Origin of the sequence: Pseudomonas sp. Irchel 3F3, assembly GCF_900187545.1 — a bacterium.
GTDB lineage: Bacteria > Pseudomonadota > Gammaproteobacteria > Pseudomonadales > Pseudomonadaceae > Aquipseudomonas > Aquipseudomonas fortuita.
This window is the reverse complement of record NZ_FYDS01000016.1, coordinates 1-53,052: the sequence shown is the minus strand read 5'-3', so window position 1 is coordinate 53,052 and position 53,052 is coordinate 1. Positions and strand designations below refer to the sequence as shown.

The following is a 53,052-nucleotide window of genomic DNA, read 5'->3' as shown; positions in this document are numbered from 1 at the left end:
GGTCAGTCGCGCGGGCGCAAGTCGATGCACACCGAGTTGATACAGTAGCGCAGGCCAGTCGGTGGCGGGCCATCGGGGAACACGTGGCCCAGGTGCGCGTCGCAGCGGGCACAGGTGACTTCGGTACGGATCATGCCGTGGGAGGTGTCACGGATCTCGATCATCGCACTGTCTTCGATCGGCGCGTAGAAGCTGGGCCAGCCGCAGCCGGAATCGAACTTGGTCTGCGCATCGAACAGTTTCGCGTTGCAGCAGATGCAATGGTAAATGCCGTCTCGGCGCTCGCTGTTGTACTTGCCGCTGAACGGCCGCTCAGTACCTTTTAGGCGGCATACCTGGTACTGCTCGGGGTCGAGCATCGACCGCCATTGCTCCAGGGTTTTTTCGATCTTTTGCATATGGAAACCTCGGCAGGCTGAATTTCACCTCGCACCGTCTTTTCCGGGGCGCGGGTGGCACGTATATTAGTTGGCTTCGTGTGCCAGGCGTTCAGTCTGGCACCCGCTTCCTGCCGTTACAAACCTTTCGGCGGGGCGTAGCGCGTTTTCTCATATCGGGATCCCATCATGCAGTTCAGCAAATCGAACAAGCTCGCCAATGTCTGCTATGACATTCGCGGCCCAGTGCTCAAGCACGCCAAGCGCCTGGAAGAGGAAGGCCACCGCATCCTCAAGCTGAACATCGGCAACCCAGCGCCGTTTGGCTTCGAGGCGCCCGATGAAATCCTCCAGGATGTGATCCGCAACCTGCCCACCGCGCAGGGCTACAGCGACTCCAAAGGCCTGTTCAGCGCACGCAAGGCCGTGATGCAGTACTGCCAGCAGAAGGAAATCGAAGGCGTCACCATTGAGGACATCTACCTCGGTAACGGCGTTTCCGAGCTGATTGTCATGTCGATGCAGGCGCTGCTGAACAACGGCGACGAAGTGCTGATCCCGGCCCCCGACTACCCGCTGTGGACGGCCGCCGTAAGCCTGGCCGGGGGCAAGCCGGTGCACTACCTGTGCGACGAGCAGGCCGACTGGTTCCCCGACCTTGAAGACATCAAGGCCAAGATCACCCCGAACACCAAGGCCCTGGTGATCATCAACCCGAACAACCCGACCGGCGCGGTGTACTCCAGGGAGCTGCTGCTGGGTATGCTGGAGCTGGCCCGCCAGCACAACCTGGTGGTGTTCTCCGACGAAATCTACGACAAGATTTTGTACGATGAAGCGGTACACATCAGCACCGCCTCGCTGGCACCAGACCTGCTGTGCCTGACTTTCAACGGCCTGTCCAAGTCTTACCGGGTGGCGGGCTTCCGTTCCGGCTGGCTGATCATCTCCGGGCCCAAGCACCACGCGCTCAGCTACATCGAAGGCATCGACATGCTGGCGAACATGCGCCTGTGCGCCAACGTGCCGGCCCAGCATGCCATCCAGACCGCACTGGGCGGCTACCAGAGCATCAACGACCTGGTGCTGCCGCCAGGCCGCCTGCTGGAGCAGCGCAACCGTACCTACGAGCTGCTAAACGATATCCCGGGTGTAAGCTGCGTGAAGCCGATGGGTGCGCTGTATGCCTTCCCGCGGATCGACCCGAAGGTGTGCCCGATCCTCAACGACGAGAAGTTCGCCCTGGACCTGCTGCTGTCGGAAAAGCTGCTGATCGTACAAGGTACGGCGTTCAACTGGCCGTGGCCGGACCACTTCCGCGTGGTGACCTTGCCGCGGGTGGATGACCTGGAAGCGGCGATTGGCCGGATCGGCAATTTCCTGCGGACGTATTCGCAGTAAATGATGGCCTCTTCGCAGCACCAGGCTGCGCCTACAGGTGTACGCGTTCTCCTGTAGGCGCAGCCTGGTGCTGCGAATGGGCTGCAAAGCAGCCCCTCGCACTCTCACAGGGTGTTTCTTACATCCTGCAACGCTCTATCCCACAGCTCCCGCGTCATCCTCTGCCATACTCCGCCGTACACAGTTTGAAATAGTCGGCCGATTGAATCGGCGCGACAGGCCCCTTATATACCCCGCAGTAAGCGACAATTCATCCGTCAGGAGAACGTAACAACCATGATGCGCATTCTGTTGTTTGTGGCCACCAACCTTGCGGTGGTGCTGGTTGCAAGCATTACCCTGAGCCTGTTCGGTTTCAACGGGTTCATGGCCGCCAACGGGGTCGACCTGAACCTCAGCAGCCTGCTGGTGTTCTGCGCCGTGTTCGGCTTTGCCGGCTCCCTCGTCTCGCTGTTCATCTCCAAGTGGATGGCAAAGATGAGCACCGGCACCCAGATCATCAGCCAGCCGCGCACCCGCCACGAGCAGTGGCTGTTGCAAACGGTCGAAGAGCTCTCCCGTGAAGCGGGTATCAAAATGCCCGAGGTGGGTATCTTCCCGGCGTACGAGGCCAACGCCTTCGCCACCGGCTGGAACCGCAACGACGCATTGGTAGCCGTGTCCCAGGGCCTGCTGGAGCGTTTCTCGCCCGATGAAGTGCGGGCGGTGCTGGCCCACGAAATCGGCCACGTGGCCAATGGCGACATGGTCACCCTGGCGCTGGTACAGGGCGTGGTGAACACCTTCGTGATGTTCTTCGCACGCATCATCGGCAACTTCGTCGACAAGGTCATCTTCAAGAACGAAGAAGGCCAAGGCATTGCCTACTACGTGGCGACCATCGTTGCCGAGCTGATCCTGGGCATCCTGGCCAGCATGATCGTGATGTGGTTCTCGCGCCGCCGCGAGTACCGCGCCGACGAAGCCGGTGCGCAACTGGCTGGCACCTCGGCCATGATCGGCGCCCTGCAGCGCCTGCGCGTGGAACAAGGCCTGCCAGTGCACATGCCAGACACCATGAAGGCCTTTGGCATCAACGGTGGCCTCAAGCACGGCCTGGCCGGGCTGCTGATGAGCCACCCGCCCCTGGAAGACCGTATCGAGGCCCTGCGCCGTCGCGGTTGATCCATCGGGTAATACAGAAAGGGCGACTTTGGTCGCCCTTTTTCGTATTACCGGCCAAGCCGGTAAACCCGCTCCAACAGACTGGAAACCCCGGCCTGCACAAACTTGGGGCTCTCCTGAATCACCTCTACCGCCTCCAGCTCATGCAGCTGCCACCCTGCAAACCCCTGCCGCACCTCTGCGTCCCCGACTGAAAACGGCGGCCCGGGCAGCAGTGACTGATCATAATCCAAGGTCACCACCAAACCCCGGCAATTGGCCGGCAGCAAAGCCGTCAGCGCCTGCATGTACATCGCGCGCATTTGCGCCGGCAGCGCAATCAGCGCCGCCCGGTCATACAGCCCCACGCAGTCGCCTATATCCTGCGCACGCAACGCAAAGAAATCACCACACCACAGCTCCACGTCACCACTGCGCCAAACTTCGAAGTCCCCGCGCTGCTGCACCTCGGCTTCAAGCCCGTGCTCGCCGAAGAAATCCTCTACCGCGCGCCGCGACAGCTCCACACCCAACACTCGGTACCCCTGCCCGGCCAGCCAGATCAAATCCAGGCTTTTGCCGCACAGCGGCACCAGCACTCGGCTACCAGACTCAAGGCCGAGTGACGGCCAGTGCGCCTGCAGGTACGAATTGACCTGCCCCTGATGAAAGCCGATCTGGTTATCGACCCACCGCTTGTGCCAGAAAGCTGGCTCCATGGTTGCTCCTTGTTTATCGAGTAAACCGATAGAAAACGCGTAAAACTTGCGATGGATATCGATCAGTTTCTGACCGAAGATGAGTGCATCTTAACCTTCAGGACCTTGCCATGCTGCCCAGCCTGTTCATTTCCCATGGTTCGCCCATGCTCGCCCTGCACCCGGGTGCCAGCGGGCCGGCCTTGGCCGGGCTGGCCAACAGCCTGCCACGCCCCAAGGCAATCGTGGTGGTGTCAGCGCACTGGGAAAGCCGTGAACTGCTGGTAACCAGCAGTGCACAGCCAGAAACCTGGCACGACTTCTACGGCTTTCCACCGGCATTGTATGCGGTGCAATACCCGGCGCCGGGCGAGCCTTCCCTGGCAGGCCAGGTCAGCGAGTTGCTGAAGGCTGCCGGGCTGCCAGCCCGGCTGGACGCCCAGCGGCCGTTCGACCACGGCGCCTGGGTACCGCTGTCGCTGATGTACCCGGACGCAAGCATTCCGGTGGTGCAGGTTTCCCTGCCCAGCCACATGGGGCCTGCGCTGCAGGTGAAGGTGGGCCAGGCGCTGGCGAACTTGCGTGCCGAGGGCATCTTGCTGGTGGGTTCGGGCAGCATCACCCATAACCTGGGGGAACTGGACTGGCATGCAGGGCCGGATGTGATCGAGCCATGGGCGCTGGCGTTCAGGGATTGGGTGGTGGAGCGGCTGCAGGAAGATGACCAAGCGGCATTGCTGGATTACCGGAAGCAGGCGCCACATGCTGTGCGTAACCATCCCAGTGATGAGCATTTGCTGCCGCTGTTCTTTGCCCTGGGGGCTGGGAGCAGGTTTGGCGTGGTGCATCAGGGGTTTACCCTAGGGGCGCTGGGGATGGATATATATCGGTTCGACTGAAGGGCCTCTTCGCGGGCTTGCTCGCGAAAGGGCCGGTACAGGCAAAAAAAATCCCCGACCTGGGCCGGGGATTTTTTTATAGCGCCAGGATCAATCCTCGCGGTAGCGACGCAGCTTCAGCTGCTTGCCAGCTACGCGGGTGTCCTTGAGCTTGGACAGCAGCTTCTCGAGGCCGTCTTCCGGCAGCTCGACCAGGCTGAAGCTGTCGCGAACCTGGATGCGACCGATGGCATCACGCGCCAGGCCACCCTCGTTGAGGATCGCGCCCAGCAGGTTCTTGGCAGCGATACCGTCGCGGGCACCCAGGGCGGTACGGCAACGTACACGGCCTTCGGCCAGCGGCAGCGGCGCACGGCGCTCGCGGTCACCGCGGTCAGGGCGCTCGCCACGCTCAGGACGCTCACCACGCTCACCACGCGGGGCACCAACGCCCGGCACCAGCGGCTGCTCACGCTCTACCGCAGCCAGGTCCAGCGCCTGGCCATTGGTGGCTTTGCGCAGCAAGGCCGAAGCCAGCGCACGTGCGCTGCAACCCAGGTCGGTGGTCAGGCGGTCGAACAGTTCACCGTGGGTGGCTTCTGCTTCGGCTACCAGCGGCGCCAGGCTCGAGGTCAGCTTCTTGATGCGGGCATCCAGCACGGCCTGGGCATTCGGCAGGCGGGCTTCGGCAACTTTCTGTCCGGTTACACGCTCGATCACCTGCAGCATGCGGCGCTCACGCGGGGTGACCAGCAGCAGCGCACGGCCTTCGCGACCGGCACGGCCAGTACGGCCGATACGGTGCACGTAGGACTCTGGGTCGTACGGCATGTCAACGTTGAACACGTGGGTGATGCGCGGTACGTCCAGACCACGGGCAGCGACGTCGGTGGCGACGACGATGTCCAGGCGGCCATCCTTGAGCGAGTCGATCACGCGCTCACGCTGGTTCTGGGCGATGTCGCCGTTCAGCGCGGCAGCCTTGTAGCCTTTGGCTTCCAGGGCGGCGGCCAGGTCCAGGGTGGCTTGCTTGGTACGCACGAAGGCGATCAGTGCGTCGAACTCTTCCACTTCCAGCAGACGCAGCACAGCCGGGATCTTCTGGTCGGCATGGACCATCAGGTGGGCTTGCTCGATCGCGGTTACGGTCTGGGTCTTGGTCTGGATCTTGACGTGCTTGGGCTCGCGCAGGTGGCGCTCGGCGATCGAACGGATCGACGACGGCAGGGTTGCGGAGAACAGTACGGTCTGACGGGTAGCCGGGATTGCGTCGAAGATCACTTCGAGGTCATCCATGAAGCCCAGCTTCAGCATCTCGTCGGCTTCGTCCAGTACCAGGTACTGCACGGTGGACAAGACTTTTTCGTCACGACGCAGGTGGTCGCACAGGCGGCCCGGGGTGGCGACGACGATTTGCGCGCCGTTGCGGATTGCACGCAGCTGTGGGCCCATCGGGGCACCACCGTATACGGCAACCACGTTCACGCCCGGCATCTGCTTGGCGTAGGTTTCGAAAGCGGTAGCTACTTGCAGCGCCAACTCACGGGTTGGCGCCAGGATCAGGGCTTGCGGTTCGCGCTTGCTCACATCGATCTTGTTGAGGATCGGCAGGGCGAAGGCAGCGGTCTTGCCGGTGCCCGTCTGCGCCTGGCCGATCATGTCGTGACCGGCGAGGATGATCGGGATCGATTGTTGCTGAATGGCGGACGGCTCTTCGTAGCCGGTAGCCACAACAGCAGCAACAATGTTCGGATTAAGATCGAGAGCGGCGAAGCCGCCGGTTTCCTGGGTCATGGGTCTGCCTCTAGGTGCATCCGCAAAGACCCATGCTCCAAAGCTGCACATGCCTTGAAAGACCGTCAGGTCACCCAGGCAGCTTTGGCGGCGGGGATTTGCGAAAACGATTGAAAAAGAAAACTTGGGAAGGTCCGCCTAGCGGACGCGCAGCCGAAGCTGGACTCGGAGGATTTGCACCACCTGATTTTGAGGTCCGCTAAAAGACCGGCGCGTACTATACCTGAAATAGCGGCAACCGTGAGGAATATTTTCAGGGGGCAAGGCCATTATCGGGCCATCAACCAATCCGAGCTGAATCGATAATTCCCTGAAGCCTCACCCGATCTGTGTGGGAGCGGCCTTGCGTCGCGAAAGGGGTGCGAAGCGCCCCCAGGATTTAAGCCACGCCGCATAGATTGCCGGGGCCGCTCTGCGGCCCTATCGCGACACAAGGCCGCTCCCACAAATGGCCGCGTCAGGCGTTCAAGTTGCTGGCCGAATCTCTTTGATCAACCCATCCAGGCTATAACCCAGCTGCGGCGCCAGCGCCTCGGCCCGGGCACGCAACCCCTCCAGATCCAGCACCTGCTCAAGATCAGCCGGCACCAGCAAGATCACATTACCCTCCTTCACCGGCAGCTCCCAGTAATGCCGATGGTACAGCCCGCGCAGCAATGCCGCGCCCAGCGGCTTGCCGTCGTCGGTAGCCCACTGGTTGATTACCAGCCAGCCGCCCGGGTTCAGTTGCTGCTGGCAGTTTTCCAGGAATTTCCATGCCAGGTGCCCCACGCCCGGCCCATGGTCGGTGTACAGGTCGACAAACAACAGGTCGGCCTTCTCCGCCGTGGGCAGCAACTCGATGGCATCACCGATGCGCACGTACAACCGAGGGTCATCATCCAGGCCCAGGTGCTCCATGGCCAGGCGCGGTACGTCCGGGCGCAGCTCGATGGCCTCGATGTCTTCAAGTGGCAGGAACTTCATGCAGGCCTGGGTCAGCGTGCCGGCACCCAGGCCAAGAAACAGCGCGCTCTCCGGCTGTTCATGGCACAACGCCCCCACCAGCATGGCGCGGGTGTAGTCGTACTCCAGCCAGCTGGGGTCGGCCGTGAACACACAGCTCTGCTCGATGGCATCGCCGAATTCCAGAAAGCGGTAGTCGTCGACTTCATACACGCTGATGACGCCAAAAGCGTCCTCTACCCGTGCCAGTAGCCGCTCTTCCCGTTCCGCCGTCATGCTTACCACCCACCCGCGCAAAACGCGCATTGTCCGTCAACACCCTTGATGCAACAAGCGCAGCGCCAACTGTTACCATGGCCTATAGCCTACAACCTACAAGACCGAGCCCGAGATGAACCGACCGTGGAGCCCTGACAGCTGGCGCGCCCTGCCGATCCAGCAGCAACCGACCTACCCCGATGCTGCGCACCTGCTGAAGGTTGAACAGACCCTCGCCAGCTACCCGCCGCTGGTGTTCGCGGGCGAGGCACGCGAGCTGCGCAGGCAGTTTGCCGAGGTTACCGAAGGCCGCGCCTTCCTGCTGCAAGGTGGCGACTGCGCCGAGAGCTTCGCCGAGTTCTCGGCGGCAAAAATCCGCGACACCTTCAAGGTGCTGCTGCAGATGGCCATTGTGATGACCTTTGCTGCCGGCTGCCCGGTGGTGAAGGTGGGGCGCATGGCCGGGCAGTTTGCCAAGCCGCGCTCCTCGGGCGATGAAACCATTGGCGACATCACCCTGCCCGCCTACCGCGGCGACATCGTCAACGGCATCGGTTTCGACGCCAAAAGCCGCATCCCCGACCCGGAGCGCCTGCTGCAGGCCTATCACCAGGCCACCGCCAGCCTCAACCTGCTGCGCGCCTTCGCCCAGGGCGGGTTTGCCGACCTGCACCAGGTGCACAAGTGGAACCTGGATTTCATCGCCAACTCGGCACTGGCCGACAAGTACCACCAACTGGCCAACCGCATCGACGAAACACTGGCATTCATGCGTGCCTGCGGCCTGGACAGCGCGCCGCAACTGCGCGAAACCAGCTTCTTCACTGCCCACGAAGCGCTGCTGTTGAATTATGAAGAAGCCTTCGTGCGCCAGGACAGCCTGACCGGCGACTACTACGACTGCTCGGCGCACATGCTGTGGATAGGCGACCGCACCCGCCAGCTCGACGGCGCCCACGTGGAGTTTTTGCGCGGCGTGCACAACCCGATCGGGGTCAAGGTCGGCCCGAGCATGAACCCCGAAGAGCTGATCCGCCTGATCGACACGCTGAACCCGGCCAACGACCCCGGGCGCCTGAACCTGATAGTGCGCATGGGCGCGAGCAAGGTTGGCGACCACCTGCCGGGGCTGATCCGCACCGTCGAGCGCGAGGGGCGCAAGGTGCTGTGGAGCTCCGACCCGATGCACGGCAATACCATCAAGGCCAGCAGCGGCTACAAGACGCGCGACTTTGCGCAGATCCTGGATGAGGTGAAGCAGTTCTTCCAGGTGCACCAGGCCGAGGGCAGCCATGCTGGCGGCATTCATATCGAGATGACCGGGCAGAATGTCACCGAATGCATCGGTGGCGCCCGGCCGATTACCGAGGATGCGTTGTCTGACCGGTATCACACCCATTGTGATCCGCGGATGAATGCCGATCAGTCGCTGGAGTTGGCGTTTTTGATTGCCGAGACGTTGAAGCAAGTCCGGCGGTGAGGCTGGGGCGCATGCCTTGAGAAGCCAGGCGCCCGGCCCACACTCACTTCCTCAGCGGATCATCCCAGAAATGCCGCTCGGCCTCTTGCTGGATATCCGCCCGGCTCAACCCCAAGTCGTGCAAGGTTGCGTCACTGAGGCTGGCCAGCTCCTGGCGCTGGCGGTACAGCTGCAGCCAGCGCGCCGGACGCTGCAGGGCCGCATGCCACAGGTGGTTCAGGGAAAAGGCAGGTTGCTGGATGCTGCTGACATGACCTTTCATCGTGAAGCCCTCCGTGTTGGATGGCCTCAGTCTCGCGCCGGGCTTAAGATCAATCCAACGAATGTTTCTGATGCCATGCATCTCGGAGATTGATGCAATGTCCCAGTACCAGAGCCTCGATGCGGACGTATTGCGCACCTTCGTCGCCATCGCCGAGCAAGGCGGCTTTACGCGCGCCGGCGAAGTGGTCAACCGCACCCAATCGGCGGTGAGCATGCAGATGAAACGCCTGGAAGAAGACATCCTGCAGCGCCAGCTGTTCGAGCGCGACGGCCGCCAGGTTCGCCTCACCGCCGAGGGCCAGGTGCTGCTGGGCTATGCCCGGCGCATCCTCAAGCTGCATGGCGAGGTGTTCAATACCCTGCGCATGCCGCACATGGTCGGGCTGGTGCGGATTGGCACGCCTGACGACTACGCCATGCGCTTTCTGCCGACCATCTTGTCGAGCTTTGCCCAGGCCTACCCGCTGGTGCAGGTGGAAGTGCATTGCGACTCTTCCAAGCAATTGATGCTGCGCCAGGACCTGGACCTGACCATTGTCACCCGCGAACCAGGTAACGAGGTGGGCCAATTGCTGCGCCAGGAACGCTTGGTGTGGGCCGCCGCCGAAGGCTTTTGCCCACAGGAACAGCGGCCGATGCCCGTGGCACTGTTCAATACCGACTGCTTCTGCCGGGCCTGGACCTGCAATGCACTGCAAGCACAAGGTATCGACTACCGCATTGCCTATACCAGCCCCAGCCTGGCGGCGATCTTTGCCATCGTCACGGCAGGGTTGGCGGTGACGGCGCAACTGCAAAGCCTGATTGGTGGCAATATCCGCATACTGGGTGAACAGGACGGGCTGCCGCAGTTGCCCTTAGCCAATGTGATGCTGGTGCGCAGTGCGCAGAACCCCTCGCCGATTACCGACTGTATGGCCGACTACATCGTTGAGGGTTTCAAATAATTGGGGCTTGTGGGAGCGGGCTTGTCCCGCGAATGGGCCGCAACGCGGCCCCACAATCTCACAGTTCAAACCCCAGCATCACCGCACACACCACCAAAAACACACAGAACATCGCCCGCAGTACCTTCTCCGGCAACGCATGAGCCAGCTTCACCCCCCAGCTGATGCTGAGCAAACCACCCACCGCCAACGGAATCCCCACCGCCCAGTCGACACTGTGGTGCACCCCATAGGTCACCAACGTCACCAAAGTACTCGGCGCGGCCAGCGCCAGCGACAGCCCCTGCGCCACCACCTGGGTGGTGCCGAACACACTGGTCAGGATCGGCGTGGCCACCACCGCCCCGCCCACGCCGAACAAGCCGCCCATGGTGCCGGCAAAACTGCCCAGCACGCCCAGCCAGGGCCAGGCATAACGCAGTTCGGCACTGGGCGGCGATGCCTTCATGAACATGCGCGCCACGTTCCACACCGCCAGGGCGACCAGAAAGCCGACAAAGCCCAGGCGCATGGATTGCGCATCCAGCCCCACTGCCCAGATCGACCCCAGCCAGGCAAACAAAAAGCTGCACGCCGACAGCGGCAAGGCATGGCGCAGCTCGATGCGGTTGCGCTGGTGATAGCGCCATAACGCCAGCAGCACGTTCGGCACCACCATCACCAGCGCCGTACCCTGCGCCAACTGCTGGTCCAGACCAAACAGCACGCCCAGCGCGGGGATTGCGATCAGCCCCCCACCAATACCGAACAAGCCCCCCATGGTGCCCAAGGCAGCGCCCAGCACGATATACAACAACCACTCGATCATCAGGGCCTCGTTTGCCTGTACAGATAATGCGAGCATGCTAACGACTGTGTGCTGGCGGGGAAACGCACAGCAGCGCACAATGGCTATGCGTTTTTCGCAAAAGCAAGGCAGCCATGAGCCCCGATACCCTGACCGACCAATTGAGCCTGTTCCTCGATGTGTTGGAGGCTGGCAGTTTTTCCGCCGCCGCCCGCCGTCACCCGCTGACCCCGTCCGCTGTGGCCCGGCGCATCGACAACCTGGAAAGCGCCGTCGGCAGCCGCCTGTTCACCCGCAGCACCCATGCCGTGCGCGCCACACCCGCAGGCAATGCCTTTGCCGAACGGGCCAGGCGCATCATCGAGGAGCTGCGCCTGGCCCGGGCTGAAGCGGTATCGCTGAGCAACGCCCCCGAAGGCCTGATCCGCATCGACGCCCCCGCCGCGTTCGGCCGCCGCCATCTGGCCCCCGCCATCGCCGACTTCCTGGTGGCCTACCCCGGCCTGGATGTGCAACTGCGGTTGATCGACAGCTTCGTCGACCTGCAGGGCAGCCACCTGGGCGAGGTCGACCTGGTACTGCGTGCCGGCCCCTTGGCCGACACCCGGTTGGTCGCCACGCCGCTGGCTTACATGGTGCGCGTCGCCTGCGCCAGCCCCGCCTACCTGGCCAGCCGCGGCATGCCCACCTGCCCCAGCGAACTGCCTGGGCATGACGGCCTGGACTGGGACGGCCTGGCCCCGCCGTTCGCCTGGCGCTTCAACGTGGCCGGGCAAACGCGCCTGTACCGTCCTGCGCGCATGCGCATGGCCGCCAACAATGCCGAAACCTTGCTGTTCGGTGCCCTCGCCGGCTTAGGTGTTGCCCACCTGCCTACCTGGCTGATCAGCGAATACCTGCTGCGTGGCGAACTGGTTCCGCTGTTTTGCGACGGCGGCCTGCCAGCAGCCGAGACCAGCGGCATTTACGCACTACGGCTGGAACATGAAACGAACTCTCGCAGCCGTTTGCTGCTCGAATTCCTCAAGAGCCGCTTCAGCCCGATTCCACCCTGGGACCTGGCCTTGCGCAGTGAACTGCGTGAGTAATGCGCGCACTAAAAATAAGCGTGCCAGAATTCCCCATTGATCAATTTCAAGGACCTGCATGAACGCCGACACCCAAGCCTCTTGCGACGAGCTGCTGCTGGACAACCAGGTCTGCTTCGCCCTGCACTCCACCTCGTTGCTGATGACCAAGGTCTACAAACCGCTGCTGCAAGCCTTGGGCCTGACCTACCCACAGTACCTGGCCATGCTGGTGCTGTGGGAGCGCGACGACCTGACAGTGGGCGAAATCAGCCAGCACCTGCTGACCGACCCGGGCTCCCTGACGCCACTGCTCAAGCGCCTGGAAAGTGAAGGCCTGCTGCAGCGTAACCGCAGCAGGGAGGACGAACGGGTAGTAATGGTGCAGCTGACTGAAAAGGGCCGCGCCCTGCAACAGCAGGCCAAAGAAGTGCCGCAGTGCATCCTCAAAGCCAGCGGGCGCAGCCTGGAGCAGTTGCAGCAACTGCAGGCCGACCTGCTGAACCTGCGCGAGAACCTGCAGAAAAACCTCTGACAGCTATGCTGTGCACTGGCCGTTCGGATGGACGGCAATGATTTATCTTGCGCGCAAACTAATTGCGCGCTAATTTAAATCCCACACCAATCCGCGCCCTCCTTGACCGGGAGCGCACAGCACATTAGCGAGGCTCAAGATGCAAAAGGTCACTCCGCTGTACATCGCAGAAGCTACCTCCACCGGTGGGCGCGACGGAAAATCGAAATCCAGCGACGGCAAGCTGGCAGTCAGCCTGAGCACGCCCAAAGAACTGGGCGGCGCAGGCGGTGACGGCACCAACCCCGAGCAGCTTTTCGCTGCCGGATACTCAGCCTGCTTCATCGGCGCCCTGAAGTTCGTGGCCGGGCAAGAGAAGAAGGCCCTGCCGGCAGATGCCTCTATCACCGCCAAGGTGGGCATTGGCCAGATCCCAGGCGGTTTCGGCCTGGACATCGACCTGCACATCAACCTGCCAGGCCTGCCCCAGGCCGATGCCGAAGGCTTGGTGGAAAAGGCTCACAAAGTTTGTCCGTATTCCAACGCTACCCGCGGGAACGTGGATGTGCGCCTGCATGTGACGGTTTAAGTCGCAGGCACAAAAAACCCGGCCGAGGCCGGGTTTTTTGTGCACATTGCAAGAAGAATTACTTCTTGGCACGGCCTTTGTACGAACCGCCTTCGCGGGTATCGATTTCGATCAGGTCGTCGATTTCGATGAAGTCAGCAACGCTGAGTTCAGTACCGTTTGCCAGCTTGGCAGGCTTCATGACTTTGCCCGAAGTGTCGCCACGAGCCGAACCTTCGGTGTAGGCAACCTTACGCACGATGGTGGTCGGCAGCTCTACCGATACCAGACGGTCTTCGAAGAACACAGCTTCGCAGATGTCTTCCATGCCTTCTTCGATGAACGGCAGAACGGCCTCGATGTCTTCGGCGTTCAGCTCGTACATGGTGTAGTCGGTGGTGTCCATGAAGGTGTATGTGTCACCGCTGATGAACGACAGGGTCGCTTCTTTGCGATCCAGGATCACGTCGTCCAGCTTGTCGTCCGCACCGTATACGGTTTCGGTCTTGTAGCCGGTCAGCAGGTTCTTCAGCTTGGTCTTCATGATCGCGCTGTTACGGCCCGACTTGGTGAACTCAGCTTTTTGAACCAGCCACGGGTCGTTGTCGATCCGCAGGACGGTACCGGGTTTCAGTTCTTTACCAGTTTTCATTACGAAGTATCCGAATCTGGATGGATTTATAAAAATCGAGGCCGCGTATCATAGCGAATTTCGGTAAAAGTGTACTAGCGCTGTGGCAAGGTCCGGCTGAGCGGCCTGTCGCACCGCCCAAAGCCGGGCATGCCGTTGCAGTTCCGGCCAGTGCTGGCGGGCTGCCTGCCACGCCTGGCCCATGTCGCAGTCCATGTTCCAGGCACGCCACAGGCCCAGCAGGGCGGCATCGGCTTCATCTGACAGGCCGCGTCGATAATGCGCCAGAAACGCTTCGAGCTTTTCCCAGTGGGCGTTCTCGTCCTGCACATAGATGTGCCACAGCATCGGCTGCCCGGCCCACTGCGCCCGCACGAACGAGTCTTCACCACGCACCGCGTTGAAATCGCAACTCCACAGCAGCCGGTCGAAGTCGTCCTGGCTGACGAACGGCAGCACCTGCACGGTCAGCGCGCCCCGCTTGCGCACGCTGCCCACCTGCAGCGGCACCTCGCCAAGCCACTGGCTCAGCCCCGCCACGATACGCCCTTGCGGTACCAGCAGGTGGCACGGTTGCGCGCCTGTGGCCAAGGCATTCAGCCAGCTGGCCAACTGCGGGTTTTCGTAGGCAAACAGCGATATCAGCAATGCCCCCTGCTCGGGCGCTACCCCAAGCTCCTGCAGAAACGCCTGGCGTGCCCCGGCCGACTGCTGGAAGGCATCACGCCGCGCCAGCAGCGAGCCCTCGCGTAGCAGGCCGCCGGTTTTTTCGGTAAAGCCGGGGAAGAAAAACACCTTGCGCAGGCCGTTGGGCTGCGGCGAAGGCAAGCCATGGCAGCCCTCCACCCAGTCCTCGGCACTGAGGTATTCAAGGTTCAGCCACAGCGGCGGCGTGGCGCAGGCACGCATTGCCTCTACATAGGCCGCCGGCAACTGGCACGCGAAGGCGCCGATCACCCCATCGGCCGGTGCCACCGGCAGCCAGGCCGCAGGCCACTGACGCACATCCACACCGTGCTGCCACTGCTGTGCTGCGCTGGCATCAGCCCCTGGGCACATGGGCGTGAACGCGTTCAGGTCATCTACCCACAGGCGCACCGCCAGGCCATGCTCAGCCACCAGTTGCCGGGCCAGGCGCCAGGTCACGCCTATGTCGCCGTAGTTGTCGACGACGCTGCAGAAAATGTCCCAGGTGGCTTTCACCCGCCCCTCCCGTTCTGGTGCAAAAAACGCGAATTCTGCGGATAAATTGTCGCCGACAAAAGCACCCGCACGGAAAAATGCTCAAGTGCATGCGACAATGTACCCCGACCTACCCTGCCAGGAGGCTGCCATGGCCCGCCACCGTGAACTCAAGATCACCCTCAAGCCGCTGCCGTTGATTGTGTGCGTTGCCTTTGGCCTGTGGCTGGGCGCCGTGGCCATTGCCGCGAGCCTGTGGCTGGCGCTGCAACTGTGGCCACAGCAGGTGCAGCCGCTGGCCCAGGCCGTGGCCCCCGGTGTGTACCGGCCTGCCGCCCCCCCGGCGCCAGCCCCGGCACAAGACGCCCAGGCCGAGATGTTCGAGCACTACAAGGGCATTCTGCGCAAACAGGAACTGCAACAGGCCGCCGAGGCCGCGCAGGGCAACCCGCGCAACCTCAACAGCCCCAAATGCCAGTTCTGGATGCAGCAGAACCGCACCGCCCCCACCGACAAAAGCCAGGCCAACGTGCTGGAGTTCTGTTACTGACCATGGACAAGACCCGCCTGCTGGCGCAGATCGTCGCCACCCTCGAGCATGACCTTGACGTGCTGACCCGCGCGGCGCAAAGCGCCTACGAAACTGCCACCGCCGAAGAGAACATTGCCGAGAACAAGTACGACACCCTGGGCCTGGAAGCTTCGTACCTGGCCACCGGCCAGGCCCGCCGCAGCGCCGAGATCCGCCAGGCGCTGCTGACGTACCAGCAATTGCTGCTGCGCGACCATGACCCGGCGCGCGGGGTGCAGATCAGCAACCTGGTGACCCTGGAAGATGACGCTGGCGGACAGCGCCGGTTGTTCCTCGGGCCTGAGGCGGCGGGGTTGAAGATTGGTGAGGGGGATGAGCGGGTGACCGTGATCACCCCGCGCTCACCGCTGGGGCAGCAATTGATGGGCAAGCGGGTGGATGATGAGGTGAGCCTGGGAGCGCAGGCATTGTTCATTACGGGTATTGCCTGATCGGGCCCTATCGCCGGCAAGCCAGCTCCCACAGGATTACCACAGGCCTGAATACTGCAGGCTCCCTGTGGGAGCTGGCTTGCCGGCGATAAGTTTCGGTCAGGCAAAACACACCTAAAGGGTTTGCAAGGCATCGAACCGCCCCGCCAACCCCTGTTCGGCAAACTGCTCCACCACAAAATCGATGAACGCCCGGGTCTTGCCCGGCATCAGCTTGTGCTCGGCGAAATACAGGCTGATATGCCCGTCATCCACGTACCAGTCAGGCAACACCCGCCGCAGCCGCCCTGCCTGCAGGTATGGCACGGCAAATGGCAGGCTCACCAGGGCAATCCCCAGCCCCTGCTCGGCCACCGCGCACGCCGCGTCCGAATCGCTCATGGTCATCGCCTGGCGCAGTTGCATCGGCTGCTGCGCCTGCCAGCGGCTGGTCAAAGGCCACGAGCGCACCCGCCCGGTCTGCGGTGAGCGGATCAGGATGCCGTCGTGCCGCTGCAGCACCTGCGGGTCGTCAATCGGTGCGTGCCGCTGCAGGTAGGCCGGTGCTGCCACTAACACCCGGTGGGCCGGGGTCAGCTTGCGCGCCACCACCCCCGGCGGCAGATCGAAACCACCGCCAATCGCTGCATCGAAGCCCTGGCCGATCAGGTCGACCTGGCGGTTGTCGAAATGCCAATCCGGGGTAATCGCCGGATAACGCCGTAAAAACTCACCCAGCAAGGGCAACACATACAAGCGCCCGAACACAGTGCCCATGCTCACCCGCAACAACCCGGCCGGCTGGCCTTCGGCGCTGGCCAGGTTGGCCACGGCATACTGGATGGTACGAAAGCTGTCGCTGACTTCGCCCAGAAAACGCTGCCCCGCCTCAGTCAGGGTCAGCTTGCGGGTACTACGCTGGAACAACCGCACGCCCAGGCGCGCCTCCAGCTGAGCCACGTGCTTGCCCACGGCGGCGGGGGTAATGCTCAGGCGCCTGGCAGCTTCGGCAAAGCTGCCGACCTCAGCACTGCGGATGCAGCACTCCAACGCGTTGAACGATTCCACGGCCATCATTGCCAACCCAAGGTTTACTCTGCTGATAGTGATTGCCATCTTATCAGCAGGTAATCAAGCGCCGATACTTTGCCCATCCAAGGCATTTCGGCCTGGCTTCCAGCAGGAGATCAGCATGTCCAAGCAACTTTCACTCGAAGGCAAAGTGGCCCTGGTTCAGGGCGGTTCCCGCGGCATAGGCGCAGCCATCGTGCGCCGCCTGGCACGCGAAGGTGCGCACGTGGCCTTCACCTATGTCAGCTCCGCCGGCCCGGCAGAAGACCTGGCCCGCGAGATTACCGAAAACGGCGGCAAAGCCCTGGCCCTGCGGGCCGACAGCGCCGACGCAGCCGCCGTGCAACTGGCAGTGGATGACGCCGTGAAGGCCTTTGGCAGGCTGGATATCTTGGTCAACAACGCCGGTGTGCTGGCGGTAGCACCGGTGACCGAGTTCGACCTGGCCGACTTTGACCGCATGCTGGCGGTGAACGTACGCAGCGTGTTTGTCGCCAGCCAGGCCGCAGCCCGTTACATGGGCCAGGGCGGGCGCATCATCAATATTGGCAGCACGAACGCCGAGCGCATGCCATTTGCCGGCGGTGCGCCTTATGCCATGAGCAAGTCGGCGCTGGTTGGCCTGACCCGTGGCATGGCGCGTGATCTGGGGCCACAGGGCATTACCGTGAACAACGTGCAGCCGGGGCCGGTGGACACCGACATGAACCCCGCCAGTGGCGAGTTTGCCGAGAGCCTGATCCCGTTGATGGCGATTGGACGGTATGGCGAGCCGGAAGAAATTGCCAGCTTTGTGGCTTACCTTGCTGGGCCAGAGGCGGGGTATATCACCGGGGCAAGCCTCACGATTGATGGTGGGTTTGCCGCTTGAATTGATGGGTTGCCTATTTCGGCCCATTGCCGGCAAGCCAGCGCCCACAGGATCACCACAGGCCTTGAACCCGTGGGGTTCCCGTGGGCGCTGGCTTGCCGGCGATGGGGCCAGAACAGGCTCAATCATTGTCCCCCCAGATGCTGTTCCATCACCTCCAGAAACGCCCGGGCAGCAGGCGTCGGGCTGGAGGACCACACGGCATACAGGTGCCGCACCGGCGCATCTACCAACCGCGCCAGTGCCACACCTTCGAAACCCTGGGCCACCCGTTCCGGCACCAGGCCCACCGCCATGCCCCGCTGCACGAACTTTTCCACCAGGCGCACATGGCCGATCTCGAATTGCACCCGATGCTGCAGCCCCGCTGCCTGAAACGCCTCATCTGTCTGGCGCCGCGCCCCGGTGCCTTCGGGGAAATCCACCAGCACTTCATCCGCCAGATCGGCCAACGCCAGCTGCCCGCAGCCGGCCAGCCGATGATCAACCGGCAACAACGCCACCAGTTCCTCCCTGGCCAGCAACCGATGCTGCACGCCCTGCACCACCTCGCCCTGCCACAGGCCAATGAAACCAACGTCCAGGCGCCGCTCGACCACATCGGCTATCAGCCATTCGCTCTTGGCCGTGATCCAGCGCACATCCACATCCGGGAATCGTTCGTGGAACACGGCCAGCAAGTCGACCAGGTCCAGCGCCGTGAGCGAGCTGATTTCCCCTATCGCCAGCCGCCCGCGCACCTGCCCGCATGCCGCCGCCACGTCATCGGCAATGCGCCGGGCCGCGTCCACCGCCGGCCGCGCGCTGAGCACAAAGGCCTCACCGGCAGGCGTCAGGCGCACCCGCCGCGAACTGCGCTCAAACAGGCTTACACCCAGCTGCGCTTCCAGCCGCGCCACCTGGTGACTGAGCGCCGACTGCACCACATGGCAGCGCTCAGCGGCACGGGTAAAACTGCCAGTGTCGGCCACGGCGAGGGCGTATTCGAGCTGCTTGAGGTTCATCGATCTATCTGCTTTCAAGATGGATAAGTTGAAAACTATACATTGGCGTCATGCCTGACACTTCTTGATAATTCCCCCACTTCCTACTGCCCGCCAAGAGAACCGCATGAACGCCCCCACTCTCAGCCGCGCCATGATCCTGCTGATGGCCACCGCCACCGGCCTGGCCGTGGCCAGCAACTACTACGCCCAACCGCTGCTGCACAGCATCGCCCAGCAGTTTGGCCTGAGCACTGCCAGCGCCGGCAGTATCGTCATTGCCGCACAGCTCAGCTATGGCGCCGGCCTGTTGCTACTGGCGCCGCTGGGTGACCTCTTCGAGCAGCGCCGGCTGATCACCGTGATGACCGCCATTGCCACGTTAGGGCTGGTCATCAGTGCATGTGCGCCGAGCCTGCCCTGGCTGATCCTCGGCACGGCGCTGACCGGGCTGTTCTCGGTGGTGGCGCAGATTCTGGTGCCCATGGCCGCGACCCTCAGCGAGCCGCATCAGCGTGGGCGCGCAGTCGGTACGCTGATGAGCGGCCTGCTGCTGGGCATCCTGCTGGCACGTACTGCTGCCGGTTTTATGGCCGAACTGGGCGGCTGGCGCAGCATCTACGTGTTGGCCGCTGTGCTGATGGCGGTCACCGCGGTGGCGCTGTACCGCAGCCTGCCGCAGCATCACAGCCATGCCGGGCTGAAGTACCCGGCACTGATCGGCTCGGTGTTCCGCCTGTTCATTGAAGAACCGGTCCTGCGCCTGCGCTCGCTGCTCGGCCTGCTGGCGTTCAGCCTGTTCGCCCTGTTCTGGACGCCCCTGGCCTTTTTGCTGACCAAGGGCCCCTACCACTACTCCGATGCAGTGATCGGCCTGTTCGGCCTGGCCGGTGCAGCCGGTGCGCTGTCGGCGAACTGGGCCGGGCGCCTGGCCGACCGCGGCAAAGGCGCGCTGGGTACCACCGTGGGCCTGGTGGTGTTGCTGCTGTCGTGGGTGCCGCTGGGCTTTGCCCAGCAGTCATTGCTGGCCCTGCTGCTGGGCGTGCTGATGCTCGACCTGGCGGTACAACTGGTGCACGTGAGCAATCAGAACGCAGTGATTGCCCTACGCCCCGAGGCACGTACGCGGCTGAACGCCGGGTATATCACCTGCTATTTCATTGGCGGGGCGCTGGGGTCATTGCTGGGCACGCAGTTGTTCCAGTACCAGGGCTGGATGGGCATTGTGGCGGCGGGCCTGGTGATTGGCGGGCTGGCGTTGCTGGTGTGGGGCCTGGCCGAGCGTAAGCGCAAGACCACCTTGCAGGTGGCCTGAAAGATACCCGCGAAGAGGCCATTAGCCACGGCGACAATGCACCGCACGACCCTCCGTCGCATGGTCGTTGACTTGCCAGGCCAGGCAGCGCCCATTAGGCGCTGGTCAATGCCCTTTCCTGACAGGACGACTTTATGACAAGACTCACGGTGCAATCCGGCGATTTCTTGCAAGGTGAAGGCGAGTATCGCAACGGATCGCTCACACTCAAGACCCCGCGCAGCCCGTCACCGGGTGAGCGGATTTCCCTGGCCCGCATCAGCGACCTCCGGCTGGCCAGCCTGGAAACCAGCCGCAGCCTGGGCAGCGCCCTGGGCTGGGGTGTGGCGGGGGCCCTGGTGGCCGGGCCGGTGGGCTTGCTTGCCGGGCTGTGGCTAGGCGGCAAGGAGCAAGAAGCTACCTTCCTGGCCACCTTCAAGGATGGTCGCAAGCTCATGGCGATTACCGACGGCAAAACCTGGTCGAAGATCGATGACAGTTGGCGGCAGCACAATCACCCTGCCAACCAGGGCTGAATATCGCGGGGCCTGGATCGTTTTATGCTGAAGGCGGCTGTTAAGATGCCGCCTTTTTCATGGCCTGTGCCGGCCTCTTCGCGGGTTTACCCGCGAAGAGGCCGGCACAGGTGTGCGCATCCAGGAGCCCCGCATGCCCCCGCGTCCCCCCCGCCTGCCCCTGAGCCTGCTCAGCCTGGGCCTGGCCCTGCATTGCCCCCATGTGCTCGCCGAAAACAGCGTGGTGCTGGCCCCGCTGCAGGTGTCCGACACCTACGGCGACGACGGCTATCAGGCACACCAGGCCGCAGTGGGCGGCTTCCAGCCCGCGCCCTTGCTTGATACCCCTGCCGCCATCAGCGTTTTCAGCCAGCAACTGCTTGAAGACCGGCAGGTGCGCCAGCTAAGCGAAGTGCTGCAAAGCGACGCCTCGGTTGGCGAAAGCTATGCCCCCATCGGCTACTACGAAAACTTCAACGTGAGGGGCTTCGAGCTTAACGCCGCCAGCAGCTACCGTATCAACGGCCAGACCATTGCCGGCGAGCAGAACGTGGCCCTGGAAAACAAACAGCAAGTCGAGTTGCTAAAGGGCCTGTCCGGGCTGCAAAGCGGCGTTTCAGAGCCGGGTGGCCTGGTCAACTACGTGACCAAGCGCGCCGAGGATGTGCGTAGCGTCACGCTGTCGACCAACGCACAGGGCGAACGCTACCTGGCCACCGACCTGGGTGGCTGGTTCGGCAGCGAAAAACAGTTCGGCCTGCGTGCCAACCTGGCCCATGAGGACATCCGCTCGTATATCGACCATGCGGATGGCAAGCGTGACTTCGCCTCGCTGGCCTTCGACTGGCAGATCAACCCGGATGCCACCCTGCAACTGGATGCCGAATACCAGCACCGCGAACAGCGCTCGGTGCCGGGTTACCAACTGCTGGGCGGCACCGCAGTGCCTCATGGCATCGACCCGGACGACCGTTTGGCGTACCAGCACTGGGCCAAACCCGTGCAGAACGACTCGCTGAACCTGGGCGGGCGCTTCGAGTACCGCTTCAACGAGGCCTGGACCGGCACCTTGAGTGCCTCGCGCAGCAAGGTGGTGATCGAAGATTACAGCGCGTTTGCCTGGGGTTCGAGCGAAGGCGCGTTCTTTGCCAGCAATGGCGACTACGACATCTACGACTTCCGCAGCCCCGACGACACCCGCCGCACCGATGAAGCACAGGCCATGCTCAACGGGCACTTCGATGCGCTGGGCGTGGGGCATGAACTGACCGTGGGCACCAGCGCGCAGCGGCGCACGCTGGATCAACGGCCGTACTACAACGAGTGGCTGGGTACCGGCAACATCTACACCGGCGCCCCCGCCTTCGCCCCGTCCGACAAAGCTGTCGGTGCCAGCGAACGCCGCCTGGACAGCCGTCAGTACGGCCTGTTCGTCAGCGACCGCATCAGCTTCAACGAACAGTGGCAGACCGTGCTGGGCGCCCGTGAAGTGCGCCTGGATGAAAAGACCTGGGACGAGAATGGTGTTGCCGGGCGCCATACCCGCCAATATGAGTTGCTGCCCAATGCTGCACTTATCTACAAGCCGCAGCCAGATACCACGGTATACGCCAGCTACGCCCAGGGCCTGTCTGCCGGCGGCACGGCACCCTGGTTTGCCAGCAACGCTGCCGAAATCCTCGCACCCACAACCTCACACCAACTGGAACTGGGCCTCAAGCACGACTGGCAAGGCCTGAGCCTCAGCGCCGCGCTGTTCCAGATCCGCCAGGCCTACCAGTACGCACGCCCGGACGGTGCTGGCAACTTCACCTACGTGCAGCAAGGCCAGCAGAAAAACACCGGCCTGGAGCTGGGTGCCAGCGGCTGGGTAACCCGCAACTTGCAGGTACAGGCCAGCGCCGCAGCCATTCGTGCGCGGGTGAAAAACAGCGGTACCGATGCCTATGAAGGCCATCAGGCAATCAATGTGCCCAGGTTCCGGGCAGCACTGCACGCGCAATACACGCTGCCGGTACCGGGGCTGGCACTGTTGGGCGCGGCGCGCTACAGCGCCAGCAAGTATGCGAGCCAGGCGGGCAATGTGGAGGTTGGCGGGTACACCGTGTTCGATGTAGGGAGCCGGTATCGTACGCGCATTGGCGGGTATGACACGGTGCTGCGCCTGACCGTGGATAACGTGTTCGACAAACGCTATTGGCGCGATGTGGGGGACTATCTGGGGGATAACTACCTGTTCCAGGGGGCGCCACGTACCGCTCGGCTTTCGGCTTCGGTCAGCTTTTAAGATCTTGGGGCCGCTTTGCGGCCCATCGCGACGCAAGGCCGCTCCCACAGGGGACCGCGTGAATCTCAGGTGAACGCGGTCCCCTGTGGGAGCGGCCTTGCGTCGCGATGGGCTGCAAAGCAGCCCCAAAGGCCCAAATACAAAAAGCCCCCGTGCTTTTCAGCGCGGGGGCTCTTCGTAGAATGTGGCGGTGAAGAAGGGATTTGAACCCTTGATACGATTTCTCGTATACACACTTTCCAGGCGTGCTCCTTCGACCACTCGGACACTTCACCGTTTCTCTTCAAGCCTTGCGGCCCGTCGAGGTGCGCTAATTTAGTGAAAGACATTCCCTTTGGCAAGCACTTTTTTCAATTTTTTCATGTATTTGCATTTGGCACGCGGTGAACGCTGACCGACCAGTCAGCCTTGCTGCTTTACCTGGCCTCTGGCGCTGGGTAACGTCGTCGCCACGCCAACAAAAGGACTCTGCCATGAGCGAGCTGATTACCTACCACGCCGAAGACGGCATCGCCACCCTGACCCTGAACAACGGCAAGGTCAACGCCATCTCGCCGGACGTCATCACCGCCTTCAACGCCGCGCTCGACCGCGCGATCGAAGCGCGCGCAGTGGTGATCATCACCGGGCAGCCAGGCATCCTGTCGGGTGGTTACGACCTCAAGGTGATGACCAGCGGCCCGCAAGAGGCAATCAGCCTCGTCACCGCCGGCTCTACCCTCGCCCGCCGCCTGCTGTCGCACCCGTTCCCGGTGGTGGTCGCCTGCCCGGGCAATGCCGTGGCCAAGGGCGCTTTCCTGCTGCTGTCGGCCGATTACCGCATTGGCGTCGAAGGCCCGTTCAAGGTGTGCCTGAACGAAGTGCAGATCGGCATGACCATGCACCATGCCGGTATCGAACTGGCCCGCGACCGCCTGCGCCGCTCAGCCTTCCACCGCTCGGTGATCAATGCCGAGGTATTCGACCCACACGCGGCGGTCGATGCCGGCTTCCTCGACAAAGTGGTGCCGGCCGAGCAGTTGCAGGAAGCGGCACTGGCGGCGGCGCGTGAATTGAAGAAGCTGAACATGCTGGCGCACAAGAACACCAAGCTGAAAGTGCGTAAAGGCCTGCTGGAGGCCCTGGACAAGGCGATCGAGCTGGACCAGCAGCATATGGGCTAGGCCCACCGGCCTCTGTGGGAGCGGGCTTGCCCCGCGAAGCAGGCAACGCGTTGCACGGCACCGGCTCCGCCGGTGTTCGCGGGGCAAGCCTGCTCCCACCGTCAGCAAGGCGCAGCAACAAGGTTTGCCCGAACCAGTGCACACCCGTACACTCCCCGGCGACTGTCTGGTGTGAGTCGTACCATGCTTTATTCCTTGCGCATGCTTCTGCTGGCGCTGCATTTCCTTGTGGTTGGCGTCGTGGGCCTGGTCATCGGCCTGTGCCGCCCCTTCAACCCCGACAACAGCCGCATATTCGCCCACCTCTACAGCCGCCCGGCCACCAGACTGCTGCGCATCAAGGTCAAGGCCGAGGTCGGCCCGCTATGGGATCAGCCCCCCGGTTGCGTGATCATCGCCAACCACCAATCCAACTTCGACCTGTTCGTGCTCGGCCAGGTCGTGCCACGACGCACCGTTGCCATCGGCAAGAAAAGCCTGGGCTGGGTTCCGTTGTTCGGCCAGCTGTTCTGGCTGGGCGGCAACGTGCTGATCGACCGCAAGAACAGCTACCAGGCACGCAAGGCCCTGCAGAAAACCACCCGCGTGCTCCAGGACGATACCTCGATCTGGGTGTTCCCCGAAGGCACACGCAACCCCGGTGAACACTTGCTGGCATTCAAGAAAGGTGCCTTTCACATGGCCATCGAGGCCGGCGTGCCGATTGTGCCGGTATGCGTCAGCCGCTATGCCAAACGCATGGGCCTGAACAGCTGGCGCCAGCGCACGGTAGTCGTCCGTTCGCTGCCGCCCATTACAACCGCCGGCATGACCCAACGGGATATCCCGGCGCTGATCGAGCAGTGCCGGGTGCAGATGCAGCAATGCATAGACCGCATGGAACACGAGCTGGCCTGAAGCCGGTTGCTCTTGGGCCGGGTACGGCCCAAGCTGTACCCCGTGTTCAACCGGAATAAGCAGGCAACCATGGGTCGAGTCGTGGCATCGGCGGTGTACAGCGCCGGCAGAAAGGTCACCAACATCAGCATCGACGAAGGCAGCGAGTGGGCGCGCAAGCCGGGGCACTTTGTGTGGATTGGCCTGGAAGAGCCCAACGCCGAGGAACTGGCCAACCTGCAATGCCAGTTCAACCTGCACGAGCTGGCCATCGAAGACGCCCTGGAAAAGCACAGCCGGCCCAAACTGGAAACCTTCGGCGACGCGCTGTTCATCGTCACCTACTCGCCAGTGCGCCATGAAGGCAAGCTGGAGTTCATCGAAACGCATATCTTTGCCGGCAACGGCTACATCATCACGTGCCGCAATGGCCACTCCAAATCCTATGCCCTGGTGCGCCAGCGCTGCGAGGCGCGGCCGCTGCTGCTGGAGCACGGTGAAGATTTTGTGCTGTACGCCCTGCTCGACTTCGTCACCGAGAACTACCAGCCGGTCAGCGAGGCCATTCATGGTGAAATCGAGGAGTTGGAGCAAAGCGTGCTCGGCGGTTCGTTGCAGGAGGATGACATCCGCCGCCTGCACAGCCTGCGCCGCGACATCCTGCGCCTGCGCCGCTATGTGGCGCCGATGGTGGAAGTGAGCGAGGAGTTGCAGCGCCTGAGCTTTCCGTTTATCGACAAGAACATGCGCCCGTATTTTCGTGATGTGCAGATTCACGTGACCCGGCAGATGGAAGACCTGGCCGGCATCCGCGACATCGCCAGCCAGACCATCGAGATCGGCATGCTGCTGGAGTCGTCACGGCAGAGCATCGTGCAACGCAAATTCGCGGCCTGGGCGGCGATTCTGGCGTTCCCTACAGCGATTGCGGGGATTTACGGGATGAACTTCCAGAACATGCCGGAGCTGGGGTGGCACTATGGATACTTCGGGGTACTGGGGGTGATCGTGCTGGGATGTACGGGGTTGTTTGCCAGCTTCAAGAAGTCTGGCTGGCTCTGAGATTGCCGGGGCCGCTTTGCGGCCCCCGCCACTACGCCGCGTTATGCTTGCTCACCGGCTGCTGGATAAAGCGCATCATCCACTCCCCCACCAGGTCGCCCTGGTGCTCGGTGGCCAGGCTGGCCACCGCCTTGTGGTACACCTCATCCCCCAGGTATTCCTGGCGGGCATCCAGCAGCGCGCGTGAATACTCGTGCACGAACTCCGGGTGGCCCTGGAAGCACAGCACCTGGTCACGGATGTGGTACGCCGCATTCGGGCAGAAATCGCTTGAAGCAATCACCGTGGCGCCTTCCGGCAGTTCGGTCACCTGGTCCTGGTGGCTGATCAGCAAGGTCAGCTCCGACACCTCCGGGTCCATCCACGGCGCATGGGCCGCCAGCGAGTAGCGATGGATGCCCACGCCCCAGCCCTTCTCCGCCCGCTCGGCCTTGCCACCCAAGGTCAGCGCCAGCAACTGATGGCCAAAACACACCCCCAGCAGCTTCTCGCCACGCTCGTAAAGCTTCAGCAAGTAGGCCTTGAGCGTCTGGATCCAGGCATCTGTACCGAACGAATCGGCCTTGCTGCCCGTCACAAGGTAGGCATCGAACACTTCATTCTCGGCGGGATAGTCGCCGTGCATCACGTTGTAGACACGAAATTCGGCGGCAATCGGCTGACGCGAGAAAAGCTGCTCGAACATCCTGCCGTAGCCCTGGTACTGCGCCGTCAACTCCGGTCGCAGGACATCGGTTTCAAGGATGCAGATGCGTAACGACATAGGGGTAGTCCTGAACGACATGGGTGGGAATCTGCTGTAGAGACTGACGCGAAAGACACGTACAAGCAAGTAGGCTGCACTGACGAACGGTCACATTTCGTCGGTACCCGCTTTGTGCTTGCGCCCCTGTCTAGTCAGAGCATGCCAGCCAGATGGCACATGGCCTCATAGCTAACTGAAATCAATGAACCACACAATTAGAACAAAGGGTTCTCAAACATGCATCACACACACCCTACTGTTGGATGTATATCCACTTTCAAGAGGCATGCAGTTCAGGCGCCAAGCGTCGCCACTGTGATCGACCCGAAGCGCGACAAGGAAGCCAACGGGTATTCAGGAATAACAACAAGAAGGCGGTCCGCCATGTTCAGACAATCAAAAATTCGCCAAGCTGGGCTCATTCTCTTTGCCACGACATTGCTGTTGATATTGCCGAACCTGACACGTTTGTTCGGCTGACCCTGGCGGTGGCGCCAACGGGCAGTGCACAGGTAACCTGCCGGCCTTGATGGTCGGAGATTACCCATGCGCCACTGCCTTGCACTGTTTGCGTTGTTCCTGAGCCTGCCGCTGTCGGCGGCGCAACTGCACCTTGAGCTGGGCGCCAGCGCGCACCAGTGGAGCAGCGCCGAACTGCTCGGCCACCCGCAGGCCCGGGATATCAGCGTCGATCAGGATGTGTCATACAAACGCCCCATGCACTATCGGGCGGTGCCATTGGCCACGCTGCTGGAAGGCGTAAGCCCCGCTGATCACCTGCAGGCCGTGGCACGGGATGGCTTTGCCGCCGAAATGCCCGCCGCACCGCTGCTGCAGCAAGGGCCGGCACGGGCCTGGTTGGCCATAGAGGACCCCGACAAACCGTGGCCGGCATTAGGCAAGGGCAAACCCAGCGCGGGGCCGTTCTACCTGGTGTGGACTCAGCCGCAAGCGAGCGGCATTCGCCCGGAGCAGTGGCCGTTCCAGATTTCCACCCTTCGTAAACTGGACGCTGTCGAGACGCGCTTCCCGGCCTTGCTGCCCGATCCGAAGTTGCCAGCCGATAGCCCGGTGCGCCAGGGCTTTGCCTTGTTTCAGCAGAACTGCATGGCGTGCCACCGCCTTAACGGTGCGGGGGATGCGCAAATGGGGCCGGATTTGAACATGCCGCACAACCCGACCGAGTATTTCCAGCCGGGTTATCTACGCCAATTGATTCGCAACCCGCAAAGCCTAAGGCAGTGGCCGCAGGCAAAGATGCCGGGGTTTGCTGAAAACGTGCTGAGTGAACAAGACCTGGATGCGTTGCTGGCTTATCTGGGGCATATGGCTGGGCGCAAGCCTTGAGGGCTTCTTCGCGGCTTCACCCGCGAAGAAGGCAACGGAAAACCTTCAGGCAGTCTGCCGTTCGTGCTTGACTCCCCACCCTTCCACCTCCCCCCCATAAGGTGTCACCAACTGCTCGAACGCCTCTTCAAAGTCGCCAATCCCGCCATAGGTCGCATACATGACCTTGCTCAGTTCCAGGTGCCAGGCACCGTCGCCCAGCTCTTTCACCTGGGCATTGAGCGATTCGCCACGAAACTGCCCGGCGGCGCGGCGGGCACCTGCTTCATCGGGGAATACGGCATAGAACTCGATGGGGTGGATCTGGGTGAAGTCGAAACCGCCTGCCTTCATCTGGCGCAGGACGTTGCTGCTGATATCGTCGTTCTGGCTGCTCATGAATCGTCCTCCTGAATAACGCAATGGATAGACTTTCCGTGCACTACGCACCTGCCGGCAATCAATGGCCGAGCAGTTCGAGCTGATGCAAGACGCGAATTGAAACGGCGCCTACCCGCAGAATGGCAGGCACCTTTCATCATCGTAGCGCTTGAACAGGCACCACGCAAACGTGTGGGTCAGGGCGCTTCGTGAATACTGGTGATGGTCACCCCGCTATGCTCCTTGAGCCAGCGGGCGGTCGGAGAAATGGTGCGGTCCTGGAAGTCGTTGAGGTCCAGCTCGTCCATCACCGGGAACAGCTGCGAACGGATGGCCCGCGCGGCTTCCTCCTCGCTGGGACGGTGCTCGGTCCGCAGCATCAGGGTGGACGGTTCGCCTTTTTGATCGGCAAAGATGACTTCCCACTCTTTCATTGAACAAGTCCTCCCAATCCAGATACACCACGGTGTGATGCCTGATCAACTGACCTTGGGGCCGGGAGAATGTTCAGTCTGTAAAGGCCTCTTCGCGGGGCAAGCCCGCTCCCACAGAGATATCAACGGCGGGTTTGCGATGATTTCCCTGTGGGAGCGGGCTTGCCCCGCGAATGGGCCGCAAAGCGGCCCCTTTTGCAGCCTTACTTCGGCGTGCCGTGCACGACACCGGCGGTGTTATCCAGCAGGCTCTTGGTCGCCGTCTGGATATACGCTTCCAGCTTTTTCAGCATTTCTGGCTGGTCCGGGCTTTCAATCAGTTCGGCCTTGAACTCGCTGCCCAACTGATAGCGGTACATGCGCGGGGTCATGTCCTTGGACTCGATCAGGATGCGGTCGCCTTGCACCAGGCCGACGATCTGCTCGCTGCCCGACGGCTTGATCATGCCCACGCCCTGGTCACCCTCAGGCAGGTTGAGCAGATCACGCCCCCAGCACTGGTGGCGGGCCTTGCCACCCAGGCGGCCCATGATGGTCGGCACGATGTCGACCTGGGTGCCCACGGTGTGGTTCACCGCACCAAACTTCTCCTGAATGCCCGGGGCAATCAGCAGCAGCGGCACGTTGAAACGGCCCAGGTCCAGTTCGGTGACTTGCTGGTGGTTGCCAAAGCCATGGTCGCCGACGATGACGAACAGGGTTTCCTTGAAGTATGGCTCTTTACGCGCCTTCTCGAAGAACTGGCCCAGCGCCCAGTCCGAATAGCGCATGGCAGTGAGGTGCTCGTCCAGGCGGCCTTGCCCGGTGACCTTCTCGACCGGCAGGTCTTTGGGCAGCGCGTATGGGGTGTGGTTGGAAAGCGTCTGCAGCAGCGCGTAGATCGGTTTCTTGCCGTCGTGCTTGGCCAGCTCCTCGTTGCCGCGGTCGAACATGTCCTGGTCGGACACGCCCCAGGTCGGGTCGGAGAACACCGGGTTGACGAAGTCGTTACGGCCAATGAAGGTGGTCATGCCCTGGTTGCCGAAGAACCCGGACTGGTTGTCCCAGGCAAAATCGCCGTTATAGACGTACACGTCGTCGTAATCACGGGCGCTCAGCAGTGCCGGCAGGCCCGACAGCTTGTGGCCGCCTTCCGGGGTCTGCATCAGGTATTCGAAGCCTGGCAGGTTGGGGAAGCAGGCCATGGTGGCGAACATACCTTGATGGGTATGGGTGCCGTTGGAGAAGAAGCGGTCGAATAGCAGGCCTTCTTTGGCCAGCTTGTCGAAGTACGGGGTAATGTTGTTGGGGCTGCCCAGTGCGCCTACCGAGTGGCCGGCGAAGCTTTCCATCAGGATCACCACCACGTTCTTGATCGGCAGGGTGCGCTCGGCCGGCGGCACGAAGTCGCGGCGGATGGCAGCCTCGTCGGCATCGACCAGGGTGTCGTGTGCCGTCAGCAGTTGCTCGCGCACGCTTTGCGTGGCCACGTTCTGCTCCAGTACCGGTTTCCAGATGTTGGCGCGGTCTTCGCCGAAGCGGCTCTTGGCAGCGTCGATCAGGGTCAGGGTGCCGTTCAGGCCTAACTGGTTGACGAAGTTGGAGTCAGTGGTAAACGCATCACCCCAGCGCATTGGCGGGCCTTGGCGCAGGGTGCCACGGGCAGCGACCACGGCCACCAGCAGAATCACCATGAACACCGCCAGGCGGTTGTACCATGGGGCAACCCGGTGCAGGCCTTCGCCACGGGTCGCGCGGTCGATGCCCTTGAACAGCAGGCTCAGCAGCCAGGTACCGAAGGCCCAGGCCAGCAGGTAGCGCACCACCGGGAAACCGTACCAGAGCATGCTCATGACGGTTTTCGGGTCTTCCTTGATGTACTGGAACACCAGGCCGTTAAGGCGCTGGTGGAACTCGCGGTAGAAGTCCATCTCCATCAGGCCGAGGAACATTACCACGCTCGAGGCAAGGGTCAGCCAGAAGCGGAACACCCCACGCCGGGCCATGGCCCAAGGGCTTAGGATGGCCAGCAGCAGCGGGATGCTGAGGTACACCACCACGCGCAGGTCGAAGCGCAAGCCGTTGAGGAAGCCTTCGGCAACGGTGGAATACGGGGTATCACCGATCATGTCGCTGTTGTAGACCAGCAGCGCCAGGCGCACCAGGCTGAGCATCAGCATGATCACCAGCCCGCTGAGCAGCGTGTAGGCCAGGTGGGATTTCAGGGTCGGCGAAAACGACGTTCGCGCGCCCTGTTGCTTCAAGGCGTCCGTGTTAGCCATGAATGGGGAGGTCCTAGGATTGCGGTTTGCGAAGAGGCGATGGCGCTAGACCAACGCAGCATTGTGCGGGTGCGGATTCTGTTTAAACCAATGTGAAAATTTTGTCACTGGGATGTTGCGGCTTTTGTCTGTGCCGGCCTCTTCGCGGGCTTGCCCGCTCCCACAGGAGCCCCACAACTCTTGAGAGCGGCGCAGTACCTGTGGGAGCGGGCGAGCCCGCGAAAAGACCGGCACAGGCGTTCAGATGCGCACGTTCCCCCGCGGCCCGGCAATTGCCCAGATCACCAGCCCTACCACCGGCAACAGTGCGATCAGCAAGATCCACAACACTTTGACACCCACCTCGCTGCCACTCTTGATGACATTGAGGATGGCCCAGATATCCAGCGCCAGAATGATCAGCCCGACGAGGCTGTTGAAGGTAGACCCCATGCCTAAACTCCTGTCCAGAGGCTTTGCTGCACAGCATAGCCAGCTATCGCACCAATAGAAGGGAATCCTTGGCCGTTGGCACAGGTCCCTGAGTAGACTGACTGCAATAACTGATTCGAGGTTCGCATGCCCCCCGCACACAGCCAAAGCGCCGCCCCACTTTCACTGCTGCACGCCTGGCGTCAGCAGGTGGCCCACACCCCTTGGCTCAGCGCCGGCCTGGGGCTGAGCCTGCTGGCAGTGATCGCACTGCTGGTGGCCAGCTTCTGGAACGCGGTGAACGGCGACCATGCCGATAACCTGCACCTGGCCGTGCTAGGCGGGTTGTCCGGCTTTGGCGCCACCGCGTTGGGTGCAGTGCTGGCGGTAGTGCTACGCGATGTCAGCGCCCGCACCCAGGACGTGATGCTTGGCTTTGCCGCCGGCATGATGCTGGCGGCCAGTTCGTTTTCACTGATTCTGCCGGGCCTGGACGCCGCCCGCGAGATCACCGGCAACGGCCCGGCTGCGGCCTTTACCGTAGTGCTGGGCATGGCGCTGGGCGTATTGCTGATGCTGGGCCTGGACCGGTTCACCCCGCACGAGCACGAAAGCACCGGCCCATGCGGCCCCGAGGCCGAGCGTATCAGTCGGGTATGGCTGTTCGTGCTGGCGATCACGTTGCACAACCTGCCCGAAGGCATGGCGATTGGCGTGAGCTTCGCCAATGGCGACATGAACATCGGCCTGCCGCTGACCAGCGCCATCGCCATTCAGGACATCCCTGAGGGGCTGGCCGTGGCGCTGGCCCTGCGCGCTACCGGGCTTTCGAACATGAAAGCCGCGCTGGTGGCTATAGGGTCTGGGCTGATGGAGCCGCTGGGGGCGGTGATCGGGCTGGGGATTTCGACCGGCTTTGCCCTCGCCTACCCGATCAGCATGGGGCTGGCGGCGGGGGCGATGATCTTTGTGGTGAGCCACGAGGTCATCCCCGAAACCCACCGCAATGGGCACCAGACGGCGGCAACCCTTGGGTTGATGGGTGGCTTCGGCGTGATGATGTTTCTGGATACCGCGCTGGGCTGAGGTTTTGCGGTTGCCTGTGCCGGCCTCTTCGCGGGCTCGCCCGCGAAGAGGCAAACGACGAAATCAGATGTGCACGGCGACTTTCAGGGCTTCCAGGGCCGGCTCGACCTTGATGCCCAGCGCTGCACCCAGTTCCAGCACGCGCGCCAGGTCGTTCTGCCCCACCATCACCACCTGCAGCTCGTCATCCAGCAACTGGCTGAAGTTCAGCAACACATAACCACCGGCTTCTTTGTTCAGTGCGCCCATCTGCACCTGAATGCGGTTGAGCGCGGTCAGTGGCTCGGTGCGGGCCAGTTGCTTGGGCTTGAGGGTGAACGGCACGCTGCTGTCGAACGAGTCGCTGATCTGCTGGAACAGGTCCTGATAGCTGTCAGCCTGGAACACTACGGTGTCCGGCAAGCTGCCCAGCACCACCCATTCGCCCAGCGGGATGGGGAAGCTGTCGTCGTAGTTGATGTCGGGGTTGGCGGCCAGGAAAGCGGCCGGGTCGGCGTAGGCCTGGGCGGCCTCGTCGGCGATGCGCTCGATGTCGGCCTCACGCATGCAGCCGGCGCCAATGAGGCTGATGAATTCGAGCAACTGAGTTTTCATGAAAGGGGGCCTGCGACGGGTGAAAAGTCGCCAAGGATAGCCGCAAATGCCCCCGGGCGGTTAGCCGGCCAGCGTTTGCAAGCGTGCGGCTGTGTCCACCGCGCCCATGGTTTGCGCGGCCATCAGCGCGGTGGCGCCGCGGGCATCCTGGCGAGTCGGGTCGGCGCCTTGGGCCAACAGGTACTCGAGGATTTCGCTGCGGTTGAACATGGCCGCCAGCATTAATGCGGTGCGGCCGTCCTGCGCCGCGGCATCGACTGGCACGCCGTGCTCCAGCAGCAGGCGGATCATCGCCAAATCCCCCTTGAACGCGGCACCGGCAATCGGCAACTGGCCGTTGTCGTTGGCAATCAGCGGGTCGGCGCCCTGCACCAGGAGCACGCGCACCGCGTCGTGGTGGCCGTGGTAGCTGGCCAGCATCAGCAGGGTATCGCCTTTGTGGTTACGCAGGTTGGCCGGCAGGCCGCTGGCAAGCAGGCGACCAAGCATTTCAGCATCCCCCTGGCGGGCACGTTCGAACACTTGCTCGGCGAACGCAGCAGTTTCGTCGTCGGTCATTGTGGCTGGCGCGGTGTGGCTGGACATCGGGAACCTCCTGGCATAAATGATTGCCCAAGTGTTTGTCAGGCACGCCATTGTGGTCAAAGGTTCAGATTCTATAGGGCCAATAGCTAAAGCCGGACCCGTGCAAAATGCACTGTGCAAAATGCACGACCATGCAACCTGCACGGCACCGCTTCTTCAAATACCTATTAAGTGACTGTTTTTACTGGGTTTTTTCTGAAATCAAGTTCTGGCACGGTCGCTGCAATCATCAACTCATGTCTGCCACACTAGCCAGGAGTTGATATGGACCTCATCCAGCAAAAGTTCGTCTCGGTATTTTCGGCCTATCAGGTGACCACCCAGGCACGCCCTGATGGCGGCGTACTGTTGACCCTGCGTGCCGCTGACAACAAAGTCACCCGCCGGGTGCTGACCTATGCGCAGCTGCACAACGCAGAGCAACTGTCCTGGGCGATCAGCGCCATCCGCCGTGACCTGGCTGAACAGGCCAGCGAGTTGCCAGTGATTACCATGCTGCAGAGCCAGCAACGGTTTGCCCTGCCGACCTATCGCTGAGCTTGGTGGTGTTGCTAGTGGCCCCATCGCCGGCAAGCCAGCCCCCACATTGACCACGTCGGCCTCAAGGCCTGCGCATAACCTGTGGGAGCTGGCTTGCCGGCGATAGGGCCTACCCAGCAATTAAAGCTCGTCAATCCCCATGAACGCCCGCGCAGTCACATCTCCGGTGAATCGCGCTTGCGCGCCCTGCTCGCTGCCATACAAACGCAACGCCAGGCAAAAAGGCGTCGCGCCCAGCTCTACCCAGCGCCGTGTTCCCGCCGGCACTACCAGCTGGTCACCCTTCTCGCACAGCACCGAATACACCCAGTCGCCCAGCCGCAGGCCAACCTGCGCCCGCCCGCTGACCACGGCAAACACCTCGTCGGCATCATGCACATGCTCATCGCGCACATCGACTTGCAGCGCGTCTTCACCGTCACGGTTCAACAACACGTAGGCTTTGCTGCCGTGTGCAGTCATCAACTGGTCCAGATACTCACGGCTGAGCTCCAGTGCCTCACCGTCGGCCGTGCCAGGCCGCACCCGCAGGCCAGGCTCGCAATGGGAAAAATGCACGCCCTGCTCGGCAAGGGTCGCGGCGATATCGTCGTGGTGGGTCAACACCTTGTTCGGCAGTTCCGGGCTGGCGGGGTGAAAAACGCTGAGAATGCTCATCAGGGGCGGGTCCTGGTCGGTTGCGAACAAAGGGCAATGATAACGGCTGCAGCCAAGGCTGCGGCACTGGCCATACCAAAGGTGAAGGTGGGGCCCAGCAGTTTCCAGCTGTAGCCCGAATATAATGCCCCTAGTGCACCGCCGGTGCCCGACAGCGCCGCGTACAACGCCTGGCCCTGGCCCTGCTGGCGGGCGCCGAAACTGGCCTGGACGAACGCGATGCTGGCAGCGTGAAAGCAACCGAAGGTGGCCGCGTGCAGCAGCTGGGCGAAGATCAGCACGGCCGGTGCCTCGGCCAGGTTGCCCAGCAGCAACCAGCGCAAAGCCGCCAGCAAAAAGCTGACCAGCAAAACGCGTTGCACACTGAAGCGCGCAAATAGCCGGCTCATCACCATGAACATCAGCACTTCGGCCACCACCCCCAGCGCCCACAGCAGGCCGATGGCACTGCGGCTGTAACCCAGGTGCTCCAGGTGCAGGGTAAGGAAGGTGTAGTACGGCCCATGGCTGAGCTGCATCAGCGCCACGCAGGCGTAGAACGCGACCACCCCCGGGGCCCGCAACTGCTGCAGGAAGCCGCCGGCGCCTTTGCGCTCGCCCTGCTCCACCGGCTGGGCGTTTGGCACCCACAGGCTGGCAGCGACAATACCGGCCATGATCGTGACCAGGGCCACCGGGTAGATGTCCAGGCTCAGCCATTCGAACAGGCGGCCCAGGCCAACCACCGTGAGGATGAAGCCGATAGAGCCCCACAGGCGCACCTGGCTGTAGCGCGACGTTTGCCCGTGCAGGTGGGCCAGGGTGATGACCTCGAACTGCGGCAGCACCGCGTGCCAGAAGAACGCGTGCAGGGCCATCACCAGCGCCAGCCACGCGTAGCTTTTGCCGAAGAAGATCAGGGCGAAGGTGGCCAGGGTGGACAACGCGCCCAGGCGCACGATCAACAAGCGCTGGCCGGTACGGTCGCCCAGCCAGCCCCACAGGTTGGGGGCGATGCAGCGCATCAGCATGGGAATGGCCACCAGCTCGCCGATACGCGCCGGGGAGAAGCCCAGGTGGTCGAAGTACAGGGCCAGGAAGGGGGCGGTGGAGCCTAGCAGGGCGAAGTAGAACAGGTAGAAGCTGGACAGGCGCCAGTAGGGGATGGGTTGCATGGATTTACCGTCTGAACCGGCACCACCCTGTAGGCGCAGCCTTGTGCTGCGAAAGGGCCGATGTCGCCATAGAGATGTGTGCTAGCTGCACCGGCCCTTTCGCAGCACGAGGCTGCTGCTGCAAAGAGCGGGCCGGCGCAAGCAACACGGTCAGAGCTGGCCCAGCACCGGGGTGGTTACCTTCACATCGGCATTCTGCGCGCGGTGGCGCAGCAGGTGGTCCATCAGCGCGATGGCCATCATCGCCTCGGCGATCGGCGTGGCGCGGATGCCCACGCACGGGTCGTGGCGGCCTTTGGTGATGACGTCCACCGGGTTGCCGTCGATGTCGATCGAGCGACCCGGGGTGGTGATGCTGGAAGTCGGCTTCAGCGCCAGGTGGGCAACGATCGGCTGGCCCGAGGAAATGCCGCCCAGGATGCCACCTGCGTTATTGCTGAGGAAGCCTTGCGGGGTCAGCTCGTCACGGTGCTCGGTACCGCGCTGGGCCACGCTGGCGAAGCCGGCGCCGATTTCCACGCCTTTGACCGCGTTGATGCTCATCAGCGCATGGGCCAGCTCGGCATCGAGGCGGTCGAAGATCGGCTCGCCCAGGCCAGGCATCACACCCTCGGCGACCACGGTGATCTTGGCACCTACAGAGTCCTGGTCACGGCGCAGTTGGTCCATGTAGGCCTCCAGCTCCGGCACCTTGTCCGGGTCGGGGCTGAAGAAGGCGTTCTGCTCCACCGATTCCCAGGTCTTGAACGGGATTTCAATCGGACCCAGCTGGCTCATGTAGCCACGTACGGTGATGCCCTGGGTGGCCAGGTACTTCTTGGCGATGGCACCAGCAGCCACGCGCATGGCGGTTTCGCGGGCCGAACTGCGGCCACCGCCGCGATAGTCGCGGATACCGTATTTGTGGTGGTAGGTGTAGTCGGCGTGGGCCGGGCGGAACAGGTCCTTGATGGCCGAGTAGTCCTTGGACTTCTGGTCGGTGTTGCGGATCAGCAAGCCGATCGAGCAGCCAGTGGTGCGGCCTTCGAACACGCCGGAGAGGATTTCCACCTCATCGGCTTCCTGGCGCTGGGTGGTGTGCCGGCTGGTGCCAGGCTTGCGCCGGTCGAGGTCGTGCTGCAGGTCGGCCAGGGAAATTTCAAGGCCCGGTGGGCATCCATCGACAATGGCGACCAACGCCGGGCCATGGCTTTCGCCAGCGGTGGTGACAGTGAACAGCTTGCCGTAGGTATTGCCGGACATGGGCGCTCCGCGAGTTCTGCCTGAAATGGACGAAAGCGGCAGTATACAGATGGATTGGTTGTCTGTACTGGCCCTATCGCCGGCAAGCCAGCGATGGGGCCGATCCTGCAACACACTACCCGAGAACCTTCCCGCAAACATTGGGTCAAAGCTGCATCTCCCCATGTAGTACCGCATGATGTCGCGCCTCGTCGCCTTGCTCTTACTGCTGTGCACCGGCCTGGCCCAGGCCGCTGCCCCCACCGTGCTGCAACGCCCGATCGACCTGGACACCGGCCAAGGCGTGCTGCACGGCAGCCTGCTGCTGCCGCAACAGGCCTCCCCGCCGCCGGTGGTACTGATTATCGCCGGCTCCGGCCCCACCGACCGCGACGGCAACAACCCGGCGTCGGGCCGGGTCGACAACCTCAAACGCCTGGCTTTGCTACTGGCCAACGAGCACATTGCAAGCGTGCGCTACGACAAGCGTGGAGTGGCTGCCAGCCAGCCGGCCACGCCTGATGAGCGCAACCTCAGCGTGGAGCGCTACGTGGCCGATGTGGTCGCCTGGAGCCACAAGCTCAAGGCTGACCCGCGCTTCGGCCCGCTGATCCTGGTTGGGCATAGCGAAGGTGCGCTGATCGCAAGCCTGGCCGCAGAACAGGCCGGCGCCAGTGCGGTGATCACCCTGGCCGGCAGTGGCCGGCCGCTGGCCGACGTGCTGCGCGAGCAACTGGCCAAGCGGCTGCCACCGGCGCAACTGGCCAGTGGCAGCGCCCTGCTCGACCGCCTGCAGGCCGGGCAAACCAGCCTGGAAGTACCCGCGCCGCTGCGCCAGGTGTTCCGCCCCAGCGTTCAGCCCTACCTGATCTCGCTGTTCCAGCAGAACCCGGCGGCAGCCTTTGCCCGCCTGCCCATGCCCGCATTGATCGTGCAGGGGCGCAACGACGTGCAGGTGGACGTGGCCGACGCCGAACGGCTCAAGGCGGCCAAGCCGGATGCGCAGCTTGTGCTGATCGACGGCATGAACCACATGCTGCGCATCAGCCCCAGGGACATGAGCCAGCAGCGCGACAGCTACCTCAACCCCGAGCTGCCGCTGGCGCGCGAGCTGGGTGAGCGAATTGTGACGTTCATCCAGCATTTGCCTTCGGCATGAGGTAAACGAGCTCAGGTCCGCGGCAAGCCTGCCGATACAGCAGGCATAGCCGAGGACAAGCCTGATGACTACCGCCCCCGCCGCCGCAGAGCCGGCCGAAGAATCCCAGGAAAACCCTGCCCTGCCTTGGGCAGAACTGGCCACAGAACACTTCCAGCTGCTGCGCCTGGCCGCGCTGCCCACCGACCGCAGCACCGGCGCACGGCCGCTACGCTTTGTGCAGTTCGGCTATGCCGAGCGCCACGACAAGGCCCACAGCTTGCTACGCATGGAAATCCAGCTGCCTGGGCAAAAGGTGCACAAAGAGCAGAACCGCCTGGACATCCGCGTCGACCATACCGAGCGCCTTGTGCGCATTGGCAGTGAACACGGCCTGCAACTGGAACCGGTAAACCGTGGCATTGGCCGCTTCATGCTCGCCCAGGCCGCGCAATGGCTGCAGCGCAAGTGGCCGCACTACCGGGTGCCAGGCATGGCGCTGCCGAGCAAGGATGCCCTGAGCGAGGACTCACGCCTGCGCCGTGACCAATGCTTGCGCGGGGTGGGGATCGAAGTGGAGTACGAGGACGGCCAGCACCTGAAGGGCCGGACCGTGGACATGACCGTAGGCCAGCTGAAGGCCGCCTGGAGCAACGAGCGCCTGCAGCGAGTGGAGATTCTGGACGCCGCCAACCTGCTGCAGCAGGCGGACCAGCAGTTGCAAGAGATGGAGGGGCAACTGCGCGAGCGCGATGAACGGGTGGCCAAGTACCACCGCGAGGACAGCGGGCTGCGCTTTACCATCACCTGCCTGGTGGCGTTTGCGGTGTTTCAGGCGGGGTTGTTGATCTGGATAGCAACCCGCTGACACCGCGCCAGCGGGTGGATATTAGGGCCGCTTTGCGGCCCATCGCGACACAAGGCCGCTCCCACAAGGTATCGCGATCAATCTGTGGGAGCGGCCTTGTGTCGCGATGGGCTGCAAAGCAGCCCCAAATAGCCTAAACGCGGGCTTTGAACAACTCCTGATGCTGGCGGCACTGCTCGGCGGTGAGCATGAACACCCCATGCCCGCCACGCTCGAACTCCAGCCAGGCAAAGTCCACTTCTGGGTACAACGCCTCGACATGCACCTGGCTGTTGCCCACTTCAACAATCAGCAGGCCCTTGTCGGTCAGGTGGTCTGCCGCTTCGGCCAGCATGCGCCGTACCAGGTCCAGGCCGTCGTTGCCGCAGGCCAGGCCCAGTTCGGGCTCGTGGTGATACTCGGCCGGCATGTCGTCGAAGTCTTCGGCATCGACGTACGGCGGGTTGGACAGGATCAGGTCGAAACGCTGCCCCGGCAAGCCGCCAAAACCATCGCCCTGCACGGTATACACGCGGCCGTCCAGGCCATGGCGCTCGATATTCTGGTTGGCCACTTCAAGGGCCTCGAACGACAGGTCGGCCAGCACCACCTCTGCCTCGGGGAACACGTCGGCGGCGACGATACCAATACAGCCCGACCCCGTGCACAGGTCAAGAATGCGTGCCGGCTCGCTCGCCAGCCACGGTTCGAAGCGTTTTTCGATCAGCTCGCCAATGGGCGAGCGCGGCACCAGCACGCGCTCGTCAACGATGAACGCCATGCCGCAGAACCACGCTTCGCCCAACAGGTAGGCAGCCGGCACCCGCTCTTCGATCCGGCGTTTGAGCAAATGCTGCAGGCGTACCCGCTCGTCGTCCTCGAGCATGCAGTCCAGGTAGCTGTCGGCCACCTCCCATGGCAGGTGCACAGCACCCAGCACCAGCATGCGGGCCTCGTCCCAAGCGTTGTCGGCACCGTGGCCGAAGAACAGGTCGTGCTCGTGGAAGCGGCTGACCGCCCAGCGGATGTAGTCGCGCAGCGTGCGCAGACGGGATGTGATCACGGGGTACTCCTATTTCAGACCGGCCAAAAGTCTAACAGCCCCACCCGCACATTTGTTCGTTTGCCGTGACCAGTGGCTAGCCAGAGGCCAGTAACCACGCCGCTTGCGTTGTCAACCATTCCCATTGGCGTCAAGGCAGGGGACAATAGGTATACAAAAGCCCTTCCAAGGAGCCCTTGATGTCCGTTCCAACCACGATGTTCCGCCTCACTGGCCGCGACTACCCGCCGGCCAAGCTGAGCCACGCCAGCCTGATCATCATCGATGCACAAAAGGAGTACCTCAGTGGGCCCCTGCAGCTGTCGGGCATGGACGAGGCCGTGGCCAACATCGCCAGGTTGCTCGACGCCGCCCGTAAAAGCGGCCGTCCGATCATCCATGTTCGCCACCTGGGCACTGTCGGTGGCCGCTTCGACCCACAGGGGCCTGCCGGCCAGTTCATTCCGGGGCTGGAGCCGCTCGAAGGCGAAATCGTCATCGAAAAACGCATGCCCAACGCATTCAAGAACACCCAACTGCACGAAACGCTGCAGGCGCTGGGCCACCTGGACCTGATCGTCTGTGGTTTCATGAGCCATTCCAGCGTCAGCACCACCGTGCGCCGCGCCAAGGACTATGGTTACCGGTGCACCCTGGTGGAAGACGCCTCGGCAACCCGTGACCTGGCCTTCAAGGATGGCGTCATCCCGGCCGCGCAGATTCACCAGTGCGAAATGGCCGTGATGGCTGACAACTTCGCTTGCGTGGCCCCCACCGCCAGCCTGATCTGAGCGGCTAGGCACTACCGCCCGGCAGCCGGGCGGAACCCGATGGGCGGCGGCAGGTCGAATTCCGGATATCCACAGAGGAGAGCGGAATGAAGCTTAAAGGCAGTTTCGACGCCAAGCGCCTGCGCCCGCGCCAGCCGCGCAATTGGGGCGCCCGCCTGGCGGCCGGCCTGTCGGCGCTGCTGGCGACCCTGGGCGTGCTGCTGGCCATGGCCGGCGTCGCCGGTTTGCTGGGTAACTACCCTGCCCTGCAAGAACTCAACACCAACAAGCCGCTGTCCAGCATCCTCACCGTGGCTGGCTTGTTGCTGCTGTGGCTGGGGGTGCGCTTCTGGCGGCGCAGCCGTATTCGCTTGCGTCGCGGGCGGGAATTGAACCTGTCGCCGCACCTGATGAAAAAGCACGACTGAATCCTGCACTGGCCCTATCGCCGGCAAGCCAGCTCTCACAGGATTACCACAGGCCTGAGTGTTGTGCAGTACCTGTGGGCGCTGGCTTGCCGGCGATAGGGCCCGCACAGGCTGCACACGGCCCCACAGTCGCGTAAACTACGCCGCCCACGTGGAGGCATCATGCAAGACGACGATTTTTCCCTGTTCAAGGCCGAAGTGCGTGGCGTGAAGCCAATCCGCCACGACCGCGCCGAAGTCGGCAAGCCCAAGGCCGACCGCCAGAAGCTGGCCGGTCTGCGCCAGGCAGCGACCGTGCGCAGTGACAAGGCCTTGGTAATCGACGGTATGTCCGACCTGTTCGTCATCGACGTTGGCGCCGAAGACGAGCTTATGTGGCGCCGCGACGGCGTTCAGGAAGGCCAGTTGCGCAAGCTGAAGCTGGGCCAGATCCCGTTCGAGGGCAGCCTCGACCTGCACGGCATGACCGTGGAAAAGGCCCGCGAAACCCTGTGGGACTTCATCGCCGAAGCCACCCGACTGGAAGTGCGCTGCGTAAGGGTTACCCACGGCAAGGCGGCACGTCTGGACGGCAAGCGCCCGATGATCAAAAGCCACGTCAACACCTGGCTGCGCCAGCACCCGCAAGTGCTCGGTTTTGCCTCGTGCAGCGCCCGCCACGGCGGCACCGGCGCGGTGTATGTCATGCTCAAGCGAACCATGCTCGAAGGCCGCGACGAGTAACGCCGCGCTTGCAGCGCCGCCCTCACCGCCGTAACCTTCGTTTTTGCGATTTTTTCCCACAGGTAGATCCATGTCCCTGGAACAGAACTACACCGAGATCCTCAGCCAGATTGGCGAGGACGTCTCCCGTGAGGGCCTGCTCGACACGCCCAAGCGGGCTGCAAAGGCGATGAAGTACCTTTGCCGCGGTTATGAGCAAACACTGGAAGAAGTCACCAACAACGCGCTGTTCAGCTCTGACAACAGCGAAATGGTGCTGGTCCGGGACATCGAGCTGTATTCGATGTGCGAACACCACATGCTGCCGTTCATCGGCAAGGCACACGTGGCCTACCTGCCCAAGGGCAAGGTACTGGGCCTGTCGAAAGTAGCGCGCATCGTCGACATGTATGCCCGCCGCCTGCAGATCCAGGAAAACCTCAGCCGCCAGATCGCCGAAGCCGTGCAGCAGGTCACCGGTGCCGCCGGTGTGGCCGTGGTGGTCGAGGCCAAGCACATGTGCATGATGATGCGCGGTGTCGAAAAGCAGAACTCGACCATGATCACCTCGGTGATGCTGGGTGAGTTCCGCGACAACGCCGCCACCCGCAGCGAGTTCCTCAGCCTGATCAAGTGATTGGCTGCTGACCCCAAGCCGACCCAGCCGGGTCGGCTTTTGCATTTCAGGAGTTGCCCATGATCGTCAAAGCCCTGCGGGTTGGCCTCGGCCAGCTCATCGTGTTCGGTGACTGGATCAGCCGCCCAGCCAAGCGCAAGCGCGACGCCGCTGCCCAGGCCCGCGTCGAGCAAGCGGCCAAGGGCCTGGCGCTGTACCAGTTCCATGCCTGCCCGTTCTGCGTAAAGACCCGCCGCACCCTGCACCGGCTGAATGTGCCGGTGGCGCTGCGCGATGCAAAGAATGACCCGGTGCACCGCCAGGCCCTGCAGGAAGGTGGCGGCCGGGTGAAGGTGCCGTGCCTGCGCATTGAAGAGGCCGGCAAGGTGACCTGGATGTATGAGTCCAAGGCCATCGTTGCCTACCTGGATGAGCGTTTTGCCTCGGCCTGATAGCGTCTAGTCATCCTGTATCGGCCCTATCGCCGGCACAGGCTGACAGTCAACCCACCATCGGCACATGCCGCGGGTGGCTGCTGACCCGCTCCAGCCAGGCCTGTACCGCCGGGTAATCGGCCAGGTCGAACCCGCCCTGCTGCGCCACATGGGTGTAGGCGTACAGCGCCACATCGGCAATGGAGTACTGCTCACCCACCAGGTAAGGCGTCATCTGCAGCTGTCGCTCCATCACCCTCAGTGCCTTGTAGCCGCCCTTGTGCAGCTTGCGGTACTCATCCACCCGTTCATCCGGCAGCCCCAGGTAGAACTGGATGAAGCGCGCCACGGCAATGTACGGCTCATGGCTGTACTGCTCGAAGAACTGCCACTGCAACACCTGCGTGCGCAGGCGCGGTTCGCTGGGCAGGAACTCGCTGCCATCGGCCAGGAAGTTGAGAATGGCATTGGATTCCCACAGGTAGCTGCCGTCTTCCAGCTCCAGCACGGGCACCTTGCCGTTGGGGTTCATCGCCAGAAACTCAGGCGTTTCGGTCTCGCCCTTGAGGATGTCCACCGGGTGCCATTCATACGGCCGGCCCAGCAGGCTCAACATCAGCTTGACCTTGTAGCAGTTGCCCGACTGGTAGTCGCCATAGACCTTGTACATCGCCCCTCCCCCTCCAAGCAGTTTTGCAATTGCGCCCAATAGTTGGCGACTGTACGGCTAAAAGCAATGGCCGCTGTATGGCAAGGATCAATCTTGCTCGCTGTAGTCTGAAAAAACTGCTTACACCTTTACAAGGACTTTGTTCATGACCGATGCCACTTCCGCACGCCTGCGGCCCCTGGCAGACACTTCCCCGTCGGCGGTGGTCGCCGGCTTCATCGCCATGCTCACCGGCTATACCAGTTCGCTGGTATTGATGTTCCAGGCCGGCCAGGCAGCCGGGCTGACCACCGCGCAGATCTCCTCTTGGATCTGGGCGCTGTCAATCGGCATGGCGGTCTGCAGCATCGGCCTGTCGCTGCGCTACCGCACCCCGATCACCATTGCCTGGTCTACCCCCGGTGCCGCCTTGCTGATCACCAGCCTGGGCGGTGTGAGCTATGGCGAGGCCATTGGTGCCTACATCACCTGTGCCGTGCTGGTACTCCTCTGCGGCCTCACCGGCAGCTTCGAGCGCCTGGTCAAACGGATTCCGGCTTCGCTGGCCTCGGCGTTGCTGGCGGGTATCCTGTTCAAGATCGGTAGCGAAATTTTTGTTGCGGCGCAGCATCGCACATTGCTGGTGCTGGGCATGTTCTTCAGCTACCTGCTGGTCAAGCGCCTGTCGCCGCGTTACTGCGTGCTGGCGGCGTTGCTGGTGGGCACGGCATTGTCCGGCGCCCTGGGCCTGCTGGACTTCAGCGGCTTCCACCTGGAGGTGGCCAAGCCGGTGTGGACCACACCAAGCTTCTCGCTGGCGGCGACCATCAGCATTGGCATTCCGCTGTTCGTGGTGGCCATGACCTCGCAGAACATGCCCGGCGTCGCCGTGCTGCGTGCCGACGGCTATCAGGTACCGGCCTCGCCGCTGATTTCAGCCACCGGCTTTGCCTCACTGTTGCTGGCGCCATTCGGTTCGCACGGGGTCAACCTGGCGGCGATCAGCGCGGCGATCTGCACCGGGCCACACGCCCATGAAGACCCAGGCAAACGCTACACCGCAGCGGTATGGTGCGGGATTTTCTACGGCATCGCCGGGGTGTTCGGGGCGACCTTGGCGGCGCTGTTTGCAGCGTTGCCGAAAGAGCTGGTGCTGTCGATTGCCGCCCTGGCACTGTTCGGCTCGATCATGAACGGGCTGACCGTGGCCATGAGCGAGGCGCGCGAGCGGGAGGCGGCAGTGATTACCTTCATGGTCACGGCTTCAGGACTTACGTTGTTCTCGATTGGCTCGGCGTTCTGGGGGATTGTGGCGGGGGTGCTGGCCTTGATGATCCTCAACCCGCGCAAGGCCTGACTGCAACGCGGTAAATGTGGGAGCGGCCCTTTCGCGACACAAGGCCGCTCCCACAAAGACCGTATTCACAAAGCCTGCTGAATCACAACCTGAAATGCCCCACCATCCCCTTCAAATCAATGCCTAACTGCGCCAGTTCCACACTCGACCGGGCATTGTCCTGCATTGCCAGCGCCGCCTGATCCGCACTGCCGCGAATCTGCGTGACACTGCGGCTGATCTCTTCCGCCACCGAGCTCTGCTGCTCGGCCGCCGCAGCAATCTGCTGGTTCATCTGCTGGATCAACGAAACCGCAGCAGCAATGCTGCCCAACGCGCTCTCGGTGTGCAGCGCATCGGCCACCGCCAACCGCACCAGCTCGGTGCTGCCACGGATCTGCGCCACCGACTGCTGGGCATTGCCGCGCAGGCTGGCAACCAGTGCCTCGATCTGCTCGGTAGACTGCCGGGTACGCCGCGCCAACGCACGCACCTCATCGGCCACCACGGCAAAACCACGCCCCTGCTCGCCAGCGCGGGCGGCCTCGATGGCGGCATTCAGCGCCAGCAGGTTGGTCTGCTCGGCCACGCTTTTGATCACTTCGAGCACGTCGCCGATGGTGTGGATTTCGGCACTGAGGCTGTCGATGCCGGCGCTGGCCGTTTCCGCTGCCGACGCCAACTGCTCGATGCGCTGCATGCTCTGACGCACCACCTGCTGCCCCGAGCCGACCTTGTCGTCCGCCGCCTGGGCGGCCTGCGCCGCTTGCTCGGCATTGCGCGCCACATCGTGCACAGTGGCCGTCATCTGCTGCATGGCGGTGGCCACCTGCTCGGTTTCCTCCTTCTGGCTGCCCACCTCACGGTTGGTCTGCTCGGTCACGGCCGACAACGCCTGGGCGCTGCCAGCCAGTTGTTCGATACCTTGCTGCAACCCACTGACAATGCCCGACAGGCCCGCCGCCATCTGCTGCATGGCCTGCATCAACTGCCCCACCTCGTCGCGCCGCGGTGGCTGGGCGTCAAAGCCAAGCTCGCCAGCCGCAATGCGCTGGGCGCGGCCGATGACATGCTTGAGCGGGCCGACGACCGCGCGAGTGATCAGCCAGGCAGCCAGTACACCCACCAGCAGCGCCAAGGCAGTGGCCAAGGCAATGGCCACAGCATTGCGTTGCAGCTCGGCCTGCAGGGCCTGCTGCTGGGTCAGGTAGGCCTGGTCGACCCTCCCGGTGACCTGCTCAGCACTGGCCTGCAACTGGGCTTTGAGCCCCTGCTCACGGGCCAGCTGGTCGGTATATTCATTGAGTTTTTCCGAGAAGCTGCCAATGTGCCCCGCCACTTCGCCCAGCACGCTCTGGTAGCCGGCATCACTGACCGTGCCCTGCAACTGACCAACCAGGCTGGCAGCCTCCACTGTCTGGGCAATGCGCGCCTGGCTCACGCCCTCTTCGCCCTTGCGGCTTTTTTCCAGGCGTACGCGCGCTTCGTCCATGGCCTGCAACATCAGCCGCGATACCTGTGCCACCTGCGCAGCCTGCTCAAGAAACTCGCCCCCCTGCTGGCCCTGGGACTGCTTGAGGGTATAGACGCCGTCATCGGCCAGGCCGGCCTGCAGCACATCAAGGTTATTGGCAACGCTGGACACCGACCAGCTGGCCATGTCCAGCGCCAGCTCCTTGGCCTGCACCGCGGCTACGAAAGCCTCGAACGCCTGGCCGTAGGCCGCCAGGTCAGTTTCTGCGGCCACCAACGCCGGCAGGCCACGGGCGCGCTCGGCCAAGCCCTGCAGGCCACTGCGCAAGGCCTCGGCCTGCTGAATATCGGAGCGCAGGGCAAATGCCTGCTCATGCTGACGCAAGCGCAGCAGGTCGGTATTGAACTGTGCCAGTTGGCGCAAACTGTCGAAGCGCTGGCCAACGCTGGCCAGCGCGGCGATGCCGATGGCCGCCACCGCCAGGGTCAGCACCAGCACCAAGGCAAAGCCCAGGCCGAGTTTGCGGGCCATGCCCAGGTTGGCCAGCACACCGTGCTTGCTCGCGCCCATCGCCGATTCCCCTTCTGCGTGCGAGGTGATCCCGAAGGCCAAGGGTGGCAACGTTGCCCGCCGATGAACAAGGGCCTGGCGTCAGAATAGTGTCAAATAGCTATGAGCGTGTCGTTTTCAGCTTGGCAGAGGTCGCCCTGCATACCGGTTAGGGGCCTCGACCCGCGAATACTGCCCAGAGGCGACATGGGTGCGCACCTGGCTCAGATCGCCGTAGCCCCGCCATCCACCGTCAGGCAATGCCCGGTGGTAAACGCTGCGCCGTCGCTGCACAGGTACAGCACGGCGCTGGCAATTTCCTCGACCTTGCCAATGCGACCTACCGGGTGCATGGCGGCGGCGAACTCGGCTTTGCGTGGGTCTGCCTCGTAGGCGCGGCGGAACATGTCGGTATCGATTACCGCCGGGCACACGGCATTCACACGGATGCCCTTCTTGGCGTATTCGATGGCCGCCGACTTGGTCAGGCCTATCACTGCGTGCTTGGAGGCGCTGTAAATACTCATCTTTGGCGCCGCACCCAGCCCCGCCACCGACGCGGTATTGACGATCGCCCCACCGCCTTGGGCCAGCAGCAAGGGCAGCTGATACTTCATGCACAGCCACACGCCCTTCACGTTAACGCCCATGATGGCATCGAACTCCGCCTCACTGCCTTCGGCCAGGCGGTGTTGCTCAATCTCGATGCCGGCGTTGTTGTAGGCATAGTCCAGCCGGCCGAATGCAGCGATCAGGCGCTCGTGCAACTGGCGCACCTCGGCGTCGCGGGTAACGTCACAGGCGATGAACAAGGCCTCGCCACCTGCGGCGTGAATCTGCGCCACCGTCGCCTCGCCACCCAGCGGGTCGAGGTCGGCCACCACCACCTTCAGGCCCTCATGGGCGAACGCCAGGGCCGTCGCCCGGCCTATGCCGGCAGCGCCGCCGGTGACCAGCGCTACCTGGCCGGAAAAGGTCATGCTCATTGCGTGCTCCTCAGGGGATGGTGGGTTTCAGAGCATAGTCAGACACCGCCAGGCCGGGCAGCATCATCACACCAACGGTTGAGCTACCATGCTTGTCAGTGATGTTAGGGACCTGCCTACATCAACAAGGTAGATTGAACACCTATCATCTTCCATTGCCCACAAGGACCCCGCCATGACCCAGACCAACCGCCGCTTCCTGCTTGCCAAACGCCCGGTCGGCGCAGTGCGCCGTGACGACTTCACCTTCGAAAGCGTACCCGCCGAACAACCTGGCGAAGGCCAGGTGCTGGTGCGCAACCTGTACCTGTCGCTGGACCCCGCCATGCGCGGCTGGATGAACGAAGGCAAGTCCTACATCCCCCCCGTGGCCCTGGGTCAGGTCATGCGTGCGCTGGGCGTGGGCGAAGTGGTTGCGTCCAACCACCCGGCGTTCAAGCCGGGCGACCACGTCAGTGGCGCCCTTGGCGTGCAAGACTACTTCACCGGCGAGCCCCAGGGCCTGCACAAGATCGACCCCAACCTGGCGCCCCTGCCCCGCTACCTGTCGGCACTGGGCATGACCGGCATGACCGCCTACTTCGCCCTGCTGGAAGTTGGCCAACCCAAGGCCGGCGAAACCGTGGTCATCTCCGGCGCTGCCGGTGCGGTGGGCAGCATTGTCGGGCAAATTGCCAAGGTCAAAGGCTGCCGCGTGGTCGGCATTGCCGGCGGGGCCGAGAAGTGCCAGTACCTGAAAGATGAACTGGGCTTTGACGGGGTGATCGACTACAAGGCCGAAGACGTGCTGGCCGGCTTGAAGCGCGAATGCCCCAAAGGTGTGGACGTTTACTTTGACAACGTGGGCGGCGACATCCTCGATGCCGTGCTGACGCGCATCAACTTCAAGGCCCGCATCGTGATTTGCGGTGCGATCAGCCAGTACAACAACAAGGAAGCGGTAAAAGGCCCGGCCAACTACCTGTCGCTGCTGGTGAACCGTGCACGCATGGAAGGCTTTGTGGTGATGGACCATGCCAAGGACTACGGCAAGGCCGCGCTGGAGATGGCCGGCTGGCTGGCCAGTGGGCAGGTGAAGAGCAAGGAGGATGTGGTGGAGGGGCTGGAGACGTTCCCTGAGACGTTGCTGAAGCTGTTCAGTGGGGAGAATTTTGGCAAGTTGGTGCTGAAGGTGTGACGTTGTGAGTTGCGTTTGGGGCTGAAAGCACATGCCTTGAGGGGTTTAGCGCCTGTGAGATCGAGCGCCGCGCGGGCGGCGCTCGATCTCACAGGCAAAGAAAATGCCCTGCCGGACCTTCCAGCCATCACACCTCATCCAGCCCGAAAAAAAAGCCAGCACACGCGTGCTGGCCTTTTTCATTACCGGGGGCTATTTACCCACGAATCTGCGCCACCACCGCAGCCAGCGCCTGGGCCGGGTCTGTGGCCTGGCTGATCGGTCGGCCGATCACCAGGTAATCCGAACCCGCATCCAGCGCCTGGCGCGGGGTAAGGATACGGCGCTGGTCATCCTGCGCGCTGCCCGCAGGGCGAATGCCCGGGGTTACCAGCTGCAGCGACGGGTGCGCCGCCTTCAACGCCGGGGCCTCCAGCGCCGAACACACCAAACCGTCCATGCCCGCCTTTTGCGCCAGCGCCGCCAGGCGCAATACCTGCTCTTGCGGGTCGACATCCAGGCCAATACCGGCCAGGTCTTCGCGCTCCATGCTGGTCAGCACGGTCACGCCAATCAGCAATGGCTGCTGGCCGCTGCGCTTGTCCAGCACTTCACGGCAGGCGGCCATCATGCGCAGGCCACCGGAGCAATGCACGTTCACCATCCACACACCCATCTCGGCAGCAGCTTTTACAGCCATTGCCGTGGTGTTGGGGATGTCGTGGAACTTGAGGTCCAGGAACACTTCGAAGCCCTTGTCGCACAGGGTTTCGACAATGCCCGAAGCGCTGCTGGTGAACAGCTCCTTGCCAACCTTCACCCGGCACAGCGCGGGGTCAAGCTGGTCAGCCAGCTTCAGGGCGGCCTCACGGGTAGGGTAATCCAGGGCGACGATCAGGGGCGTCTGGCAGGCGGACATGGGCAGGGTCTCTTGGCAAGTCGAAAACGGCGCGCATTGTAAACGAAGTGACGCAGGCTTTGGGGCCCATGGGTCACGGAATTGGCCCAGCGGCGGCTGGCTTCTATAATTGAACCAACGGAACGGGTTAATGCTCAAATTTCGTACAAGCACTGCACACCCCCCCCCCGCTTAAGGAGTATGACAATGCCCTGGTATGCCTGGCTGATCCTCATCATAGCCCTCGGCTCCATCGTCGGCGGGCTGATGATGCTGCGCGATACGGCAAAAAAACTGCCACTGACTGACGAGCAACTGCGCAAGGTGCATGAGCGCAATGCCGAAGCGGACGCAAAGGACAACCAAGACCGCTGACGCACCAGGCGCTTGATTGAGGGCCAGGGCGACAAGCCCCAGCCCGCTCTCCCCTTACTCCACCATCACTTTGTCCCGGTTACGCTCCAGCAACGCGTTTCCGATCCCCTTGATCTCCAGCAATTCATCCACCGAAGCGAACGGCCCATTAGCCTCACGGTAGGCGACGATGGCCTCGGCCTTGGCTTTCCCTATCCCGTTCAACTCCTTCTGCAACGTCAGCGCATCAGCCTTGTTCAGGTCAAGCCGTGGCGCCTGCTGGGTCGGCATTTGGGCCACCACCGGTACCGGCTCGGGCACCGCCGTGGCGCTGGCAGGCGCCGCGCTAAGGGAGAAAGACAGGCTGGCGAACAGCGGCAGCAGCAGGTACGACAGAACGTTGTTGCGCATTGAAGAACACTCCTTGGGTTGGTCATTTTCCAGCAGCCGTTTTCCTTCGGCTGCGCAACAAACCCTAGTGCCTGCCCCCGCAGCAAAACAGCCCCCAACAGTGGAGAATGGTTACAGAAACTGTCTGCAATGGGCTCAACGTCATCTACCCAAAAAAGCCGTCAGCACGCCCACACCAGCCTCGCCCCATTTTTTATAGGCGTTTCGCTAAATTTACAGCCAGATTCTCGTTGGTCAGATACGGGCTGCCGACCTGCACCTGGCCATTCTCCTACAGCACCCGCCGCTCGTGGCCCGCCTCTCAGCAACCTGCCGCCGGCCCGCAAATCTCCTCGGCATGGCTGGCACCCTGCCGGCCTGCTGCTAGATTTGTTCAACACGGAAAACCGGTTTGCTTAAAGGACCCAAGCAAGAGGACCACCGCTGTGCCTCTCAAGACCCTCATCGTGTTCGGTACCCGCCCAGAAGCCATCAAGATGGCCCCCTTGGCCCTTCAGCTTGCTAACGACCCCCGCTTCGAGTCACGCGTGTGCGTTACCGGCCAGCATCGGCAAATGCTCGACCAGGTGCTGAAACTGTTCGAGATCAGCCCCGAGTACGACTTGAACATCATGCAACCCGGCCAGGACCTGACTGGCGTAACCACCGCGATTTTGCATGGCATCAAACCCATACTGGCTGAATTCAAGCCCGACATGGTGCTGGTGCACGGCGACACGGCCACCACCTTTGCCACCAGCCTGGCGGCGTACTACCAACAAATCCCGATCGCCCACGTTGAGGCCGGCCTGCGCACCCATAACCTGTATTCGCCCTGGCCCGAGGAGGGCAACCGGCGCCTGACCGGTGCGCTAGCCGCACTGCACTTCGCCCCTACCGCCATCTCGCACGATAATTTGCTGCGCGAAGGCATCGACCACGCCAGTGTTTTCATCACCGGCAATACAGTGATCGATGCCTTGCTGCAAGTGGTGCGCAAACTTGAGGTGCCAACACTGAGGGCTCAATTCGAGCACATGTTCCAATACCTTGCGGCTGATCGGCAGATGGTATTGATTACAGGCCACCGGCGAGAGAACTTTGGTGATGGCTTTGACCGCATTTGCCAAGCCCTGGTGCAAACCGCGCGGCAGTTCCCTGAGGTAGACATGGTGTACCCGGTGCACCTTAACCCTAACGTACGTGAGCCGGTAACGCGGTTGCTGGCGGACGTGAGCAACATCCACCTGATCGAGCCGCTGGACTACTTGCCGTTCGTTTATCTGATGACCCGTGCATACGTGATACTCACCGACTCCGGCGGTATTCAGGAGGAAGCACCAGCGCTGGGCAAACCCGTGCTGGTGATGCGCGATACCACAGAGCGGCCGGAGGCGGTAGCGGCGGGGACCGTGAAACTGGTCGGCACGCAGGTTGACGTCATAGTCGGGGAGCTGGCCAGGTTGCTGACGGATGAGCGCGCCTACCGTCAAATGAGCGTGGCGCAGAACCCCTATGGCGATGGCAAGGCATGTGACCGCATAGTTCAAGCGCTAGCCAGTTTTTGTATGAGCTTGAAAAGCGCATAGCCAGCCGTTCCAGGCAGCGAAGGGGGCTATTGCGTAGCCCCCTGCCGAGCAAGTTGGCTGACGGATCAACCGCGATGCCTACCCCGGAAGTAATCGATCAGCCCCTGGGTGGAGCCGTCTTCGGCGCTGTCTTCCAGGGTGCCAACCAGGCGTTGGTACACACCCTTGCCCAGCTCTTTGCCCAGCTCCACGCCCCACTGGTCAAAGGCGTTGATGCCCCAGATGACGCTCTGCACGAACA

At 62.8% G+C, this 53,052-nt stretch carries 56 protein-coding genes, 1 tRNA gene and 3 pseudogenes; 31 read left to right on the top strand and 29 right to left on the bottom strand.

Annotated elements, in window-relative coordinates; genetic code table 11:
* Positions 1-2: 2 nt before the first annotated feature.
* A complete protein-coding gene (msrB, locus tag CKW35_RS25970) occupies positions 3-398 on the bottom strand; it encodes a peptide-methionine (R)-S-oxide reductase MsrB (protein ID WP_016485453.1) in 396 nt (131 codons plus the stop codon).
* Positions 399-566: 168 nt separating this feature from the next.
* Between msrB and CKW35_RS25965 the strand changes: the two genes are divergently transcribed.
* Both CKW35_RS25965 and htpX read left to right on the top strand, forming a co-directional pair.
* The gene (locus CKW35_RS25965) at positions 567-1,778 is read left to right on the top strand and encodes a pyridoxal phosphate-dependent aminotransferase (protein WP_016485452.1); all 1,212 of its coding nucleotides are present in this window, start codon (positions 567-569) and stop codon (positions 1,776-1,778) included.
* A gap of 276 nt (positions 1,779-2,054) precedes the next feature.
* The gene (htpX, locus tag CKW35_RS25960) at positions 2,055-2,942 is read left to right on the top strand and encodes a protease HtpX (RefSeq protein WP_012271122.1); all 888 of its coding nucleotides are present in this window, start codon (positions 2,055-2,057) and stop codon (positions 2,940-2,942) included.
* 47 nt (positions 2,943-2,989) lie between these two features.
* On the opposite strand, the gene CKW35_RS25955 is transcribed toward htpX, so the two are convergent.
* Entirely contained in the window at positions 2,990-3,640 is a 651-nt protein-coding gene (locus CKW35_RS25955; protein WP_016485450.1) for a thiopurine S-methyltransferase, read from the bottom strand.
* A gap of 110 nt (positions 3,641-3,750) precedes the next feature.
* On the opposite strand from CKW35_RS25955, the gene CKW35_RS25950 reads away from it, so the two are divergent.
* Positions 3,751-4,518, top strand: coding sequence for a class III extradiol ring-cleavage dioxygenase (locus CKW35_RS25950; RefSeq protein ID WP_016485449.1), 768 nt, complete (start codon positions 3,751-3,753; stop codon positions 4,516-4,518).
* A 90-nt stretch (positions 4,519-4,608) separates the two neighbouring features.
* Here the strand turns inward: CKW35_RS25950 and CKW35_RS25945 are convergent.
* Both CKW35_RS25945 and CKW35_RS25940 read right to left on the bottom strand, forming a co-directional pair.
* Positions 4,609-6,325 (bottom strand): annotated as a pseudogene (locus CKW35_RS25945) (DEAD/DEAH box helicase).
* Between the two features lie 431 nt (positions 6,326-6,756).
* Positions 6,757-7,512, bottom strand: coding sequence for a spermidine synthase (locus CKW35_RS25940; protein ID WP_016485447.1), 756 nt, complete (start codon positions 7,510-7,512; stop codon positions 6,757-6,759).
* Between the two features lie 115 nt (positions 7,513-7,627).
* On the opposite strand from CKW35_RS25940, the gene CKW35_RS25935 reads away from it, so the two are divergent.
* A complete protein-coding gene (locus CKW35_RS25935; protein ID WP_016485446.1) occupies positions 7,628-8,974 on the top strand; it encodes a class II 3-deoxy-7-phosphoheptulonate synthase in 1,347 nt (448 codons plus the stop codon).
* Between the two features lie 43 nt (positions 8,975-9,017).
* Here the strand turns inward: CKW35_RS25935 and CKW35_RS25930 are convergent, their stop codons facing one another.
* On the bottom strand, positions 9,018-9,236 hold the full coding sequence (locus CKW35_RS25930) for a DUF1127 domain-containing protein (RefSeq protein WP_013971536.1): 219 nt from the start codon (positions 9,234-9,236) through the stop codon (positions 9,018-9,020).
* 97 nt (positions 9,237-9,333) lie between these two features.
* Here CKW35_RS25930 and CKW35_RS25925 point away from each other — a divergent pair, with 97 nt between their 5' ends.
* Entirely contained in the window at positions 9,334-10,185 is an 852-nt protein-coding gene (locus tag CKW35_RS25925; protein ID WP_095117221.1) for a LysR substrate-binding domain-containing protein, read from the top strand.
* A gap of 58 nt (positions 10,186-10,243) precedes the next feature.
* Here the strand turns inward: CKW35_RS25925 and CKW35_RS25920 are convergent, their stop codons facing one another.
* Complete coding sequence (locus CKW35_RS25920) at positions 10,244-10,993, bottom strand: sulfite exporter TauE/SafE family protein (RefSeq protein WP_024717729.1); 750 nt, start codon at positions 10,991-10,993, stop codon at positions 10,244-10,246.
* A gap of 113 nt (positions 10,994-11,106) precedes the next feature.
* Here CKW35_RS25920 and CKW35_RS25915 point away from each other — a divergent pair, with 113 nt between their 5' ends.
* The 3 genes from CKW35_RS25915 (at position 11,107) to CKW35_RS25905 (ending at position 13,142) form a co-directional block, all read left to right on the top strand.
* Positions 11,107-12,060: a LysR family transcriptional regulator gene (locus CKW35_RS25915; protein WP_016485443.1), complete on the top strand. Its 954-nt coding sequence runs from the start codon at positions 11,107-11,109 to the stop codon at positions 12,058-12,060.
* 58 nt (positions 12,061-12,118) lie between these two features.
* On the top strand, positions 12,119-12,574 hold the full coding sequence (locus tag CKW35_RS25910) for a MarR family winged helix-turn-helix transcriptional regulator (protein WP_016485442.1): 456 nt from the start codon (positions 12,119-12,121) through the stop codon (positions 12,572-12,574).
* Between the two features lie 139 nt (positions 12,575-12,713).
* Positions 12,714-13,142 (top strand): organic hydroperoxide resistance protein, encoded by a 429-nt coding sequence (locus tag CKW35_RS25905; RefSeq protein ID WP_016485441.1) that lies wholly within the window; start codon positions 12,714-12,716, stop codon positions 13,140-13,142.
* Positions 13,143-13,200: 58 nt separating this feature from the next.
* On the opposite strand, the gene CKW35_RS25900 is transcribed toward CKW35_RS25905, so the two are convergent.
* Both CKW35_RS25900 and earP read right to left on the bottom strand, forming a co-directional pair.
* On the bottom strand, positions 13,201-13,773 hold the full coding sequence (locus CKW35_RS25900) for an elongation factor P (protein ID WP_016485440.1): 573 nt from the start codon (positions 13,771-13,773) through the stop codon (positions 13,201-13,203).
* A gap of 48 nt (positions 13,774-13,821) precedes the next feature.
* Positions 13,822-14,955, bottom strand: coding sequence for an elongation factor P maturation arginine rhamnosyltransferase EarP (gene earP / locus CKW35_RS25895; protein WP_095117196.1), 1,134 nt, complete (start codon positions 14,953-14,955; stop codon positions 13,822-13,824).
* A 130-nt stretch (positions 14,956-15,085) separates the two neighbouring features.
* On the opposite strand from earP, the gene CKW35_RS25890 reads away from it, so the two are divergent.
* Both CKW35_RS25890 and CKW35_RS25885 read left to right on the top strand, forming a co-directional pair.
* Complete coding sequence (locus CKW35_RS25890; RefSeq protein WP_016485438.1) at positions 15,086-15,484, top strand: hypothetical protein; 399 nt, start codon at positions 15,086-15,088, stop codon at positions 15,482-15,484.
* A gap of 2 nt (positions 15,485-15,486) precedes the next feature.
* Positions 15,487-15,957: a GreA/GreB family elongation factor gene (locus tag CKW35_RS25885; RefSeq protein WP_016485437.1), complete on the top strand. Its 471-nt coding sequence runs from the start codon at positions 15,487-15,489 to the stop codon at positions 15,955-15,957.
* Positions 15,958-16,071: 114 nt separating this feature from the next.
* On the opposite strand, the gene CKW35_RS25880 is transcribed toward CKW35_RS25885, so the two are convergent.
* On the bottom strand, positions 16,072-17,010 hold the full coding sequence (locus CKW35_RS25880) for a LysR family transcriptional regulator (RefSeq protein ID WP_095117219.1): 939 nt from the start codon (positions 17,008-17,010) through the stop codon (positions 16,072-16,074).
* A 118-nt stretch (positions 17,011-17,128) separates the two neighbouring features.
* On the opposite strand from CKW35_RS25880, the gene CKW35_RS25875 reads away from it, so the two are divergent.
* Entirely contained in the window at positions 17,129-17,878 is a 750-nt protein-coding gene (locus CKW35_RS25875) for a 3-oxoacyl-ACP reductase family protein (RefSeq protein ID WP_060518446.1), read from the top strand.
* Between the two features lie 125 nt (positions 17,879-18,003).
* On the opposite strand, the gene CKW35_RS25870 is transcribed toward CKW35_RS25875, so the two are convergent.
* Entirely contained in the window at positions 18,004-18,882 is an 879-nt protein-coding gene (locus CKW35_RS25870) for a LysR family transcriptional regulator (RefSeq protein WP_095117194.1), read from the bottom strand.
* A gap of 106 nt (positions 18,883-18,988) precedes the next feature.
* Between CKW35_RS25870 and CKW35_RS25865 the strand changes: the two genes are divergently transcribed.
* The 3 genes from CKW35_RS25865 (at position 18,989) to CKW35_RS25855 (ending at position 22,957) form a co-directional block, all read left to right on the top strand.
* Positions 18,989-20,176 (top strand): MFS transporter, encoded by a 1,188-nt coding sequence (locus CKW35_RS25865; RefSeq protein WP_095117192.1) that lies wholly within the window; start codon positions 18,989-18,991, stop codon positions 20,174-20,176.
* A 134-nt stretch (positions 20,177-20,310) separates the two neighbouring features.
* Positions 20,311-20,691 (top strand): hypothetical protein, encoded by a 381-nt coding sequence (locus CKW35_RS25860; protein ID WP_060518452.1) that lies wholly within the window; start codon positions 20,311-20,313, stop codon positions 20,689-20,691.
* A 133-nt stretch (positions 20,692-20,824) separates the two neighbouring features.
* Positions 20,825-22,957, top strand: coding sequence for a TonB-dependent siderophore receptor (locus tag CKW35_RS25855; RefSeq protein WP_095117190.1), 2,133 nt, complete (start codon positions 20,825-20,827; stop codon positions 22,955-22,957).
* A 185-nt stretch (positions 22,958-23,142) separates the two neighbouring features.
* Here the strand turns inward: CKW35_RS25855 and CKW35_RS25850 are convergent.
* Positions 23,143-23,232: transfer RNA gene (locus tag CKW35_RS25850), tRNA-Ser, on the bottom strand.
* Positions 23,233-23,430: 198 nt separating this feature from the next.
* Between CKW35_RS25850 and CKW35_RS25845 the strand changes: the two genes are divergently transcribed.
* The 3 genes from CKW35_RS25845 to CKW35_RS25835 all read left to right on the top strand — a co-directional run bounded on the left by CKW35_RS25845 (position 23,431) and on the right by CKW35_RS25835 (position 26,058).
* Entirely contained in the window at positions 23,431-24,120 is a 690-nt protein-coding gene (locus CKW35_RS25845) for a crotonase/enoyl-CoA hydratase family protein (RefSeq protein WP_095117188.1), read from the top strand.
* A gap of 183 nt (positions 24,121-24,303) precedes the next feature.
* Complete coding sequence (locus tag CKW35_RS25840; protein ID WP_016485429.1) at positions 24,304-25,017, top strand: 1-acyl-sn-glycerol-3-phosphate acyltransferase; 714 nt, start codon at positions 24,304-24,306, stop codon at positions 25,015-25,017.
* A gap of 69 nt (positions 25,018-25,086) precedes the next feature.
* Complete coding sequence (locus tag CKW35_RS25835; protein ID WP_024717731.1) at positions 25,087-26,058, top strand: magnesium and cobalt transport protein CorA; 972 nt, start codon at positions 25,087-25,089, stop codon at positions 26,056-26,058.
* Positions 26,059-26,089: 31 nt separating this feature from the next.
* On the opposite strand, the gene CKW35_RS25830 is transcribed toward CKW35_RS25835, so the two are convergent.
* Positions 26,090-26,821, bottom strand: coding sequence for an amidotransferase (locus tag CKW35_RS25830; RefSeq protein ID WP_095117186.1), 732 nt, complete (start codon positions 26,819-26,821; stop codon positions 26,090-26,092).
* A gap of 528 nt (positions 26,822-27,349) precedes the next feature.
* On the opposite strand from CKW35_RS25830, the gene CKW35_RS25825 reads away from it, so the two are divergent.
* Positions 27,350-28,150, top strand: coding sequence for a cytochrome c (locus tag CKW35_RS25825; protein WP_095117184.1), 801 nt, complete (start codon positions 27,350-27,352; stop codon positions 28,148-28,150).
* 45 nt (positions 28,151-28,195) lie between these two features.
* Here CKW35_RS25825 and CKW35_RS25820 read toward each other — a convergent pair whose 3' ends face one another.
* From CKW35_RS25820 to CKW35_RS25800, 4 genes are all read right to left on the bottom strand, one after another.
* On the bottom strand, positions 28,196-28,528 hold the full coding sequence (locus tag CKW35_RS25820; RefSeq protein WP_016485425.1) for a ribonuclease E inhibitor RraB: 333 nt from the start codon (positions 28,526-28,528) through the stop codon (positions 28,196-28,198).
* A 179-nt stretch (positions 28,529-28,707) separates the two neighbouring features.
* Positions 28,708-28,944: a hypothetical protein gene (locus tag CKW35_RS25815; protein WP_016485424.1), complete on the bottom strand. Its 237-nt coding sequence runs from the start codon at positions 28,942-28,944 to the stop codon at positions 28,708-28,710.
* A 203-nt stretch (positions 28,945-29,147) separates the two neighbouring features.
* Positions 29,148-31,205, bottom strand: coding sequence for an LTA synthase family protein (locus CKW35_RS25810; protein WP_016485423.1), 2,058 nt, complete (start codon positions 31,203-31,205; stop codon positions 29,148-29,150).
* 240 nt (positions 31,206-31,445) lie between these two features.
* Positions 31,446-31,637, bottom strand: a complete 192-nt coding sequence (locus tag CKW35_RS25800) for a PLDc N-terminal domain-containing protein (protein ID WP_016485422.1) — start codon at positions 31,635-31,637, stop codon at positions 31,446-31,448.
* Positions 31,638-31,763: 126 nt separating this feature from the next.
* On the opposite strand from CKW35_RS25800, the gene CKW35_RS25795 reads away from it, so the two are divergent.
* The gene (locus CKW35_RS25795; RefSeq protein WP_016485421.1) at positions 31,764-32,702 is read left to right on the top strand and encodes a ZIP family metal transporter; all 939 of its coding nucleotides are present in this window, start codon (positions 31,764-31,766) and stop codon (positions 32,700-32,702) included.
* Between the two features lie 63 nt (positions 32,703-32,765).
* Here CKW35_RS25795 and CKW35_RS25790 read toward each other — a convergent pair whose 3' ends face one another.
* Both CKW35_RS25790 and CKW35_RS25785 read right to left on the bottom strand, forming a co-directional pair.
* Complete coding sequence (locus CKW35_RS25790; RefSeq protein ID WP_016485420.1) at positions 32,766-33,296, bottom strand: hypothetical protein; 531 nt, start codon at positions 33,294-33,296, stop codon at positions 32,766-32,768.
* 60 nt (positions 33,297-33,356) lie between these two features.
* Positions 33,357-33,881, bottom strand: a complete 525-nt coding sequence (locus CKW35_RS25785; RefSeq protein WP_095117182.1) for an ankyrin repeat domain-containing protein — start codon at positions 33,879-33,881, stop codon at positions 33,357-33,359.
* A 264-nt stretch (positions 33,882-34,145) separates the two neighbouring features.
* Here CKW35_RS25785 and CKW35_RS25775 point away from each other — a divergent pair, with 264 nt between their 5' ends.
* The gene (locus tag CKW35_RS25775) at positions 34,146-34,418 is read left to right on the top strand and encodes a DUF3509 domain-containing protein (RefSeq protein WP_016485418.1); all 273 of its coding nucleotides are present in this window, start codon (positions 34,146-34,148) and stop codon (positions 34,416-34,418) included.
* A 123-nt stretch (positions 34,419-34,541) separates the two neighbouring features.
* Here CKW35_RS25775 and CKW35_RS25770 read toward each other — a convergent pair whose 3' ends face one another.
* From CKW35_RS25770 to aroC, 3 genes are all read right to left on the bottom strand, one after another.
* Positions 34,542-35,078: an oxidase gene (locus CKW35_RS25770; protein ID WP_016485417.1), complete on the bottom strand. Its 537-nt coding sequence runs from the start codon at positions 35,076-35,078 to the stop codon at positions 34,542-34,544.
* Positions 35,078-36,232 carry an MFS transporter gene (locus tag CKW35_RS25765; protein WP_016485416.1) on the bottom strand — a complete coding sequence of 385 codons (1,155 nt, stop codon included), beginning with the start codon at positions 36,230-36,232 and terminating at the stop codon, positions 35,078-35,080. Before CKW35_RS25765 ends, CKW35_RS25770 begins: the two co-directional genes overlap by 1 nt.
* A gap of 150 nt (positions 36,233-36,382) precedes the next feature.
* A complete protein-coding gene (aroC, locus tag CKW35_RS25760; protein ID WP_016485415.1) occupies positions 36,383-37,474 on the bottom strand; it encodes a chorismate synthase in 1,092 nt (363 codons plus the stop codon).
* 175 nt (positions 37,475-37,649) lie between these two features.
* Between aroC and CKW35_RS25755 the strand changes: the two genes are divergently transcribed.
* Together CKW35_RS25755 and CKW35_RS25750 are read left to right on the top strand one after the other, a co-directional pair.
* Positions 37,650-38,612: an alpha/beta hydrolase gene (locus CKW35_RS25755; protein ID WP_016485414.1), complete on the top strand. Its 963-nt coding sequence runs from the start codon at positions 37,650-37,652 to the stop codon at positions 38,610-38,612.
* A gap of 64 nt (positions 38,613-38,676) precedes the next feature.
* A complete protein-coding gene (locus CKW35_RS25750; protein WP_016485413.1) occupies positions 38,677-39,459 on the top strand; it encodes a hypothetical protein in 783 nt (260 codons plus the stop codon).
* A gap of 133 nt (positions 39,460-39,592) precedes the next feature.
* Here CKW35_RS25750 and prmB read toward each other — a convergent pair whose 3' ends face one another.
* Entirely contained in the window at positions 39,593-40,501 is a 909-nt protein-coding gene (gene prmB / locus CKW35_RS25745; RefSeq protein ID WP_016485412.1) for a 50S ribosomal protein L3 N(5)-glutamine methyltransferase, read from the bottom strand.
* Positions 40,502-40,680: 179 nt separating this feature from the next.
* Here prmB and CKW35_RS25740 point away from each other — a divergent pair, with 179 nt between their 5' ends.
* The 5 genes from CKW35_RS25740 (at position 40,681) to CKW35_RS25720 (ending at position 43,448) form a co-directional block, all read left to right on the top strand.
* Positions 40,681-41,271, top strand: a complete 591-nt coding sequence (locus CKW35_RS25740) for a cysteine hydrolase family protein (protein ID WP_012271080.1) — start codon at positions 40,681-40,683, stop codon at positions 41,269-41,271.
* Positions 41,272-41,357: 86 nt separating this feature from the next.
* Positions 41,358-41,678, top strand: coding sequence for a hypothetical protein (locus tag CKW35_RS25735; RefSeq protein ID WP_016485411.1), 321 nt, complete (start codon positions 41,358-41,360; stop codon positions 41,676-41,678).
* A 162-nt stretch (positions 41,679-41,840) separates the two neighbouring features.
* Complete coding sequence (locus CKW35_RS25730; protein WP_060518466.1) at positions 41,841-42,401, top strand: Smr/MutS family protein; 561 nt, start codon at positions 41,841-41,843, stop codon at positions 42,399-42,401.
* Between the two features lie 70 nt (positions 42,402-42,471).
* The gene (gene folE / locus CKW35_RS25725; protein WP_003252789.1) at positions 42,472-43,017 is read left to right on the top strand and encodes a GTP cyclohydrolase I FolE; all 546 of its coding nucleotides are present in this window, start codon (positions 42,472-42,474) and stop codon (positions 43,015-43,017) included.
* A gap of 59 nt (positions 43,018-43,076) precedes the next feature.
* A complete protein-coding gene (locus CKW35_RS25720; protein ID WP_016485409.1) occupies positions 43,077-43,448 on the top strand; it encodes a glutaredoxin in 372 nt (123 codons plus the stop codon).
* Between the two features lie 49 nt (positions 43,449-43,497).
* Here the strand turns inward: CKW35_RS25720 and CKW35_RS25715 are convergent, their stop codons facing one another.
* Complete coding sequence (locus CKW35_RS25715) at positions 43,498-44,100, bottom strand: glutathione S-transferase family protein (protein ID WP_016485408.1); 603 nt, start codon at positions 44,098-44,100, stop codon at positions 43,498-43,500.
* 145 nt (positions 44,101-44,245) lie between these two features.
* Here CKW35_RS25715 and CKW35_RS25710 point away from each other — a divergent pair, with 145 nt between their 5' ends.
* Positions 44,246-45,436 carry a benzoate/H(+) symporter BenE family transporter gene (locus CKW35_RS25710; protein WP_016485407.1) on the top strand — a complete coding sequence of 397 codons (1,191 nt, stop codon included), beginning with the start codon at positions 44,246-44,248 and terminating at the stop codon, positions 45,434-45,436.
* 82 nt (positions 45,437-45,518) lie between these two features.
* Here the strand turns inward: CKW35_RS25710 and CKW35_RS28990 are convergent, their stop codons facing one another.
* The 3 genes and pseudogenes from CKW35_RS28990 to CKW35_RS25700 all read right to left on the bottom strand — a co-directional run bounded on the left by CKW35_RS28990 (position 45,519) and on the right by CKW35_RS25700 (position 48,424).
* Positions 45,519-46,223 carry a methyl-accepting chemotaxis protein gene (locus CKW35_RS28990; protein ID WP_371855235.1) on the bottom strand — a complete coding sequence of 235 codons (705 nt, stop codon included), beginning with the start codon at positions 46,221-46,223 and terminating at the stop codon, positions 45,519-45,521.
* A gap of 204 nt (positions 46,224-46,427) precedes the next feature.
* A pseudogene (locus tag CKW35_RS28985) lies at positions 46,428-46,907 on the bottom strand (methyl-accepting chemotaxis protein); the annotation flags it as partial.
* A 755-nt stretch (positions 46,908-47,662) separates the two neighbouring features.
* On the bottom strand, positions 47,663-48,424 hold the full coding sequence (locus CKW35_RS25700; protein WP_016485405.1) for an SDR family oxidoreductase: 762 nt from the start codon (positions 48,422-48,424) through the stop codon (positions 47,663-47,665).
* 175 nt (positions 48,425-48,599) lie between these two features.
* Here CKW35_RS25700 and CKW35_RS25695 point away from each other — a divergent pair, with 175 nt between their 5' ends.
* Complete coding sequence (locus CKW35_RS25695) at positions 48,600-49,601, top strand: NADP-dependent oxidoreductase (protein ID WP_023047774.1); 1,002 nt, start codon at positions 48,600-48,602, stop codon at positions 49,599-49,601.
* Positions 49,602-49,797: 196 nt separating this feature from the next.
* Here the strand turns inward: CKW35_RS25695 and pyrF are convergent, their stop codons facing one another.
* The gene (pyrF, locus tag CKW35_RS25690; RefSeq protein ID WP_016485403.1) at positions 49,798-50,499 is read right to left on the bottom strand and encodes an orotidine-5'-phosphate decarboxylase; all 702 of its coding nucleotides are present in this window, start codon (positions 50,497-50,499) and stop codon (positions 49,798-49,800) included.
* 186 nt (positions 50,500-50,685) lie between these two features.
* Between pyrF and CKW35_RS25685 the strand changes: the two genes are divergently transcribed.
* Entirely contained in the window at positions 50,686-50,853 is a 168-nt protein-coding gene (locus CKW35_RS25685; protein WP_016485402.1) for a DUF2897 family protein, read from the top strand.
* A 54-nt stretch (positions 50,854-50,907) separates the two neighbouring features.
* On the opposite strand, the gene CKW35_RS25680 is transcribed toward CKW35_RS25685, so the two are convergent.
* Complete coding sequence (locus CKW35_RS25680; protein ID WP_016485401.1) at positions 50,908-51,243, bottom strand: ComEA family DNA-binding protein; 336 nt, start codon at positions 51,241-51,243, stop codon at positions 50,908-50,910.
* Positions 51,244-51,668: 425 nt separating this feature from the next.
* On the opposite strand from CKW35_RS25680, the gene wecB reads away from it, so the two are divergent.
* Positions 51,669-52,811 carry a non-hydrolyzing UDP-N-acetylglucosamine 2-epimerase gene (gene wecB / locus CKW35_RS25675; RefSeq protein ID WP_016485400.1) on the top strand — a complete coding sequence of 381 codons (1,143 nt, stop codon included), beginning with the start codon at positions 51,669-51,671 and terminating at the stop codon, positions 52,809-52,811.
* A 65-nt stretch (positions 52,812-52,876) separates the two neighbouring features.
* Here wecB and CKW35_RS25670 read toward each other — a convergent pair.
* Positions 52,877-53,052: pseudogene (locus CKW35_RS25670) on the bottom strand (glucose-6-phosphate isomerase); the annotation flags it as partial.

What these genes read in the sequence shown, in the direction of transcription:
- msrB (WP_016485453.1), bottom strand. Translation starts at nt 398, where the DNA reads ATGCAAAAGATCGAAAAAACCCTGGAGCAATGGCGGTCGATGCTCGAC.
- CKW35_RS25965 (WP_016485452.1), top strand. Translation starts at nt 567, where the DNA reads ATGCAGTTCAGCAAATCGAACAAGCTCGCCAATGTCTGCTATGACATT.
- htpX (WP_012271122.1), top strand. Translation starts at nt 2,055, where the DNA reads ATGATGCGCATTCTGTTGTTTGTGGCCACCAACCTTGCGGTGGTGCTG.
- CKW35_RS25955 (WP_016485450.1), bottom strand. Translation starts at nt 3,640, where the DNA reads ATGGAGCCAGCTTTCTGGCACAAGCGGTGGGTCGATAACCAGATCGGC.
- CKW35_RS25950 (WP_016485449.1), top strand. Translation starts at nt 3,751, where the DNA reads ATGCTGCCCAGCCTGTTCATTTCCCATGGTTCGCCCATGCTCGCCCTG.
- CKW35_RS25940 (WP_016485447.1), bottom strand. Translation starts at nt 7,512, where the DNA reads ATGACGGCGGAACGGGAAGAGCGGCTACTGGCACGGGTAGAGGACGCT.
- CKW35_RS25935 (WP_016485446.1), top strand. Translation starts at nt 7,628, where the DNA reads ATGAACCGACCGTGGAGCCCTGACAGCTGGCGCGCCCTGCCGATCCAG.
- CKW35_RS25930 (WP_013971536.1), bottom strand. Translation starts at nt 9,236, where the DNA reads ATGAAAGGTCATGTCAGCAGCATCCAGCAACCTGCCTTTTCCCTGAAC.
- CKW35_RS25925 (WP_095117221.1), top strand. Translation starts at nt 9,334, where the DNA reads ATGTCCCAGTACCAGAGCCTCGATGCGGACGTATTGCGCACCTTCGTC.
- CKW35_RS25920 (WP_024717729.1), bottom strand. Translation starts at nt 10,993, where the DNA reads ATGATCGAGTGGTTGTTGTATATCGTGCTGGGCGCTGCCTTGGGCACC.
- CKW35_RS25915 (WP_016485443.1), top strand. Translation starts at nt 11,107, where the DNA reads ATGAGCCCCGATACCCTGACCGACCAATTGAGCCTGTTCCTCGATGTG.
- CKW35_RS25910 (WP_016485442.1), top strand. Translation starts at nt 12,119, where the DNA reads ATGAACGCCGACACCCAAGCCTCTTGCGACGAGCTGCTGCTGGACAAC.
- CKW35_RS25905 (WP_016485441.1), top strand. Translation starts at nt 12,714, where the DNA reads ATGCAAAAGGTCACTCCGCTGTACATCGCAGAAGCTACCTCCACCGGT.
- CKW35_RS25900 (WP_016485440.1), bottom strand. Translation starts at nt 13,773, where the DNA reads ATGAAAACTGGTAAAGAACTGAAACCCGGTACCGTCCTGCGGATCGAC.
- CKW35_RS25890 (WP_016485438.1), top strand. Translation starts at nt 15,086, where the DNA reads ATGGCCCGCCACCGTGAACTCAAGATCACCCTCAAGCCGCTGCCGTTG.
- CKW35_RS25885 (WP_016485437.1), top strand. Translation starts at nt 15,487, where the DNA reads ATGGACAAGACCCGCCTGCTGGCGCAGATCGTCGCCACCCTCGAGCAT.
- CKW35_RS25880 (WP_095117219.1), bottom strand. Translation starts at nt 17,010, where the DNA reads ATGGCCGTGGAATCGTTCAACGCGTTGGAGTGCTGCATCCGCAGTGCT.
- CKW35_RS25875 (WP_060518446.1), top strand. Translation starts at nt 17,129, where the DNA reads ATGTCCAAGCAACTTTCACTCGAAGGCAAAGTGGCCCTGGTTCAGGGC.
- CKW35_RS25870 (WP_095117194.1), bottom strand. Translation starts at nt 18,882, where the DNA reads ATGAACCTCAAGCAGCTCGAATACGCCCTCGCCGTGGCCGACACTGGC.
- CKW35_RS25865 (WP_095117192.1), top strand. Translation starts at nt 18,989, where the DNA reads ATGAACGCCCCCACTCTCAGCCGCGCCATGATCCTGCTGATGGCCACC.
- CKW35_RS25860 (WP_060518452.1), top strand. Translation starts at nt 20,311, where the DNA reads ATGACAAGACTCACGGTGCAATCCGGCGATTTCTTGCAAGGTGAAGGC.
- CKW35_RS25855 (WP_095117190.1), top strand. Translation starts at nt 20,825, where the DNA reads ATGCCCCCGCGTCCCCCCCGCCTGCCCCTGAGCCTGCTCAGCCTGGGC.
- CKW35_RS25845 (WP_095117188.1), top strand. Translation starts at nt 23,431, where the DNA reads ATGAGCGAGCTGATTACCTACCACGCCGAAGACGGCATCGCCACCCTG.
- CKW35_RS25840 (WP_016485429.1), top strand. Translation starts at nt 24,304, where the DNA reads ATGCTTTATTCCTTGCGCATGCTTCTGCTGGCGCTGCATTTCCTTGTG.
- CKW35_RS25835 (WP_024717731.1), top strand. Translation starts at nt 25,087, where the DNA reads ATGGGTCGAGTCGTGGCATCGGCGGTGTACAGCGCCGGCAGAAAGGTC.
- CKW35_RS25830 (WP_095117186.1), bottom strand. Translation starts at nt 26,821, where the DNA reads ATGTCGTTACGCATCTGCATCCTTGAAACCGATGTCCTGCGACCGGAG.
- CKW35_RS25825 (WP_095117184.1), top strand. Translation starts at nt 27,350, where the DNA reads ATGCGCCACTGCCTTGCACTGTTTGCGTTGTTCCTGAGCCTGCCGCTG.
- CKW35_RS25820 (WP_016485425.1), bottom strand. Translation starts at nt 28,528, where the DNA reads ATGAGCAGCCAGAACGACGATATCAGCAGCAACGTCCTGCGCCAGATG.
- CKW35_RS25815 (WP_016485424.1), bottom strand. Translation starts at nt 28,944, where the DNA reads ATGAAAGAGTGGGAAGTCATCTTTGCCGATCAAAAAGGCGAACCGTCC.
- CKW35_RS25810 (WP_016485423.1), bottom strand. Translation starts at nt 31,205, where the DNA reads ATGGCTAACACGGACGCCTTGAAGCAACAGGGCGCGCGAACGTCGTTT.
- CKW35_RS25800 (WP_016485422.1), bottom strand. Translation starts at nt 31,637, where the DNA reads ATGGGGTCTACCTTCAACAGCCTCGTCGGGCTGATCATTCTGGCGCTG.
- CKW35_RS25795 (WP_016485421.1), top strand. Translation starts at nt 31,764, where the DNA reads ATGCCCCCCGCACACAGCCAAAGCGCCGCCCCACTTTCACTGCTGCAC.
- CKW35_RS25790 (WP_016485420.1), bottom strand. Translation starts at nt 33,296, where the DNA reads ATGAAAACTCAGTTGCTCGAATTCATCAGCCTCATTGGCGCCGGCTGC.
- CKW35_RS25785 (WP_095117182.1), bottom strand. Translation starts at nt 33,881, where the DNA reads ATGTCCAGCCACACCGCGCCAGCCACAATGACCGACGACGAAACTGCT.
- CKW35_RS25775 (WP_016485418.1), top strand. Translation starts at nt 34,146, where the DNA reads ATGGACCTCATCCAGCAAAAGTTCGTCTCGGTATTTTCGGCCTATCAG.
- CKW35_RS25770 (WP_016485417.1), bottom strand. Translation starts at nt 35,078, where the DNA reads ATGAGCATTCTCAGCGTTTTTCACCCCGCCAGCCCGGAACTGCCGAAC.
- CKW35_RS25765 (WP_016485416.1), bottom strand. Translation starts at nt 36,232, where the DNA reads ATGCAACCCATCCCCTACTGGCGCCTGTCCAGCTTCTACCTGTTCTAC.
- aroC (WP_016485415.1), bottom strand. Translation starts at nt 37,474, where the DNA reads ATGTCCGGCAATACCTACGGCAAGCTGTTCACTGTCACCACCGCTGGC.
- CKW35_RS25755 (WP_016485414.1), top strand. Translation starts at nt 37,650, where the DNA reads ATGATGTCGCGCCTCGTCGCCTTGCTCTTACTGCTGTGCACCGGCCTG.
- CKW35_RS25750 (WP_016485413.1), top strand. Translation starts at nt 38,677, where the DNA reads ATGACTACCGCCCCCGCCGCCGCAGAGCCGGCCGAAGAATCCCAGGAA.
- CKW35_RS25740 (WP_012271080.1), top strand. Translation starts at nt 40,681, where the DNA reads ATGTCCGTTCCAACCACGATGTTCCGCCTCACTGGCCGCGACTACCCG.
- CKW35_RS25735 (WP_016485411.1), top strand. Translation starts at nt 41,358, where the DNA reads ATGAAGCTTAAAGGCAGTTTCGACGCCAAGCGCCTGCGCCCGCGCCAG.
- CKW35_RS25730 (WP_060518466.1), top strand. Translation starts at nt 41,841, where the DNA reads ATGCAAGACGACGATTTTTCCCTGTTCAAGGCCGAAGTGCGTGGCGTG.
- folE (WP_003252789.1), top strand. Translation starts at nt 42,472, where the DNA reads ATGTCCCTGGAACAGAACTACACCGAGATCCTCAGCCAGATTGGCGAG.
- CKW35_RS25720 (WP_016485409.1), top strand. Translation starts at nt 43,077, where the DNA reads ATGATCGTCAAAGCCCTGCGGGTTGGCCTCGGCCAGCTCATCGTGTTC.
- CKW35_RS25715 (WP_016485408.1), bottom strand. Translation starts at nt 44,100, where the DNA reads ATGTACAAGGTCTATGGCGACTACCAGTCGGGCAACTGCTACAAGGTC.
- CKW35_RS25710 (WP_016485407.1), top strand. Translation starts at nt 44,246, where the DNA reads ATGACCGATGCCACTTCCGCACGCCTGCGGCCCCTGGCAGACACTTCC.
- CKW35_RS28990 (WP_371855235.1), bottom strand. Translation starts at nt 46,223, where the DNA reads ATGACGGCCACTGTGCACGATGTGGCGCGCAATGCCGAGCAAGCGGCG.
- CKW35_RS25700 (WP_016485405.1), bottom strand. Translation starts at nt 48,424, where the DNA reads ATGAGCATGACCTTTTCCGGCCAGGTAGCGCTGGTCACCGGCGGCGCT.
- CKW35_RS25695 (WP_023047774.1), top strand. Translation starts at nt 48,600, where the DNA reads ATGACCCAGACCAACCGCCGCTTCCTGCTTGCCAAACGCCCGGTCGGC.
- pyrF (WP_016485403.1), bottom strand. Translation starts at nt 50,499, where the DNA reads ATGTCCGCCTGCCAGACGCCCCTGATCGTCGCCCTGGATTACCCTACC.
- CKW35_RS25685 (WP_016485402.1), top strand. Translation starts at nt 50,686, where the DNA reads ATGCCCTGGTATGCCTGGCTGATCCTCATCATAGCCCTCGGCTCCATC.
- CKW35_RS25680 (WP_016485401.1), bottom strand. Translation starts at nt 51,243, where the DNA reads ATGCGCAACAACGTTCTGTCGTACCTGCTGCTGCCGCTGTTCGCCAGC.